This is a genomic window from Acidaminococcus sp. CAG:542, from assembly GCF_000437815.1.
Classification (GTDB): domain Bacteria; phylum Bacillota; class Negativicutes; order Acidaminococcales; family Acidaminococcaceae; genus Acidaminococcus.
The window spans coordinates 39,872-96,034 of the sequence record NZ_FR902088.1; the positions used below are offsets into that span (position 1 = coordinate 39,872).

Annotated in this window: 55 protein-coding genes and 1 tRNA gene (1 of these 56 running past the window's edge); 40 read left to right on the forward strand and 16 right to left on the reverse strand. The window is 57.1% G+C overall.

Features of this window, described 5'->3' with window-relative positions; all coding sequences use genetic code 11:
• The 10 genes from QVO43_RS07425 to rsxC all read right to left on the reverse strand — a co-directional run.
• On the reverse strand, window positions 1-600 hold a 600-nt coding region (locus QVO43_RS07425), incomplete at its 3' end, for a uracil-DNA glycosylase (RefSeq protein WP_288174723.1).
• 58 nt (window positions 601-658) lie between these two features.
• On the reverse strand, window positions 659-1,186 hold the full coding sequence (locus tag QVO43_RS07430; RefSeq protein WP_022487900.1) for a Gx transporter family protein: 528 nt from the start codon (window positions 1,184-1,186) through the stop codon (window positions 659-661).
• Window positions 1,167-1,544: a NusG domain II-containing protein gene (locus QVO43_RS07435; protein WP_022487901.1), complete on the reverse strand. Its 378-nt coding sequence runs from the start codon at window positions 1,542-1,544 to the stop codon at window positions 1,167-1,169. Before QVO43_RS07435 ends, QVO43_RS07430 begins: the two co-directional genes overlap by 20 nt.
• Window positions 1,545-1,553: 9 nt before the next feature.
• Entirely contained in the window at window positions 1,554-2,555 is a 1,002-nt protein-coding gene (locus QVO43_RS07440; RefSeq protein ID WP_022487902.1) for an FAD:protein FMN transferase, read from the reverse strand.
• A 14-nt stretch (window positions 2,556-2,569) separates the two neighbouring features.
• Entirely contained in the window at window positions 2,570-3,487 is a 918-nt protein-coding gene (locus QVO43_RS07445) for an RnfABCDGE type electron transport complex subunit B (protein WP_022487903.1), read from the reverse strand.
• A gap of 17 nt (window positions 3,488-3,504) precedes the next feature.
• Window positions 3,505-4,080 carry an electron transport complex protein RnfA gene (locus QVO43_RS07450; protein WP_012937509.1) on the reverse strand — a complete coding sequence of 192 codons (576 nt, stop codon included), beginning with the start codon at window positions 4,078-4,080 and terminating at the stop codon, window positions 3,505-3,507.
• Entirely contained in the window at window positions 4,073-4,669 is a 597-nt protein-coding gene (locus tag QVO43_RS07455) for an RnfABCDGE type electron transport complex subunit E (RefSeq protein ID WP_022487904.1), read from the reverse strand. Before QVO43_RS07455 ends, QVO43_RS07450 begins: the two co-directional genes overlap by 8 nt.
• Before the next feature lie 5 nt (window positions 4,670-4,674).
• Window positions 4,675-5,244, reverse strand: coding sequence for an RnfABCDGE type electron transport complex subunit G (locus tag QVO43_RS07460; RefSeq protein ID WP_022487905.1), 570 nt, complete (start codon window positions 5,242-5,244; stop codon window positions 4,675-4,677).
• Window positions 5,241-6,275 (reverse strand): RnfABCDGE type electron transport complex subunit D, encoded by a 1,035-nt coding sequence (locus QVO43_RS07465; RefSeq protein ID WP_022487906.1) that lies wholly within the window; start codon window positions 6,273-6,275, stop codon window positions 5,241-5,243. The genes QVO43_RS07460 and QVO43_RS07465 overlap by 4 nt, the downstream gene beginning before the upstream one ends.
• Before the next feature lie 26 nt (window positions 6,276-6,301).
• Window positions 6,302-7,645, reverse strand: coding sequence for an electron transport complex subunit RsxC (gene rsxC, locus QVO43_RS07470; RefSeq protein WP_154488452.1), 1,344 nt, complete (start codon window positions 7,643-7,645; stop codon window positions 6,302-6,304).
• Between the two features lie 323 nt (window positions 7,646-7,968).
• Between rsxC and QVO43_RS07475 the strand changes: the two genes are divergently transcribed.
• The 7 genes from QVO43_RS07475 to QVO43_RS07505 all read left to right on the forward strand — a co-directional run bounded on the left by QVO43_RS07475 (window position 7,969) and on the right by QVO43_RS07505 (window position 16,411).
• The gene (locus tag QVO43_RS07475) at window positions 7,969-8,877 is read left to right on the forward strand and encodes a radical SAM protein (RefSeq protein ID WP_022487908.1); all 909 of its coding nucleotides are present in this window, start codon (window positions 7,969-7,971) and stop codon (window positions 8,875-8,877) included.
• 61 nt (window positions 8,878-8,938) lie between these two features.
• Window positions 8,939-9,637 carry a C40 family peptidase gene (locus QVO43_RS07480; protein WP_022487909.1) on the forward strand — a complete coding sequence of 233 codons (699 nt, stop codon included), beginning with the start codon at window positions 8,939-8,941 and terminating at the stop codon, window positions 9,635-9,637.
• Between the two features lie 21 nt (window positions 9,638-9,658).
• Window positions 9,659-11,566: a sigma-54-dependent Fis family transcriptional regulator gene (locus QVO43_RS07485; RefSeq protein WP_022487910.1), complete on the forward strand. Its 1,908-nt coding sequence runs from the start codon at window positions 9,659-9,661 to the stop codon at window positions 11,564-11,566.
• A gap of 65 nt (window positions 11,567-11,631) precedes the next feature.
• Window positions 11,632-12,273, forward strand: coding sequence for a tRNA (guanosine(46)-N7)-methyltransferase TrmB (trmB, locus tag QVO43_RS07490; protein ID WP_022487911.1), 642 nt, complete (start codon window positions 11,632-11,634; stop codon window positions 12,271-12,273).
• 17 nt (window positions 12,274-12,290) lie between these two features.
• Entirely contained in the window at window positions 12,291-13,487 is a 1,197-nt protein-coding gene (locus QVO43_RS07495; protein WP_022487912.1) for an FtsW/RodA/SpoVE family cell cycle protein, read from the forward strand.
• A gap of 59 nt (window positions 13,488-13,546) precedes the next feature.
• Window positions 13,547-15,577, forward strand: coding sequence for a penicillin-binding transpeptidase domain-containing protein (locus QVO43_RS07500; protein WP_288174726.1), 2,031 nt, complete (start codon window positions 13,547-13,549; stop codon window positions 15,575-15,577).
• A gap of 15 nt (window positions 15,578-15,592) precedes the next feature.
• Window positions 15,593-16,411 (forward strand): bifunctional 5,10-methylenetetrahydrofolate dehydrogenase/5,10-methenyltetrahydrofolate cyclohydrolase, encoded by an 819-nt coding sequence (locus QVO43_RS07505; RefSeq protein WP_022487914.1) that lies wholly within the window; start codon window positions 15,593-15,595, stop codon window positions 16,409-16,411.
• Here QVO43_RS07505 and QVO43_RS07510 read toward each other — a convergent pair whose 3' ends face one another.
• The gene (locus tag QVO43_RS07510) at window positions 16,412-16,807 is read right to left on the reverse strand and encodes a thioesterase family protein (RefSeq protein ID WP_022487915.1); all 396 of its coding nucleotides are present in this window, start codon (window positions 16,805-16,807) and stop codon (window positions 16,412-16,414) included.
• A 141-nt stretch (window positions 16,808-16,948) separates the two neighbouring features.
• On the opposite strand from QVO43_RS07510, the gene QVO43_RS07515 reads away from it, so the two are divergent.
• The 3 genes from QVO43_RS07515 to QVO43_RS07525 all read left to right on the forward strand — a co-directional run bounded on the left by QVO43_RS07515 (window position 16,949) and on the right by QVO43_RS07525 (window position 18,757).
• On the forward strand, window positions 16,949-17,707 hold the full coding sequence (locus QVO43_RS07515) for an LppM family (lipo)protein (protein WP_022487916.1): 759 nt from the start codon (window positions 16,949-16,951) through the stop codon (window positions 17,705-17,707).
• 126 nt (window positions 17,708-17,833) lie between these two features.
• Entirely contained in the window at window positions 17,834-18,229 is a 396-nt protein-coding gene (locus QVO43_RS07520) for a DUF190 domain-containing protein (protein WP_022487917.1), read from the forward strand.
• A 45-nt stretch (window positions 18,230-18,274) separates the two neighbouring features.
• Window positions 18,275-18,757: an S-ribosylhomocysteine lyase gene (locus QVO43_RS07525; protein ID WP_369678685.1), complete on the forward strand. Its 483-nt coding sequence runs from the start codon at window positions 18,275-18,277 to the stop codon at window positions 18,755-18,757.
• Between the two features lie 92 nt (window positions 18,758-18,849).
• Here QVO43_RS07525 and QVO43_RS07530 read toward each other — a convergent pair whose 3' ends face one another.
• Entirely contained in the window at window positions 18,850-19,791 is a 942-nt protein-coding gene (locus QVO43_RS07530; protein ID WP_288174730.1) for a LysR family transcriptional regulator, read from the reverse strand.
• A 144-nt stretch (window positions 19,792-19,935) separates the two neighbouring features.
• On the opposite strand from QVO43_RS07530, the gene QVO43_RS07535 reads away from it, so the two are divergent.
• The 4 genes from QVO43_RS07535 (at window position 19,936) to QVO43_RS07550 (ending at window position 23,983) form a co-directional block, all read left to right on the forward strand.
• A complete protein-coding gene (locus QVO43_RS07535) occupies window positions 19,936-21,201 on the forward strand; it encodes an SLC13 family permease (RefSeq protein WP_022487920.1) in 1,266 nt (421 codons plus the stop codon).
• A gap of 71 nt (window positions 21,202-21,272) precedes the next feature.
• A complete protein-coding gene (locus tag QVO43_RS07540) occupies window positions 21,273-22,187 on the forward strand; it encodes an alpha/beta fold hydrolase (RefSeq protein ID WP_022487921.1) in 915 nt (304 codons plus the stop codon).
• Window positions 22,188-22,203: 16 nt separating this feature from the next.
• Window positions 22,204-23,463: a 3-isopropylmalate dehydratase large subunit gene (locus QVO43_RS07545; protein ID WP_022487922.1), complete on the forward strand. Its 1,260-nt coding sequence runs from the start codon at window positions 22,204-22,206 to the stop codon at window positions 23,461-23,463.
• Between the two features lie 19 nt (window positions 23,464-23,482).
• Window positions 23,483-23,983 carry a LeuD/DmdB family oxidoreductase small subunit gene (locus QVO43_RS07550; protein ID WP_022487923.1) on the forward strand — a complete coding sequence of 167 codons (501 nt, stop codon included), beginning with the start codon at window positions 23,483-23,485 and terminating at the stop codon, window positions 23,981-23,983.
• Window positions 23,984-24,175: 192 nt separating this feature from the next.
• Here QVO43_RS07550 and QVO43_RS07555 read toward each other — a convergent pair whose 3' ends face one another.
• Complete coding sequence (locus QVO43_RS07555; protein WP_022487924.1) at window positions 24,176-25,906, reverse strand: sensor histidine kinase; 1,731 nt, start codon at window positions 25,904-25,906, stop codon at window positions 24,176-24,178.
• Between the two features lie 15 nt (window positions 25,907-25,921).
• Window positions 25,922-26,599 carry a response regulator transcription factor gene (locus QVO43_RS07560; protein WP_022487925.1) on the reverse strand — a complete coding sequence of 226 codons (678 nt, stop codon included), beginning with the start codon at window positions 26,597-26,599 and terminating at the stop codon, window positions 25,922-25,924.
• Between the two features lie 194 nt (window positions 26,600-26,793).
• Between QVO43_RS07560 and QVO43_RS07565 the strand changes: the two genes are divergently transcribed.
• The 9 genes from QVO43_RS07565 to QVO43_RS07605 all read left to right on the forward strand — a co-directional run bounded on the left by QVO43_RS07565 (window position 26,794) and on the right by QVO43_RS07605 (window position 37,851).
• Complete coding sequence (locus QVO43_RS07565) at window positions 26,794-27,090, forward strand: LysM peptidoglycan-binding domain-containing protein (RefSeq protein ID WP_022487926.1); 297 nt, start codon at window positions 26,794-26,796, stop codon at window positions 27,088-27,090.
• Between the two features lie 125 nt (window positions 27,091-27,215).
• Window positions 27,216-27,773 carry a hypothetical protein gene (locus QVO43_RS07570; protein WP_022487927.1) on the forward strand — a complete coding sequence of 186 codons (558 nt, stop codon included), beginning with the start codon at window positions 27,216-27,218 and terminating at the stop codon, window positions 27,771-27,773.
• A 118-nt stretch (window positions 27,774-27,891) separates the two neighbouring features.
• Window positions 27,892-29,139, forward strand: coding sequence for a hypothetical protein (locus QVO43_RS07575; RefSeq protein ID WP_022487928.1), 1,248 nt, complete (start codon window positions 27,892-27,894; stop codon window positions 29,137-29,139).
• A 205-nt stretch (window positions 29,140-29,344) separates the two neighbouring features.
• A complete protein-coding gene (locus QVO43_RS07580) occupies window positions 29,345-30,784 on the forward strand; it encodes a carbon starvation CstA family protein (protein ID WP_022487929.1) in 1,440 nt (479 codons plus the stop codon).
• Between the two features lie 359 nt (window positions 30,785-31,143).
• On the forward strand, window positions 31,144-32,571 hold the full coding sequence (locus tag QVO43_RS07585) for an FAD-binding oxidoreductase (protein WP_022487930.1): 1,428 nt from the start codon (window positions 31,144-31,146) through the stop codon (window positions 32,569-32,571).
• Window positions 32,572-32,930: 359 nt separating this feature from the next.
• Window positions 32,931-34,190 (forward strand): hypothetical protein, encoded by a 1,260-nt coding sequence (locus tag QVO43_RS07590; RefSeq protein ID WP_022487931.1) that lies wholly within the window; start codon window positions 32,931-32,933, stop codon window positions 34,188-34,190.
• 14 nt (window positions 34,191-34,204) lie between these two features.
• Complete coding sequence (locus QVO43_RS07595) at window positions 34,205-34,978, forward strand: NAD-dependent protein deacylase (protein ID WP_022487932.1); 774 nt, start codon at window positions 34,205-34,207, stop codon at window positions 34,976-34,978.
• Between the two features lie 78 nt (window positions 34,979-35,056).
• Window positions 35,057-36,337 carry a serine--tRNA ligase gene (gene serS / locus QVO43_RS07600; protein WP_022487933.1) on the forward strand — a complete coding sequence of 427 codons (1,281 nt, stop codon included), beginning with the start codon at window positions 35,057-35,059 and terminating at the stop codon, window positions 36,335-36,337.
• A 344-nt stretch (window positions 36,338-36,681) separates the two neighbouring features.
• Window positions 36,682-37,851, forward strand: a complete 1,170-nt coding sequence (locus QVO43_RS07605; protein WP_022487934.1) for a type III PLP-dependent enzyme — start codon at window positions 36,682-36,684, stop codon at window positions 37,849-37,851.
• A 227-nt stretch (window positions 37,852-38,078) separates the two neighbouring features.
• Here the strand turns inward: QVO43_RS07605 and nagA are convergent, their stop codons facing one another.
• Window positions 38,079-39,242, reverse strand: a complete 1,164-nt coding sequence (gene nagA / locus QVO43_RS07610; RefSeq protein WP_022487935.1) for an N-acetylglucosamine-6-phosphate deacetylase — start codon at window positions 39,240-39,242, stop codon at window positions 38,079-38,081.
• Between the two features lie 109 nt (window positions 39,243-39,351).
• On the opposite strand from nagA, the gene murQ reads away from it, so the two are divergent.
• From murQ to QVO43_RS07665, 11 genes are all read left to right on the forward strand, one after another.
• Window positions 39,352-40,188 (forward strand): N-acetylmuramic acid 6-phosphate etherase, encoded by an 837-nt coding sequence (murQ, locus tag QVO43_RS07615; RefSeq protein ID WP_022487936.1) that lies wholly within the window; start codon window positions 39,352-39,354, stop codon window positions 40,186-40,188.
• On the forward strand, window positions 40,178-41,566 hold the full coding sequence (locus tag QVO43_RS07620; protein WP_022487937.1) for a PTS transporter subunit EIIC: 1,389 nt from the start codon (window positions 40,178-40,180) through the stop codon (window positions 41,564-41,566). The genes murQ and QVO43_RS07620 overlap by 11 nt, the downstream gene beginning before the upstream one ends.
• Before the next feature lie 83 nt (window positions 41,567-41,649).
• The gene (locus QVO43_RS07625; protein ID WP_022487938.1) at window positions 41,650-42,711 is read left to right on the forward strand and encodes a MupG family TIM beta-alpha barrel fold protein; all 1,062 of its coding nucleotides are present in this window, start codon (window positions 41,650-41,652) and stop codon (window positions 42,709-42,711) included.
• A 38-nt stretch (window positions 42,712-42,749) separates the two neighbouring features.
• Window positions 42,750-43,859, forward strand: a complete 1,110-nt coding sequence (gene ychF / locus QVO43_RS07630) for a redox-regulated ATPase YchF (RefSeq protein ID WP_022487939.1) — start codon at window positions 42,750-42,752, stop codon at window positions 43,857-43,859.
• 24 nt (window positions 43,860-43,883) lie between these two features.
• A complete protein-coding gene (locus QVO43_RS07635) occupies window positions 43,884-44,654 on the forward strand; it encodes a histidinol-phosphatase HisJ family protein (RefSeq protein WP_022487940.1) in 771 nt (256 codons plus the stop codon).
• A gap of 115 nt (window positions 44,655-44,769) precedes the next feature.
• The gene (nadD, locus tag QVO43_RS07640; protein WP_022487941.1) at window positions 44,770-45,381 is read left to right on the forward strand and encodes a nicotinate-nucleotide adenylyltransferase; all 612 of its coding nucleotides are present in this window, start codon (window positions 44,770-44,772) and stop codon (window positions 45,379-45,381) included.
• Between the two features lie 36 nt (window positions 45,382-45,417).
• Entirely contained in the window at window positions 45,418-45,996 is a 579-nt protein-coding gene (yqeK, locus tag QVO43_RS07645; RefSeq protein WP_022487942.1) for a bis(5'-nucleosyl)-tetraphosphatase (symmetrical) YqeK, read from the forward strand.
• A gap of 17 nt (window positions 45,997-46,013) precedes the next feature.
• On the forward strand, window positions 46,014-46,991 hold the full coding sequence (locus QVO43_RS07650; RefSeq protein ID WP_022487943.1) for an LCP family protein: 978 nt from the start codon (window positions 46,014-46,016) through the stop codon (window positions 46,989-46,991).
• 61 nt (window positions 46,992-47,052) lie between these two features.
• Complete coding sequence (gene rsfS / locus QVO43_RS07655) at window positions 47,053-47,406, forward strand: ribosome silencing factor (protein WP_012937544.1); 354 nt, start codon at window positions 47,053-47,055, stop codon at window positions 47,404-47,406.
• Window positions 47,403-48,296, forward strand: a complete 894-nt coding sequence (locus QVO43_RS07660) for a CvfB family protein (protein ID WP_022487944.1) — start codon at window positions 47,403-47,405, stop codon at window positions 48,294-48,296. Before rsfS ends, QVO43_RS07660 begins: the two co-directional genes overlap by 4 nt.
• A 143-nt stretch (window positions 48,297-48,439) precedes the next feature.
• Window positions 48,440-48,515 (forward strand) — tRNA-Ala (locus QVO43_RS07665).
• Window positions 48,516-48,873: 358 nt separating this feature from the next.
• On the opposite strand, the gene QVO43_RS07670 is transcribed toward QVO43_RS07665, so the two are convergent.
• The gene (locus tag QVO43_RS07670) at window positions 48,874-49,950 is read right to left on the reverse strand and encodes an AbrB family transcriptional regulator (RefSeq protein ID WP_022487945.1); all 1,077 of its coding nucleotides are present in this window, start codon (window positions 49,948-49,950) and stop codon (window positions 48,874-48,876) included.
• Between the two features lie 135 nt (window positions 49,951-50,085).
• Between QVO43_RS07670 and QVO43_RS07675 the strand changes: the two genes are divergently transcribed.
• The 6 genes from QVO43_RS07675 to QVO43_RS07700 form a co-directional block, all read left to right on the forward strand.
• Complete coding sequence (locus QVO43_RS07675) at window positions 50,086-51,012, forward strand: LysR family transcriptional regulator (RefSeq protein ID WP_022487946.1); 927 nt, start codon at window positions 50,086-50,088, stop codon at window positions 51,010-51,012.
• A gap of 24 nt (window positions 51,013-51,036) precedes the next feature.
• Window positions 51,037-52,443, forward strand: a complete 1,407-nt coding sequence (locus QVO43_RS07680) for a WG repeat-containing protein (protein WP_022487947.1) — start codon at window positions 51,037-51,039, stop codon at window positions 52,441-52,443.
• Window positions 52,444-52,760: 317 nt separating this feature from the next.
• Window positions 52,761-54,026 (forward strand): 3-isopropylmalate dehydratase large subunit, encoded by a 1,266-nt coding sequence (leuC, locus tag QVO43_RS07685; RefSeq protein WP_022487948.1) that lies wholly within the window; start codon window positions 52,761-52,763, stop codon window positions 54,024-54,026.
• Window positions 54,023-54,505, forward strand: coding sequence for a 3-isopropylmalate dehydratase small subunit (locus QVO43_RS07690; protein ID WP_022487949.1), 483 nt, complete (start codon window positions 54,023-54,025; stop codon window positions 54,503-54,505). Before leuC ends, QVO43_RS07690 begins: the two co-directional genes overlap by 4 nt.
• The gene (gene leuB / locus QVO43_RS07695; protein WP_022487950.1) at window positions 54,505-55,578 is read left to right on the forward strand and encodes a 3-isopropylmalate dehydrogenase; all 1,074 of its coding nucleotides are present in this window, start codon (window positions 54,505-54,507) and stop codon (window positions 55,576-55,578) included. The genes QVO43_RS07690 and leuB overlap by 1 nt, the downstream gene beginning before the upstream one ends.
• 113 nt (window positions 55,579-55,691) lie before the next feature.
• Window positions 55,692-56,163, forward strand: the 5' portion of a protein-coding gene (locus tag QVO43_RS07700; protein WP_022487951.1) for a DNA-3-methyladenine glycosylase I. 98 nt of this gene lie beyond the right edge of the window; only the first 472 of its 570 coding nucleotides appear in the window; the start codon lies at window positions 55,692-55,694; the stop codon falls past the right edge of the window.

Below are 56,163 nucleotides of genomic sequence, written 5' to 3' on the forward strand. Positions count from 1 at the left end.
ATTCCAGCCGTAGCCGGGACACTGTTCCTCCACCTTGGCCTTCACCGCTTCCAGGTCGTGGAACACGTCCCATTTGGCGGCGATCTGGGCCTGGCCGGTGAGCCGGAGCAGGTAGGAGGGATGGAAGGTGGCCAGGCAGGGGAGCCCTTCCCCTGTGGTGAACCACTGGCCCCGTTCCCGGGTGATCCGGGCTTCCGGTCCCTTGAAGTACCGGAGAGCCACACTGCCCAGGGCCAGGATCACTTTGGGCCGAAGGAGCCGGATCTCCTGTTCCAGCCAGATCCGGGCGCAGAAGGCTCCTTCTTCCACGGTGGGGGTCCGGTTCCCTTTGGGCCGGCATTTGATCACGTTGGTGGTGTAGACCCGGTCCCGGGTGATCCGGACGGACCAGAGGGCCTTGTCCAGCAGCTGGCCGCTGGGGCCGATGAGAGGACAGCCGTAGTCATCCTCCACTCCGCCCGGGCCTTCGCCCACGATCATGAGAGGGCTTTCCAGGCTGCCGAACCAGCCCACCGGGGCCTGGCAGTCCCGGCGGAGGGGGCAGGAGGCACAGTCCTCCAGCTGTTTTTTCAGTTCCTCAAAGGTAGTGGCAGGTTCCATGGATTTGAATGCTCCTTGTTGTATGGTTGTCAGTGGTCAATGGTCAACGGCCTGCTGCTCAGGCAGCAGACCCCTTCTCCTTCATCCTCTCCAGGAAGAACCCGGCCAAAAAGCCGGTGAACAGGCCGGTGGGGATGCCGATGGCGATCAGCACCGGCAGGTAGGAGAACAGGGCCGGGGTCCGCATAATGGCCACGGCCACCAGAATCTGGCCGCAGTTGTGGAGGAAGGCTCCCAGGAGTCCCACTCCCACTGTGGAGAACCACTGGTGCTTCCGGGCCAGGGCCATGCCTCCAAAGCTCAGGGCGGCACCTCCCAGGCCGATCAGGAACCCGGGGGTCAGAAGGCCGGTGAACAAAAGACCGGTAAGGAGGATCCGGCAGGTCAGGAACAGGGCGGTCTTCCCCGGTCCGTACAGGTACAGCACGATGATGGTCACCGTATTGGCCAGGCCCAGATGGGCCCCGGGGAGGGGCAGCAGCCAGGCCAGGCTGGTTTCCGCCAGACGGAGGGCGATGGCCGCGGCCAGCAGTACTCCCAGCTGGGTGATTTCGTGGATGGACAGTTTATCGGAGGATGGCATCATGATCATTTTCCTTTGCAGCAGTGGTCAGGGTCAGCAGGACTTTTTCCGGTACGCAGGCGATGGTCTGGCCGGACCGGGTGATCTTGCCCTGGCGGACGCAGACCTGGTCCGGGCAGGGAGAGGACACCACCTGGCCCCCTTCCCGGTCGTAGGCCACCACCAGTTCCCCATGGTCCACCGGAATGATCAGTTTGGTTTCCGAGGTGACTTTTTTCAGTTCGATCCGCTGGATCACCTGCTGGTCCTTCCGGACCACCAGGACCTTGTCCCGGTCGGCGGTCCGGGAATGGAACAGGAACCAGCTTCCCAGGGCCAGCACCGCCAGCACCAGGATCAGCCAAAAATCATTCTTGCGCATAGGGTCTCCTCACTTTTCCGGGGTATAGATGTCTTTCAGACCGGAAGACAGGTAGGTGTTCCCGTCCAGGTCCACATAGAGCATTTCCAGATTGGGATTGTTCTCCACCAGGGCCATGGCCTGGTCTTCCGGCAGTACGAACAGCAGGGTGGAATAGTAGTCCGCCCAGAAGGCCGACCGGGTGACCACGGTAACGGACCGGGCATGCCAGGCAGGCCAGCCGGTTCGGGGATCCAGAATATGGTGGTACCGTTTTCCGTCCACCTCATAATACCGCTGGTAGTCCCCGCTGGTGGCAATGGCTGTACCATCCTTCACCGCCAGGGTCCCGATGATCTTTTGGGGATTCCGGGAATCCTGGACCCCGATCTTCCAGGGGCTGCCGTCTTCCTTGGTGCCCAGCACCTTGATGTTGCCGCCGGCGTTGATGAGAGCGGTCTTCACCCTTTTGTCCCGGCTCAACAGGTCCGCGGCCTGTTCCACTGCGTAGCCTTTGGCCACCGCTCCCAGATCCAGCTGGGTGCCGGGAGCCAGGGTCACCGTATTGGCGGCTGTGTCTACAGTATACTTCTCAGGGCCGGTTTTGGCCAGAGCCTGGGCGATTTCTCCCTCACTGGGGACGGTCTTGGTTTCCTTGTGGGCATTCCACACCTGGATCACCGGACCCAGGGTCAGATCCAGATCCCGGTTCCCCATGGGCCGGACCTGGCTCAGGATGTCCATGAGATAGGGGGAGGCCTTGTGGGGGCCCTGGCCGGCACTCTGGTTCACGGCGTACAGGTCTTCCGGCCCCTGTTGCGTATAGGGGTCCGTCTGGTTGGCAATGGTCTGGAACAGATGGAAGGCGTCATTGGTGGCTGCCTTCAGACCGTCGGTGTTGTTCCCGGTGGTGGTGATGGTGACGATGGTGTCCATCATGAACCGGGTGTCTTCCTGTTTTTCGGTTTGAAAAAAGCAGCCTGCACAAGTCAGGCTGCTGAAAACCAGAAGCGATGCTAACAGTTTTTTCATGAAGGCTCCCTGCATTATTCCTGCTTTTGGGCCTGGGCGGAAGGGCACTGAGCGGCCATGGCGCAGCAGGCACAGCCGGTGGGTTCGGCCTTCTTGGGGGCCTCCGGATCGCCTTCTACCGGTACGATGTCAACCAGGCACTTCCGCGGACATTTCTGTACGCAGATGCCGCAGCCATCGCACTTGGTGTAGTCAATGACCGGGATGCTGCCGTTGGGCGTATCTTCCAGGGTAATGCATTTCTGTGGGCAGTTCCGTACGCACATGCCGCAGCTGATGCAGGACACCTTGCAGTCGGTCATGGCGGCTTTGCCTTTTTCCCGGTTGTTGCACTGTACCAGGACTTTTTCGTTGGCCGGGATCATTTCGATCAGCAGCTGAGGGCAGGCCTTGGAGCAGGCACCGCAGCTGACGCATTTGTTGTAGTCGAATTCAGGCAGGCCGTTTTTCCCGATTTTCAGGGCGCCGAAGTTGCAGGCGTCCACACAGGCACCGTCCCCGAAGCAGCCGAAGTTGCACTGGCCGGGGCCGCCGGCGTTGGCAGCCTTCACATAGCAGTTCTTGATGCCTTCCCGGTTGGCCACAGGGGTCCGGTTGGCGGTGCAGCCGTTGCAGTGGAGACGGGGGATGCTGCGGACGGCGTTTTCGTCATCGTTGGATTCCACCCCCATGATGGCGGCAATGGCTTTTTTGTTTTCCGCGCTGCAGACCACGCATTTGGTGGCGTCTTTTTCCTGACCGGAAACAATGGCGTCAGCCATGGCCCCGCAGCCGGCAAACCCGCACCCGCCGCAGTTGGCGCCGGGCAGCAGGTTGGTGATCTCCCCGATCCGGGGATCTTCTTCAACGGCAAATTTCTTGCTGGCCGTAGCCAGTACCAGGCCGAATACGCCGCCCAGCACTGCGACCAGAATCACAGCAGTTGTAATCATAATTTTCAGCTCCTAACTCAATGGATGCCGCTCATCCCCATCATGGAAATGGACATGCAGCTGGCGGTGATCAAGGCAATGGGAAGGTTCTGGAGGCATTTGGGCAGAGCCTTTTCGTCCAGACGTTCACGGATGCAGGAGAACAGCAGGATGGCCATGGTGTAACCGATGGACGTACCGATGGAGTTCACACAGGAATCCAGGAAGCTGTAGTTGCTTTCCACGTTGATCAGCGCAATCCCCAGGATGGCGCAGTTGGTGGTGATCAGAGGCAGGTAGATACCCATGGCCTTGTGCAGGGAGGGCATGGCCTTTTTCATAAACATTTCAACCAGCTGTACCAGGGTGGCGATGGCCAGGATGAAGACCAGGGTCTTCAGGTATTCCAGGTGGTAGGGCACCAGGAGCAGATGATAGCAGGCGTAGGACAGCATGGTGGACAGCAGCATAACGAAGGATACGGCGGCGCTCATGCCCACGGAGTTCTTGAAGTTCTTGGAAACCCCCAGGAAGGAGCACATTCCCAGGAACCGGGACAAAATGATGTTGGAAACGAAAATGGAGCTGAAGAGAATGCCGAAAGTACTATGCATTGTGAGCACCTCTTTCTTTGAAGTAGTTGACTGTGGCGAATACAAAGCCCATGGTCAGGAAGGCTCCGGCCGGCAGGATGAAAATCAGTACCGGCTGATAAGCAGCAGGGAGAACGGCGTGGTCCAGCAGTTTGCCGGAACCGATCAGTTCCCGGAAGAAGGCGATGCAGCTCAGAGCGAAGGTGAAGCCGATGCCCATGCCGATGGCGTCCAGGGCGGATTCGATCACGCCGTGGTCGCAGGCGAAGGCTTCTGCACGGCCCAGAACGATACAGTTAACCACGATCAGAGGAACGAATACGCCCAGGGCTGCGTACAGCGCCGGTACGAAAGCGTTCATCAGCATTTCCAGCACAGTTACCACGGAAGCGATAACCACGATGTAGCAGGGAATATGGATCTGGTCCGGAATCAGTTTCCGGATGGCAGCGATGATCATGTTGGTGAAAACCAGCACGAAGGTAAAGGCACAGCCCATACCGATGGCGTTGGTCATGGAAGTACTGGTGGCCAGCGACGGACATACACCCAGCAGCTGGACGAACAGTGGGTTTTCCTTGATGATACCTTTGGTCAATTCATGCAGCATCTCGATCAGTCCTTTCCATTGGCATGATTCTTCATGTAGTCTTCCCGGGCGGCATTGACGCCGGTGACCACAGCTCTGGAAGTGATGGTTGCCGCAGTGATGGCCTTGATTTCATTGGGCTTGCCAGGTTCCTGTTTGGTGACCGCCAGTGCATCCTTCAGGGGTTTGCCCTTGAACTGGGCCTGCCAGGCAGGTTCCGTGCTCTTGGCGCCCAGGCCAGGGGTTTCACTGTGGTTCATGACTTTGATCCCGGTGATTTTGTCCCCATCTTTGGAGATGCCCACCATCAGGGTCACTTTTCCGCCGTACCCGCTGGGGGTCACGGTGTAGATGTAGCCGTTGGGCTTGCCGTTCTTGGAGGACTGCTGTACATCAGTGATCAGTCCGCCGGGAGCCGGCAGCTTTTTCAGATTGCCCAGATCGGGCAGCACCACCTTGTAGGCGGCCCGGGTATCGGCTTCATGTTTCTTGGCAATGGTATCCTTGGTCCCTTCATGGGCGGCGGCCACAAGACCTACGCTGACGCCGCAGATGATTGCCAGGATGCCGGTATATTTCACAAAGAGGTTGCTCATTTTTTCTGACCTCCTCCGAAGGATACGTTCCGAACGAACCGGTCAATCATGGGAGTGACCATGTTCATCATCAGGATGGAATAGCACACGCCTTCCGTGTAGCTGCCCCGCAGACGGATCAGGGAAGTCAGGACGCCCAGACCGATGGCATAGATGATCTTGCCTTTTTTGGTGATGGGGGAGGTGACCCAGTCAGTGGCCATGAAGAAAGCACCGATCATCAGGCCGCCGGCGAACAGATGGTACAGAGGGAAAGTGGAGGGATAACCCATCACAGCCCCATAGATCCCGGTGATCACAACCACCGTGCCCAGATAGAAGGCAGGGATCCGCCAGTCGATGAGCTTTTTCCAGATCAGGTACAGGCCGCCCAGGACCAGTGCAGGGACGCAGGTTTCACCCAGGGAGCCGCCCACGTTGCCGATGAACAGGTCGGACAGGGAAGGCAGCTGGGAGGCGGCGGCACCGCCGGCCTGCCATACTTTTTCCGTCATCCGCATTACGGCCAGCGGAGTGGCGGCAGTGGTGGCGTCAGCCCCGGCGTTGGCAGCTGTTACGGCAGCCGCTTTGGTGGCGGGGATGACCCAGGTGGTCATCTGCTGGGGGAAAGAAGCCAGCAGGATGGCACGGCCGATATGGGCCGGGTTGAAGATGTTCTTGCCCAAGCCGCCGAAAATGGCTTTGCCGATCACAACAGCGAACATGCCCCCCAGGACAGCCATGTAGCTGGGCAGGGAAGCAGGCAGGCACAGGGCCAGCAGGAGACCGGTCAGAGCAGCAGAGCCGTCTTTGATGGTGTCCTTCTTCACGCCCATAACCTTGTTGGCCAGTTTTTCAAAAATAATGGCAGAAAGCACGCAGCATACGATCACCCGGACCGCATCCACGCGGAAATAATAGACAGAAGCCAGGACAGCCGGTACCAGTGCCAGGATGACTTCCCGCATGGACTTGCTGATGGTGAGCCCACAGTGCATGTGGGGAGACGAGGAAACGAGAACCAGCGGTTTCGGTTCTTTAATAGGTTCCATAATCAATATCCAGTCCTTTCGCGAAATTATTTGTCGAATTTATAGAAGGGGTTGTGACCGCCGTCACCTTTCCCTCTGATAAATTGCTTGCCCATCCGGATGTACTGCACCAGAGGAATGTGGGCAGGGCATACGAAAGCACAGGATCCGCATTCGATGCAGGCATGGCAGAAGAACCGTTCCGCATCATCCCAGTTCTGTTTCTTCACAGCCTGGACGATTTCCGTGGGTTCCAGCTTCATGGGGCAGGCATCCACGCAGCGGGCGCAGTGCACGCAGGGATCCGGTTCATGATATTGGGCAAAAGGAGAGTTGGAATTGAAGATCAGGAGACCGCTGGAACCCTTGGTGATGGGGTAGTCCAGGGAGTTGACGGCAAAGCCCATCATCATCCCGCCGGAAATGATCTTTCCGGGAGCCCCTTCCAGACCGCCGGCGGCTTTTTCCACAGCGTCGCTGTAGAGGGTCCCCAGACGGACGATATAGTTCCCCGGTTTCTTTACGCCGTCACCGCTGATGGTTACGACTCTTTCGTACAGGGGGATGTTGTTCTTGACGGCCCGGCAGGCTGCCACCGCAGTGCCCACGTTGTCCACGATCACCCCTACATCCGCAGGCAGACCCCGGTCAGGGACCGTACGGCCGGTAGCGGCATAGATCAGGTGTTTTTCAGAACCCTGAGGGTACTTTTCCTTGCAGACGCAGACTTCGATGTTGGCTTCCCCGGCCACTTTCTTCTGCATCAGTTCGATGGCGTCAGGCTTGTTGTCTTCGATGCCGATGACGCCTTTGGCAGCGCCGGAGGCCAGCATGAAGTACTTCAGGCCCTGGATGATTTCGTCGGCGTATTCCAGCAGGGTACGGTGGTCAGCCGTGACGAAGGGTTCGCATTCGATCCCGTTCAGCAGGATCGTGTCGATGGGGCAGTGGCCTTCCTTGGGAGGAGCATACTTCACTGCCGTAGGGAAGGTGGCGCCGCCCATGCCGGCGATCCCTTTTTCCCGCAGGACCTGACGGATCAGATCCGGGGTGATTTCTTCCTCGCTGCGGGGTTTGATATCCTCGCACAGGGTGTCCTGGCCATCATTTTTGATGACCACGCACTGGGAAATCATGCCGTTGGGCATATACCGATTCTCCAGTTTCATGACCATGCCGCTGACGCTGGCATGGATGTTGGTGCTGACGAAACCGCCTGCTTCACCAATCACCTGTCCGATCGTGACCTTATCCCCTGGTTTTACCACCGGCTTGGCCGGAGCACCAATGTGCTGGGAAAGCGGAATGTACACCACGTCCGGAGCCGGGCATCTTTCGATGGCCACTTTGTCGGTCAAGGACTTGCTGGGGGGTACTTCTACACCGCCCATGAAACTTGCTTCTTGTGCAGACATTCAGTTCACCTCTAACCTTTCATGTGTCAACTTCAAGTAAAAATTATATATTGTTAAATCGCAAAAAACAAGGGGTGAAAGAGGCCTGTCAAGAGAAGATGAAAAAAATTACGCAAAATTTTTCTTCTCAAAAAGTTTACAAAAACTCATGCAGAAAATTGTAAAATAGTTTATAATAATGAGCGTGGCAGGTGGATTTTTGTACAGCTGAAAGAATTGAAAAAATCTTGTGAAAACACTGTCTATATAGCCATATATATTTTAGGAAGCGATTTTTTAAAACTCTGGAGGAAATACCCATGTTTGGACTTTATTTCGATGATTATGATACGCCGGTGTTCCGTCCCCCCAGCGAAGCCAACAGCTTCATCCTGCGGGTGACCCGGGGCTGCGCCCACAACACCTGCACCTTCTGTGCCATGTACAAGGACGTGCAGTTCACTGTATGCCCGGACGAGGAGATCTCCCGGCAGATCGCCCTGGCGGCCCAGTATGCCCGGAACCAGGTGAAGCGGATCTTCCTGGCGGACGGGGATGCCCTGGTGCTCCCTACGGAAAAGCTGCTGAAGATCCTGGAAGTGCTCTACCGGACCTTCCCCAACCTCCAGCGGGTCACGTCCTACGCCGGTCCCCGGGACATCCTGCGGAAAAGCGATGAGGACATGATCCGGCTCCAGGAAGCGGGCCTGAAGATGCTGTATTTCGGCCTGGAAACCGGGGACACGGAGCTGCTGGCCCGGATCAAAAAAGGGGTTACCGGGGAAGAAGCCGTTGCTGCCGGCCAGAAAGTGGTCCGCTGCGGCATGAAGCTGTCCATGATGGTAATCGCCGGTCTGGGAGGCAAAGACGGCAGCGAACGCCATGCTGTGGAAACCGGCAAAGCCGTCACTGCCATCCAGCCCAACATGCTCAGCGTGCTGACCCTGCGGCTGTACAAGGGAACGGAGATGCTCCGGCAGTTCGAAGCCGGGGAATTCGAACTGCTGTCTCCGGCGGGACTGGCCCGGGAAGTCCATACCATGCTGGAACATGTGGAGATCCGGCCCGGGAACCACACCCTGTTCCGGAGCAACCACATTTCCAACTACGTGCCCCTGGCCGGAACCCTGCCCCAGGACCGGGACCGGCTGCTCCGGGAGCTGGAAGTTTCCATGGAGAAACTTTCAAAATTGACGGATTGGGAAGTTTATACTAATATGGAGTATTGAGAGTGTATCATTTCTGATATTCTGAAGGGATTTTTCCGGTTACAAGAAAAGAGGCACCACTATGAAACTGCATAAGCTCGTTACAGCGCTGGTCCTGGCTGTACTGGCTCTGCCCCTTTCGGCAGGTGCGGCTGCCCATCGGGCGGCTCCTCTGAAGGTGGGGGACAAAGGCTGGAAAGTCAAAACGGTGCAGATCAAACTGAACGCCATCGGCATGAAGACCCCCCAGACGGGGAAATACACCCGGGAACTGGAAACCCAGGTCCGGAACTTCCAGAAGGAACACAAACTGCCGGCCACCGGGAAAGTGGACGACACCACCTATTTTCGGATTCAGGAGGCCGCCTTTGAAAAAGAGGGGATCCACGGGGTGAAGGGAGAGGATGTGGTCCGGACCGCCTCCCGGTACAAGGGGGTTCCCTACAGCTTCGGAGGGACCACTCCACGGGCTTTTGACTGCTCCGGCTATGTCCAGTACGTGTTCCGGCAGCACAAGGCCCAGCTGCCCCGGACGGCGGACCTGCAGTTCGAGAAGGGCCTCTTTGTGACCCAGCGGCAGCTGAAGCCCGGGGACCTGGTGTTCTTCTCCACCTACGAGCCCGGGGCATCCCATGTGGGGATCTATGCCGGGAACGGGTTGTTCTGGAATGCCACCTCCTCCCGGGGGGTACGGCTGTGCAGTCTGTCCGACGATTACTGGAAATCCAGATATTACGGTGCAAAACGGGTCCTGGTCCCGGTGCACAAATCATATCGCTAAAGCGAATCAGGGGGTAAATCGATGATTAGGGAACGACGCAATAAGGAAAAACTGACCAGCTACTACAACAAATTCGTGGAGGAGGGCATTATAGACCCCAACGTCCATCCGTGGGTAGCGGAGTCCTGGCGCCGGTGCGAAGCACGGAAACTGAACCATGAGACCATGCCGTCCAACGGGGTGCGCCTGTCGCCCCAGGAGCTGGAAAAGGCCCTGGAAGTCCATGAGGATGTGGTGAAGTATGTGGACGGGCTCTTTGAACAGAACAAACAGTATTTCAATTCTCACAACCTGAGCATGCTGCTGGTGGATGAGGACGGGTATGTACTGAAGAACTATGCCCTGCCCTTTTTCCAGCGGAGCATCGAGGATATCCAGGGCATGCGGGTCCTGGAGGAGGATGTGGGTACTTCCAGCATCTGTGTGGCCCGGAGCCACAATGTGCCCTTCCTGATGTTCGGCCCGGAAATGTGGATCCGGGAAAGCCATTCCGGGGATGCCTGCTCGGCTCCCATCGATGTGGCCGGCCAGGGCCGGTACATCCTGTCCCTGTTCTCCCTGGACCAGAACGATCTGCCCTATGACATCCTGCTGAGCCTGCTCATGACCATGAAATATTCCGTGGAGAACTTCCTGACCATGCTGGCCTACTGGAAGGTCTGCGGCCTGATCTCCGAAGAGATCCCCGCCTCCGTCTACTGGGTGAACCCGGACGGAACCCTGCGGTATGCCAACAGCAATGGCCGGAAGCGGATGGAAGGGAAGGACCGGCTGGATGAAGTGTTCCTGAACTATGAGCACATCCCCATCCAGAAAGGGCTGTCCGGGAAGAGCACCATCCGGAAGGAAATCACCTGGATCACCCAGGACCGGACCTATGAAGATGTGACCAGCGTACTGCCGGTGAAGACCGGGGGGAAGGTGGACAGTGTGGTGATCATCACCATGGCCATTGAAGACCTGAAGACCACCATCGCCCATGCCACCGGGTACAGCTCCCGGTACAGTCTGTACAGCATGGTGGGGAATTCCAGCGAGTTCCTGGCCCTCCAGCACAAGGCCGCCCGGGTGGCCCGGGGGGACAACAACCTGCTGCTCCAGGGGGAACCGGGTACCGGCAAACAGCGCCTGGCCCACGGGATCCATCAGGCCAGCCCCAGAGCGGCGGCACCGCTCATTACCGTACGGGGCCATGACGGGTCCGAAGCGGAACTGGAAGCGGAATTCTTCGGCAGCGACGACGGAGCCGGCCATGTAACCGCCGGGGCCCTGGAACTGGCCAACGGAGGCACCCTGTTCCTGGACGAAATTGAAAAATTCCCCACCAAACTGGAAGATGCCCTGGCGGACGCCCTGAAGAACGGGGTCCTGAACTGGGAAACCGGCACCCGCCGGAAATACAATGTGCGGGTGATCGCCGCCTGCGATTCCAACCTGAAACGGCTGACCGACAAGGGACTGTTTTCCCGGAACCTGTATGAGCAGGTGATCGGGACGGTGATCCGGGTACCGCCTCTGCGGGAGCGGGTGGAAGACGTGGAAGTGATCGCCAACCACATCCTGACGGAAATGGCCGCCCGGCACAACATGCCTGGCAAGACCCTGTCCAAGGAAGCCCTCCAACTGCTGAACAGCTGCCAGTGGCCCGGGAACATCAAACAGCTCCAGGGGGTCATCGAACAAGCCTTCTTCCACACCTCCGGAAGCGTCATCGAAGCCTCCCACATCAAACTGCCGGGAGAACACCGGATTGAAAAATCCTGGAAGCACGACAAGGATGCCTTTGTGGCCGCCTGGAAAGCCGCCGGGGGCAATATCAGCAAACTGGCCCTGATGCTGGACGTAAGCCGGGTGACCCTGTACCGGTACCTGAAGAAATTCAACCTGGGACCGGAAGAGAAGAAGAATCGGGGAAAGAAAGAGAAATAAAAAAGGTGGTGTTGCACAGTATGTGCAGCACCACCCTCTTGTTCAGACAATAAGGAGAAAAACAGATGCGTTTACGTAAGAAACCCTGGATCCCTCAGGCTCTGGAAGATTTCCGGGGAAAGGAACTGCTGGAAGACCAGCTGGAACAATACAAGGGGAACTGGTCCCAGGCGGTGCTGGGGGGACGGCCGGTGCAGCTGGAAATCGGCTGCGGCAAAGGCCAGTTCCTCACGGCCATGAGCGGACTCCATCCGGAAATCGGCTACCTGGGCATCGAGACCCAGCGGGAAGTGTGCTATTATGCGGTGAAGAAGCTCCGGGAGGGGGAAATCCCCAACGCCCGGATCGTCCATGCAGACGCTGCCCATCTCCTGGACTGGTTCGCTCCCGGGGAAGTGGACCAGATTTACCTGAATTTCAGCGATCCCTGGCCCAAAGCCCGGCACGCCAAACGGCGGCTCACCTACCGGACCTTCCTGGCCCAGTACAGGGAAATCCTGAAGCCGGGGGGTCATCTCCGGTTCAAGACCGACAATGATGATTTATTTGCCTTTTCTGTAGAGGAGTTCAAAGAATTCGGACTGGAAATCGTGGCACTTACCACGGACCTCCATCATACGGATATCCTCAACGAAGCCCAGACGGAATATGAGCAGAAGTTCAGCGCCCGGGGCAAGAACATCAACTTCTGCGAAGTGGCCTTTTAAGGGATCTGAGGCGGACCATGGGAAAGCGGTTTTTGATTTGGAGCAATCCCCGGGATGCCCTGGTGCATCTCACCTATTTCCTGATGCTCCTGGGGGGTGTGAATATATTCAGCGCCAGTTTCGTGGCGGCCGGGGACATGTTCGGCAACGGCTACCACTATCTGATCCGGTATTTCATCTACGGGGCCGTAGGGCTTGTGCTGATGCACTGGATCGGACGGAAATGGGACTACCACAAGGTCTTCCGGTATAATCAGATTTTCTGCGCCGGCTGCACGGCCCTTCTCATCGCCGTGGATATTTTCGGCAAGGGCATCAAAGGTGCCCAGCGCTGGCTGATCATCGGGCCTTTTTCTTTCCAGCCGTCGGAATTCGTGAAACTGGCGGTGATCCTCCTGGGGGCCGACTGCCTGGGCCGGCTGATGGAACAGGGCATACCGCCCCGCCTCCACAAAAAGGAAACCTGCAAGGCCTTCCTGGAGGCGGCCTTCATGTCCTTCCTGGTGCTGATCCAGCCGGATATGGGGACGGCGGCCATCATCCTGACATTGATGATCGTGCTGTATCTCCTGGCCGGTCTGCCCTGGAAGGATTTCAGCATCCTGCTGGGAGGCCTTCTGGGCGGGGCTGTGGCGGCGGTGATCCAGGCTCCCTACCGGATGAACCGGGTGCGGATCTGGCTGACTCCGGAACTGGATCCTCAGGGAAACGGGTACCAGGCAGTCCAGGCCAAAATGGCCATTGGCAGCGGGGGCCTGTTCTTCGGAGAATCCGCCGGTATGGGGACCAGCAAGTTCTTTTACCTGCCGGAAGCCCATACGGACTTTGCCTTTGCCGTTTTCTGTCAGGAATGGGGCTTTGTGGGAGCCTTGTTCCTGATCCTGGTGTTCCTGCTCATGGGCCTGTCTCTTTACCGGATCGGCCAGAACACCCAGGACCGGCGGGGATTCCTGCTGGTCAGCGGAGTGAACTTCCTGGTGGTGGGCCAGGCCATTGCCAACATGGCCATGGTCTGCGGCATCCTGCCGGTCATCGGGGTGCCCCTGTCCTTCATCAGTTACGGGGGCACTTCCCTGATCATCACCCTGGTGGGAATCGGCCTGGTGCTGTCAGTGTACCGGATGGAAACGGAAGGAAAAAGGCAGCCGGCGCCTGCTGCCGGTAAGCCGGTCTCCCGGCCGGTCCGGAAGGAAACAGGGAGGTGGTCCCGGTGAAGCGGCCGTCCTTTTTCAGCCCAAAAAAGAAAAACACACCGCAGGCTCCCAGGGAACCGGTGCTGAAGCTGGATCCCACCCATCAGGCTGTCCTTCACGAAGGGAAGCTCCGGGCGGTGATCCTGGGGAAAGTCCTGGGGGTAGCGGTGCTGGCAATCATCCTGCGGCTGTTCTGGCTCCAGGTGATCCAGGGCAGCACCCTGGCCCAGGAGGCCAACGACCAGATCACCGGGGAACATACGGAAATCGCTCCCCGGGGCAGCATCGTGGACCGGAACGGGGAGGAACTGGCGGTCAGCGTGGTGAGCAAGTCTCTCTATGTGGATCCCCAGGAACTGGTGGACAATCCGGAACGGTGGCCGGCCGGGAAAATGCCCAGCCGGGATCCCAAACGGGTGGCCGCTGATGCCCTGGCTCCGGTGCTGGATCTGAAAGCGGACCAGCTGTATAAGGAATTCTGCGAGCCGGACCGGCGGTTCATCTGGGTGAAGCGGACCCTGGATCCCCATGAGGCGGACCAGGTGGAAGCCATCCTGAAGGATCAGAAACTCAGCGGCTTCCACTTCAAGGAAGAAAGCAAACGGTTCTATACGAAAAACGACCTGGCCGCTCAGGTGCTGGGCTTTGTAGGCACCGACGACCAGGGCCTGGAAGGCATGGAAGCCTCCATGGATGAAGAACTGAAGGGCCGGAAACAGAAAAAACGGAGCTTCTTCGATGCCAAGGGGAAACTGGTGGGCCGCAGCGCCCTGAACCAGGTCCAGGTCCGGCGGATGAACACGGTCCAGCTGACCATCGATGCCCGGATGCAGTTCATCCTGGAAAAGAGCCTGGATGAGGCCATCAAAAAGACCCATGCAGCCAGTGCCGCCGCCATCCTCATGGACCCCAACACCGGGGAGATCCTGGGCATGGCCAGCCGGCCCACCTTCGATCCCAACCATTTCGGGAATGCTCCCAAAGGGGCCTACATGAACCGGGGAGTAGGGATCGTCTACGAACCAGGATCCGTGTTCAAACCCATTATGGGGTCGGCGGGGCTCATGGAAGGGGTCATCACCCCCAATACCCCCTTCAACGACCAGGGGTCCATTGACGTGGGAGGCCGGCGGATCCGGAACTGGGACGGGAAGGGCATGGGCCATGTGACCTTCACCGACGTGATCAAGTTCTCCCTGAACACCGGTATGGCCGACCTGGGCCTGAAGCTGGGCGGGGAACGGGAAACCCAATATGCCAAGGCCTTTGGCTTCGGCAGTGTCACCGGCAGCGATGTGCCCGGGGAAGAAGCGGGGATCCTGTACAATCCCAAGGATATGGTGCCTTCCGACGTGGCCACCATGGCCATCGGCCAGGGCATCGCGGTGACTCCTCTCCAGATGCTCCGGGCCATCTGCGCCATTGCCAACGGAGGGAACCTGGTGAAGCCCTATATCGTAAAGAAAGTCACCAGTCCTGACGGCCAGGTGCTGAAGGAAGGAAAGACGGAAGTGGTCCGGACGGTGATCACCCCGGAAGTGGCGGAAGAAATGCGGACCATGATGGAAAAAGTGGTTTCCGAAGGGGGCGGCAAGACCGCCCAGATCAAAGGGTACAAGATCGCCGGGAAAACCGGTACTGCTGAAAAACTGTCCCCCAAAGGGGGATACATCCCCGGGGTGTACATTGCCTCCTTTGTGGGCTTTGTGCCCAGCGATGCTCCCCGGTATGCCATGATCATCATGCTGGATTCCCCCAAAGGGGCTTTCTACGGTTCCCAGGTGTCCGCACCTATTTTCCGGGATACCCTCCAGCAGATCCTGGTGGCGGAAGGGGTCCAGCCCAGCAACTGGGACGGAATTCCCACGGTGGAATCCCTCCTGGCCAAAACCGCCAAGGAGGCGGCGCCTCTGGTGACCCTGGAAGCGGACGGGAACGGAGCGGTGAAGCTGTCTAACCTGGCCGGCCATTCCATCCGGGAAGTGGCCGGAGCCCTGGGCGGCGCCGGACTGTCCCTGATCCCGGTGGGCAGCGGCACCAGCTGGAAGCAGAACCCGGCACCGGGGACCGTCCTCCACAGCGGGGATACGGTGACCGTGTATTTTCGGTAAGGAAAGGATGGGAGTATGGAACAGATCATCATGGCCGGGAAACCGGTCGCAGAAGAAATCCGCCGGAAGCTCCGGGACCGGTTCGCCGGAAAGACCCTGACCCTGGCTACCTTCCTGGTGGGAAACAATGAAGCGGCCCATGTGTACAAACGGAGCCTGCTGAAAACCGCTGCCAGCCTGGGCATCCATACCCGGGATGTGGAACTTCCGGAAAATGCCACCCAGGAAGAGGCGGACCTGGCACTTCGGAACCTGAGCCTGGATCCCCAGGTGGACGGGATCCTGCCCCTGGTGCCCTTTCCCCGGCACATCAGCCGGATGCAGCTGATCAGCCAGCTGGACCCGGAAAAGGACATGGACTGCATCCATCCCATCAACGGGGGCAAGCTGTACCTGGGGATCACTCCCTGGGGCCCCTGTACTCCCCGGGCCTGCATGGCTCTCCTGGATTACTACAGGATCCCTCTGGAAGGCCAGAATGTGGCCATGGTGGGGTATGGAGAAGTGGTGGGCCGGCCCCTTACCCTGATGCTTATGGGCCGGTATGCCACTGTCACCGTCTGCCGTTCCCGCACAAAAAATCTGCCTGCCATTGTGCGGCAGGCAGATATGGTCATCAGCGCAGTGGGAAAACCCAACCTGATCACTGAAGACATGCTCCGGGAAGGAGCTGTGGTTGTGGATGTGGGCATCAATTCCCAGAACGGGAAACTGGTGGGGGATGTTCCGGAAGCCGCCAAACAGGCCAGGGCTTCCGCCTATACCCCGGTTCCCGGCGGAGTGGGAGTGGTCAGCAACCTGATGGTCATGGAGACCCTCACCCGCCGGCTGTGATCATTTCTGATCCTTGGCCGCCAGTTTGCCCAGGAATTTGGCCTTGTTCACCAGGAACCGTTCATGGGTGCCCTGGCCGATGGTGCCGTAGTTGTCGGACACGGTGATCTTGAAGGTCAGTTTCCGGCCATCCACGCCCACCAGCACCGCTTTGGCGGTTACGGTCTTGCCTACGGCGGTGGCGGCGTCATGGGACAGGTTCACCCCGATCCCCACGCTGGTGGTGTCTTCGTCCAGGCAGGGATTCACAATATTGCAGGCGGCCTTTTCCATCAGGGCCAGCATGGCCGGGGTGGCATAGACATCCAGGGAGCCGCTGCCCATGGCGGCGGCGGTGTTGGTGTGGAGGACGGTGTCCGTGGCTTCGCCTACGGCGCCGATACGGAATTCTTTCATGATATCCACTTCTCTCTTTTAGAATTTTGACAATTCAATCTTACTCGTTTTTCCCGGGAAAGGCAAGAAGTCAGTGCCGGTTCCTCAGGATGGAACCGGAAGGGAAGCGAGGGGAAGATACAAGACAGCCGGGAGGGCGTTATGAAAAAGATCATGATCCTTGGGTGCCTGCTGCTGAGCCTTTTGTTCAGCGGCTGCGCCAAAGGCCATATTACCATGGAAATCACCCGTCTGGGGGCGGCGGACCTGACCTGCAAACTGGTAACGGCACCGGTGCTGAAACCCACCGTGGATGCCTTTGAGGAGGATTTCCGAAAGGACGGATACGGAGTCCGGCCGGCCAAGGAAGGGCAGTATGAAGGGTTTGTAGCCACCAAACACTACAACCAGGTAAAGGACATCAAGGATTCCAAGGTGCTGAAGACCTTCGATATCCGGACCTGGGAACAGGCAGCCCAGGATGCTGCCGGGCCCCAGAACGGGGAAAAGGCCAAACCGGCCCAGGTGTCCCGGGAAAAGAAGGAGCCGGTGGTCCGGCTCCAGGGAGGGCTGCTGTTCGATACCATCAGCGTCCACACCGGGATCAACATGGCTCCCAAGGAAGAACTGAAGAACCGGGATGCCCAGGCGGTGCTCCAGAGCATCATGAAGCAGTTCGACCTGCGGTTCACCCTGGTGCTGCCTACGGCGGTGGATGATACCAACGCCACCCAGGTCAGCGACGACAGGAGAGTGCTCACCTGGAAGCTGCCTCTGGGCGAAGAGACAACCATGGATGCCACCGTCACCTACCTGAACCCGGTGAAAGCCGCCGGCTGGCTCATGGTGCTGCTGGTGGTGGGCGGCGTGGGGAACGCCTATTACCGGAAGCGGAAAAGGATGAAGGGGACTGGAGCGTGAGCCCCAGTTTGTCAGCGGGTCTGTTGCCCATGCAACAGACCCCTTTTTAACTATTACGAAAACAATTAATTTATGTTACAATAAAATTGAAAAAAGACCAACTCATCCGAAATGGAGGGAAGACGTATGGCTGAATTTCTGAAATTGACCAAACTGACCATCTATGTAGGGGAGGACTTCTTCTACAAGGACAAACCTTTTTACAAGGCCATCTTCGACATTGCCGGAAAATACAAAATCGCCGGCTGCACGGTGATGCGGGGGACCCAGGGCTATGGGAGCCGGGTGCGGGGGAAGGAACGGAGACTGTTCATCAGTGTTTCCGAAGCCATCAACCTGCCGGTGATCATTACCATGATTGACAAAAAGGAACAGATTGAACTGCTGTATCCGTTCCTGGAGGAAAACCTGCGCCATGGGGTGGCTACAGTGGAAGAAATCGATATGCTGGCCACCAACTTCGTGAAGGAAGAGTACCAGAAAAAGATTGCCAACCGGGACAACCCGGCCATGCAGAAGTAAAAAAGGGGGCTGTTGTACATGCAACAGCCCCCTGCTATTGGAGGAATGAATATGGAAAAAGTCATTATCGAAAGTTTCACCCTGGACCATACCAAGGTCAAGGCTCCTTATGTGCGGCTGATTTCCCAGGAGACCGGGGAACATGGGGACATTGTCTCCAACTATGACATCCGGCTGTGCCAGCCCAACCAGCAGGAAATCCCCACCGGGGGAATGCACACCCTGGAACATCTCCTGGCCCTTTACCTGCGGCCCCGGATCAAGGGCTATCTGGACTGTTCTCCCTTTGGCTGCCGCACCGGGTTCCATCTCCTGTGCTGGGGGGTCCATGATCCCAAAGACGTGGCCAAAGCCCTGAAGGAAGCCCTGGAACTGGTGGTGAAGACCACCTGGGACCAGGTGCCCGGAACGAAAGAAAAGGAATGCGGGAACTACAAGGATCATTCCCTGTTCTGTGCCCAGGAATGGGCCAAGGAGATCCTGGCCAAAGGGATCAGCAGTGATCCCTATGAACGGAAGATCGTTTAGCCGCGGCTCGCGACCGGGGGGTGTGAGTTTTTCCACACCCTTTTTTTGTTGTCGGTACACAACTGGTTTTATGGATGTCCGGCGGCTTTTGGTTACTGCCGGAGTGTTTCTCCGGCTGTTTTTTTCCACAGTGCAACAAATGCGGATGCGGCTTTGGTAAGATATCGCTTTTTGTTTGTTAGCAGATAGAATGTCCGGCGCAGGCTTGGGTGATCAATCTTATAGATGTGCATTGCCTTGGGCTTTCGATGCCTGAGCATCTGTTCTCCCACAAAGGCAGCACCAATTCCTGCACAGGCCAACTGAAGGGAGGTTTCCTGCTGTTCTGCCTGCAGAACGATATGGGGCTGGCGATGGGCATCTGCATAGGCATTCCTGACACAGGCCTGGAGATTGGAAGGCGCCGCCAGAAGGATGATGGGAAGCTGGAACAAGGCATCTGAAAGGGGAATGGATTTTGGCTCTGACCAAGGCGGACCCTCTAAATCCAGTTCCCATGGCAGCCAGTCCGGCTGATTATAGGCGTCTGGAACGGCGAGATAAATTTGATCCTGGAAGAGAGGGACTTTTTTTAAATCTGGAATATCTATCGTGCCTGCATTGCAGCAGAAGTCGATTTTTCCTTTCGCAAGATCGGTGAGGTTTTTACTGGGCTCCTGTTCTTTCAGCTGGATGTCGATCTTGGGATATCTTTGGATGAACTGTGCTATGACAGGGGGGAGGATACAGGAATTGATGTATTGGGTGCCTCCAATCCGTACGGTCCCAGTTTCCAATCGTTCGATGTCACGGATTTCGGCTTGCAGGTCGGTTTCAATCGACATCATTTTTTCGATACTTTTGATATAGAGTTTGCCTACAGGAGTCAAAGTGACGGATTTGCCCTCCCGATAAAAAAGCGGCATATGCAAATGATCCTCTACTTTTTTTATAGCCATACTGAGGGTAGGCTGGGTAACGTAGAGCTTTTCGGCAGCCTTGGTAAAACTGCCTAGTTTATAAGCGGCATAAATATATTTGTAATAGTTTTCCATGTTCTCTGCTTTCTTCATCAAAAAAATTGATGAAAATATAAAATACATCAATTAGATTTTAACATTATCTGAATATATAATCAACATAACGAAACTTTCCGATTGGCCAGCGGGAGAAAAGTAAAGGAGAGCGAGGAGAAAGTTATGGAGCAAAGTACGATTGCTATCGTCATCTTAGTGATGACCATGTTGCTGGTTATGAATGATCGGATTCCCTTGGCGGTGACTTCCATGCTGGCTGCATTGGCGATGTCGCTGACTGGGATCCAGCCTTTAGGAAAGGCATATGCTTATTTTGGGAATACCACGATTGTTTTTTGTGGGGCGACGATGATCATATGCAATGGGTTGTTTGAAACAGGTGCAATCCAAAAGGTCAGTGATTTGCTGTTCCGGAAGATGGCCCAAAAAAGTGAGCGTGCGCTGGTTGCAGCGATTTCTCTTTTTACAGGGCTGATTACTGGTTTTACGACCAATTCCGCCATTGCCGCGACTATGGTGCCTGTTGCCCGGTCGATTGCCATGGAATCCCACGGCAAGGTCAAAGCCAAAAATCTGTTGATGCCTGTGGGGATGATGAGCACCATCGGATCGCCTCTGTCTCTGTCAGGAGCTGCCGCTGTTTCCATGGCTGGAGCTATGGTCAATGAAGCGGGAGGAAATCTGGGATTTTTTTCCATGGCACCGATTACACTGATCCTTTTGGCCGTCAGTACGCTCTACTTTGCTACGGCAGGATATTGGATCATGAAGAAAAGTTTTGATTTTGAAGATCCGGTGGTGGAACTCCCTGCTGTAAATATGAAGCAGGTCCCCAGATGGAAACCGATTTTGAACCTTGTAGTATTTTTCTTGATGATTGCAGGCTTCATTTCTGGGATCTGGAATGTCGCCATTGTTTCGCTGCTGTGTGTGGCTGTTCTCTGCCTGACCCACTGCATCTCGATGAAAGCGGCGATCCGTTCTTGTGACTGGAACGTGCTGATCGTCATGGCAGGAGTCACTTCGATGGCCAATGGGCTGGATGCCAGTGGTGCCGGGAAAGTCATTGCCCATGCGTTCTTGCAGTTGATGGGAGGCAGCGAGGCCAGTCTTCCCATGATGATGGTCGCAATGGGTCTGGTCGGCTGGTTCCTTTCCCAATTCATGAGCAACACTGCGGCCAATGCCATTGTCATCCCCATTGCACTTTCGCTGGGCATGGCAATGAATATCAATGTACTCTATTTTTGCGTCCCGGTCATCATTGGGACAGCCATTGCCATTACTACGCCTCTGGCATCTCCGACAACCGTAATCGTCATGCAGGGAGGGTTTCGCTTTAAAGATTTTGTCAAAGTGGGGATTCCGCTCAGCATCATATTACTGCTCATCATGTTTCTGCTTTCGCCTCTGTTTTTCCCCGCCTGAAAAAGAGAGAATCTGCTTGAAGGCTGGCAACAACAGAGGGGAAATCAAGAATCAATCATAAGGAGAAAAATATGGATATCAATGAGAAATATTTTGTAGGTTTTGAGCACCGGATCATCGATACCGGAGAAGTGAAAATCCATGCTTGGTGTGGAGGAACTGGGCATGAGGCTGTATTGTTGCTGCACGGGCACCCGGAAAGCCATCTGACTTGGTATGCTGTAGCCCCCCGTCTGGCGGAGAGATATCGTGTAGTCATACCGGATATGAGAGGTTATGGAGAAAGTAGCAAGCCACATGGATTGCCTGACCATTCTACGTATTCCAAGAGGGCGATGGCTAGGGATCAGGTATTTGTCATGGAAAAATTGGGGTATCAGAAATTCCATATTGCCGGACACGACCGTGGCGGGCGTGTATGTCACCGTATGATGCTGGACTATCCGGAGAAAATCAAATCCTGCCTATTGCTAGATATCATCCCTACCCTTGATGTTTATAACAGAACAGATCGGGAAATTGCCACGAAGTATTGGCACTGGTTCTTTTATATCCAGCCGGAGCCTTTTCCAGAAACTTTCTTGGGTGCAGAACCTGCCTATTTCATCCGCAGCAATATCCGCAAGAAAACCATTCCGGGAACCATTGGAAAGCAGCAATTTCCGGAAGATATCGTACGCGAATATATCCGGTATTATTCTGAACCGGCTACAGTCCATGCCATTGCCGAGGATTATCGGGCAAGTGCAACGATCGATTGGAATCTGGATATGGCAGATTTGGGACGTACCATCCAAACCCCCATCTGTTGTTTGTGGGGATCCAATGGAAATATCTGCAGGTATTGGGATGTATTGGGTATCTGGAAGAAGCTGGCCAATCATGTAACTGGTTATGGAATCCCAGGCTGTGGGCACTTTGTACCGGAAGAAAAACCGGAAACTGTCATCCAGGAACTAGAAAAAATGATTGAGGCCAACCGCTGAAAGGAGAACAGCTATTATGCATGCCATTGAGAAAATCTTTGCAAAGAATGCCGGTAAAAAGACGGTAGAAACCGGTGAAATCGTGATGGCCAAGGTGGATTTCGCGGAGATTAATGATCTGTATCTGCAGACGGTCTACTCTTTTTATGAGATGGGAGGGGAAAAGGTCTGGGACAATACCCGCTGCGCTTTTGTCTTCGACCATTATGCTCCCTGTCCCACCATCAAGAGTGCCCAGAATCATAAGGAAATGCGGGAATTTGCCCAGAAGAACAACCTGAAATACCATTTTGACACCAACTGCGGGGTCTGCCATCAGGTCATGCCGGAAGCCGGCCTGATTTATCCTGGGATGATTGTGGTGGCTACGGACAGCCATACGACAACCCATGGCGCCTTTGGTGCAGTGGGCACGGGCTGCGGAGCCACGGATATGGCCACCATCCTGATGACGGGGGAACTGTGGTTCCGGATTCCTGAAATCATCGAAGTGCGTCTGGAAGGAGAAGCCCCCAAGGGTGTATTCCCCAAAGACGTGATCCTGGCTGTGCTGGGAAAGATTCGAGCCGATGGAGCGGTGTACAAGGCCATCGATTTCACCGGCAGCTATGTGGAGAACCTGAATGTGGCAGGACGGATGACCATCTGCAACATGGCTGTGGAAATGGGAGCCAAGACGGCCTACATGCAGCCGAACCAGGCCGTGCTGGATTATGTAAAGGCACGTGCCGTCCGTCCCTTTGAAGTGCAGTACACCGACCCAGGGTATACCTATGCAGAAAGCTATACTTTCGACGTTTCCCAATTGGAACCGGAACTGTCCTGCCCCAGCAGTGTGGAAAATGTCCATCCTCTCTCCAGCGTAGTGGCCCAGGGGCCGGTGAAGCTGAATCAGGGCTATATCGGATCCTGTACGGGAGGACGGGAAGAAGACATTGCCATTGCCGCAAAGATCCTGAAAGGGAGACATATCCCGGAATATACCCGCCTGGTGGTGATCCCAGCTTCCAATGAAGTGATGGAGAAATGCCTGGAAAAAGGATATATCCAAGATCTGATCAAGGCTGGGGCGACCATTTCCACCCCTGGATGTGGGGCCTGCCTGGGAGCCCATGAAGGGGTGCTGACCGCCGGAGAGGTCTGCATCACCAGCACCAACCGGAATTTCCCGGGACGGATGGGATCCACGGAAGCCCTGATGTACCTGGCCAGCCCGGCTACGGTGGCAGCCAGCATGGTGACCGGATATATCACGGATCCCCGGAAGTATCTGTAAGGTGAAGGAGGAAGCAGAGATGGAAACAAAGGTAACGGGAAAAATCATCGTAGTGGGAGACAACATCGATACGGATCAGATCTATCCGGGGCGGTATCTGGATATCGTAGACCCCAAAGAAATCGGCAGCCACTGCCTGTGCGGAGTGGATGAAAACATCGCTGCCAGTTTTCCCAAGGGAGGCATGGTGGTGGCCGGCCGGAATTTTGGCTGTGGGTCTTCCCGGGAACATGCCCCCATTGCGCTTTTGAATATGGGTGCCAAAGCGGTACTGGCAGATTCTTTTGCCCGGATCTTTTTCCGGAATGCCATCAATCTGGGACTTCTGCCCATTATCTGCAAGGGATTGAAGGACAAGGTGAAAGATGGGATGACCCTGACCCTGGACCTGGAAAAGTATCAGGTGACGGTGCAGGAAACCGGGGAAACCTATCCCTGTGAGAAACTGGGACCCCAGGCCATGAAGATCCTGGAAGCCGGGGGCATCAAACCGCTCATGCGCAAGAAGATAAGGAATTAGCAGTGATCCCTTTGGTCGCGAGTCGTGAGTCGCGGGCTTGTTGGTGCAAGCCGAAAATCCCGTTTTGCAAATTCCAGTGGATTTTGCCTTATCATCCTATAGAAAAAGAACAAACGGCTTAAACGTCAAGGCTCGCGATCCGTGACTCGTGGCCCGTGACCGGGGGTGTGAATTTTTTCACCCCCCCTATTTTCACGCTCCCGGCAGCTGGACTTCTATGGTGGTCCCTTCATTCAGCCGGCTGGTGAGGCTGATGTTGCCCCGGTGCTGTTCCACGATGTGCTTCACGATGGAAAGCCCCAGGCCGCTGCCGCCGTTTTGCTTGCTCCGGCTGCCCTCCACCCGGTAGAACCGTTCGAATACCCGTTCCTGGACGTCTTCTGGGATGCCGATGCCGGTGTCCTTCACAGTAAGGATCACCTGGTCTTCCTCTTTTTTCATGGTTACGTACACATGGCCTCCCGGCCGGTTGTACTTCACTCCGTTGTCGATGAGATTCATGGCCATTTCCCGGAGCATGCTGCTGCTGCCCCGGACCTTGTCTTCCGTAAGCTGGCAGTGGATGGTCACCTGCTTGTCCTTGCAGAAGGGATCCATGAATTCCACCACCGACTGGATCAGCCCTCCCAGAGGAACGGCTTCCTGCATGGCCTCCGCCGGCATTTCCTCGATCCGGGACAGGAAGATGATGCTGTTGATCATTTCCAGCAGCCGGGCGGCTTCTTTCCGGATCAGCTGGCCAAAATGGGCAATGTCCTCTTTCTTCTGGTACATGCCGGCGGCCATCAGTTCCGCAAAGCCGCTGATGGAGGTAAGGGGGGTCTTCAGTTCATGGGTTACGTTGGCGGTAAAGTCCCTCCGCAGCTGTTCCCGTTCCCGGGCTTCCGTAATGTCCTGGATGATCAGCATACGGGTGGCCCGGCCCTGGGGAGGCTTCAGCAGCTGGAGATCCAGCTGGTACTGGCGGCTCCGGTATTTTACCGTCTGGCTCCAGGGCTGGCTGCTCCGGAGCCGGCCCTGGGGAATCCGGGCTTCCGGAGGCAGGAAGGGCATAAGGAATTTCCCCAGGAGCCGAGGCCGGCCGGCAGTGGGTTTCTCTTCCTGCTGGAGCAGCTGGAATCCCCAGGCATTGATCCACTGGATCCGCATCTGGTCGTCCAGGAGGATCACGCCCTCCTTCAGGCTGTCGGTGATCCGCTTCATGGTGTTCCGTTCCTGTTCCAGGTTCCGCAGACTCTGGTCCAGCTGTTTTCCCTGCCGGTCAATGGTGGCCAGGAAAGGGAGCAGCTCCGGATAGGAGGTGTGGAACAGCTGCCGTTCTTCTTCCGTGGTGTCTCCCTGGCCGACCTGGGACAGATACCGGGTGGCCTGGTCCAGGGGATCCAGGAGCCCCTGGGTGAGCCGGCGGACGGTGAACTGGCAGATCAGGATCAGGAGAAGCAGGGAAATGATCCACCAGGGCAGGAGCTCTTCCAGAGGCCGGAGCAGTTCCGTCTGGGTCCGGGCCACCCGGAGCACGGAGCCGTCGGACAGCCGCTGGGCCGCATAAAGGGTCACTTCCTGGAGGGTGGAGGAGTGCCGGGCATCGCTGCCCTGGCCTTCTCCCAGAGCCTGGGCGATTTCCGGCCGTTCCCGGTGGTTGGGCAGGCTGCCGGCTTCTTCATAGGAATCGTAGAGCACGGTGCCGTGGCTGTCCACCCAGGTGAACCGCAGGTCCGGGGACGCCTGGCTGGAGCGCTGGAGAAACACATAGGAATCGCTGTGGTGGTTCAGTTCCGTACTCATCACCTGGGACACCTGCTGAAGATCTGCCAGGGTCTGGCGCTTGGCGGTCTGCCAGGAGGCGAAGGCACATACCAGGGCGGTGATCAGGATACAGGCCAGTCCCACCAGGAACAGATGGAGATAGATCTGTTTTTTCATAGGCGGCGTGCTCCTTTACTGGATCCGGTACCCTATACCCCGGACAGTCTGGATGATCCGGCCGGCTTCTCCCAGTTTCTGCCGGAGGCTCCGGATGTGCATGTCGATGGTGCGGCTTTCTCCGGCATAGGAGAAGGACCATACCGCTTCCATGATCTGGTCCCGGCTCAGGACGATGCCGGCGTTGGCCATCAGGTAATGGAGCAGGTCGAATTCCTTTACGGTCAGTTCGCAGGGTTGGCCCTGGGTGGTCACCTGGTGCTTCTTCAGGTCCAGGGTAATGTCCCCGCACACCAAAAGGTCCCGGTCCTGGGGTTTCTGCTGGGTACCCCGGCGGAGAACCGCTTTCACCCGGCTCAGCAGTTCCATGATCCCGAAAGGTTTGGAAATGTAGTCGTCCGCTCCGGCGTCCAGGCCGGTGACCACATCGTATTCACTGGTCCGGGCAGTGAGCATGATTACCGGGAGGCTGCTGGTGGCCGGCTGGTCCCGGAGCTTCTTCAGGATCTCCAGGCCGCTTTCCCCCGGGAGCATAATGTCCAGGAGCACCAGATCCGGCTTCTTTTCCTCCAGGGCCTTCCAGAAGGAGGCTCCGTCGGGAAAGGCCTCCGCCTGGAATTTCTGGCTGCACAGGGCATAACGGACCAGTTCCCGGATGTTTTCATCATCTTCCACACAATATATCAGCGCCATTCCATCGCACCTTCCCTTGCCGTTTTTTTTTTCATTATAACGTAATTCAGGAGATTCCAACAGAGGGGGAACGGTTATAACCATTCCCCGTTGGATAAGAAAAAACGAACAGAGTTTCATAAACTTATTGAAAAAGCGAACAGAACGTGATATCATACACATAACAAACAAAAGTTCGAGTGGAGGGAAGAAAAATGAAGAAACTTTTACTGGGGTTGGTGCTGGTCCTGTTGGGGGTTTCTTCCCGCGGAGTGTTGGAGATGGAAGCGGCTCCCACCAGTTATCATACGGAACAGGTGGTGGTGATGCGGGGGGACAGCCTGTGGGGCATTGCCCGGAAGTACACCCATCCGGAAGAGGATGTGCGGGAAGTGATCGACCGGATCGCCAAAGCCAACCATCTGGATCTGCGCCAGGCCATCCAGCCGGGACAGAAGCTGGTGGTGCCGGTGAAACAGGACAAAAGGGAAAAGATGGTGGCCAGCCGCTGAAGGGTGATCAGGGCCTGTGAAAATATTTTCACAGGCCCTCTTTTGTTGTACAATGGAACCAAACTGACAGCAAGGGGAAGGACAATGGCTGAGGGGAAAGCACCGGAGACGCCCTCATCGGAAAGATGCACCAGGAACAAAAGGAATACCAGACCCTGATCCTGACGGAAGTTCCGGATATCAGCGAAGACAACGGGGAAGCCCAGCGGCTGCTGGACCTGACCCGGAGCGAGATCCTGTCCTCCTTCCAAAATGTAGTGCCTCTTTCCCAGACCAGCCCGGAAAAAATCAATCAGATCCGGAACTGGGGGAAAGAAAGGGCGGTACCCGCTTCCGGACGGCCTATCGGAGAAGAACAACTGCCGGCCAGGACCGGGAAGCTGGACCCCCGGTTCCTGGAAAAGGTACTGGAAACCATCCGGAAGGATTTTCCGGAAATCCGGTGCCTGGGACAGTTCCTGGGGATCCTGGCAGTTTGCCGGATCGATGATTCCTATGATGTGCACATGCTGGACTTCCAGGGACAGGTGATCCGCCATTTCCACAAGGGAGAACCGCTGCCGGAAGGGTTGGAGAAGGGACGGAACCTGGCCCTGTACGGAGGTTACGCCTTTGTGGAAGTGTACACCGACTGCTGCCGGGGGGTGTTCGGCGACGGCCAGGTGGCGGTGATCCCGGACTGAGGGGAATGTGTGACACTTTTCAGACACCGGGCCCTGGAGACTGACGGGCCCGGGGAAATATGCTATACTAAAGGCAGAAAACCGGTTTGTTGTGAAGACAATGACAGGAGGGATTACTATGACAGAAGAAATGGATAAACGGGACGAAATGGAAAAGGAAGAAGATGCGGTAGAAGCGGAAACCCGTCCCATGGATGAAGAAGTGGACGAGGAAGAGGCCCTGGGTCCGGAAGACATTGCCCGGGAATCGGAACGGATCATCCGTTGGGGGGCTGCCCGGGCCAGTGTCATTGTCATGACGCCTTTCCTGGGGAGCCTGGCTCTCATGGCCAACGAGGTGTACATGATCACCCGGCTCTGTGACCTGCGGGGAGTGGAACTGGAAACCGGGGCCATTGCCGGGCTGGTAGGGTCCCTGGGGGCTTCCTTCGTGGGGCAGACCGTGTTCACGGTGATCCCCTTCCCGCCGCTCCAGGTTCCCATGGCCGTAGGCATCACCTACGCCGTGGGGAAAGCGGCCAACGCCTGGCTGGATGCCGGCCGGCCTGATGACTTGAGCCAGTTCAAAGATTTCTATGAACAGGCCCGGAAGGAAGGCATGGAGAAATTCCGGGAATTTACCAAGGACAAGAACAGGAACATCCCTCTGGGGGATGAACGGCGGAAAGTGGCGGAAAAGGCCAAACCCCTTTTCGACAAACTGAAGAACCGGGCGGATGAAGCTGCGGACCGGCTCAGCGAAGTGGCCGGGAACATGGGCACCTATGTGGAAGACCTTAACGAACTGGTGGCTCCCTTCAAGGAAGGGGTGAGCCGGTGGGTGAACGCCCAGACCTTCGAACAGCTGCGCCGGGGCGAAGTGGCAGTCCCCTATACGGACCTGGCCAAGGGCCTGGGAGAAGCCATGAAGGACAGCGAATTCCAGTTCCGGGAATGCCGGTACAAGGGGGACCATCAGCTGGAAGTCACTGTGGAACATGAAAAATACGGGACCCTTACTGCGGATGTGGAAATCGAGGCTCTGGCCCTTAACAACACCGCCTCCTATGCCCGGTTCCGGATCCACGATTTCGCCATTGCGGACAACAAGCTGGGCGAACTGCTGGTACGGCTCCTGGGTACCCGGATCATCATGAGCCTGGTGAACGCCATTTTCAACATGACGGTGGTGAACCGGGACGACCTGATCTGCACTTTCAGCGATCAGAGCCTGACGGTGGACTTCACCGACGTGATCAAGAAGAGCAAACTGGCCCAGCTGAAAGTGAAGGGCTTCAACCTGTTCGACCTGGTGCGGCTCACCGGACTGGTGCCGGAAGCAGACGGGCTCCACATTTACAGCCAGTGGGGTCTGAAAAGAAAGTAACTTCTTGGCAATTGTCTACAACCAAAATCACATGTGTTTACAACAAGAGGGAAGGTGATACACCTTCCCTCTTCATTTAACGCAATATAGTAAATATACACAGAATTACCACAATTCCTGTGGATTTTTTGTGAAAGAAGGCTTATAATGAACTCGACAGTAAAACTTGCGAATTGAAGGGGTTCGCAGAAGGGGGTTTTATTCAATGATTAGCTTCTTTGTGTGTCTTGCTATTTTAATTGGTGGTTATTTCATCTATGGCGGATACGTAGAAAGCTGCTTCCGTCCTCCTATCGATGACAGAAAGACTCCTGCCTATCGTCTGGAAGATGGCGTTGACTACGTACCTATGGAAAACTGGCGGGTTTTCCTGATTCAGCTGCTGAACATTGCCGGCCTGGGTCCTATTTTCGGTGCTCTGGCTGGGGCCATGTGGGGCCCGGCTGTATTCCTTTGGATCACTTTCGGCACGGTGTTTGCCGGCGGTGTCCATGACTTCATCTCCGGCGTACTGTCCGAACGGAACGATGGGGCCTCTATTTCCGAACTGTGCGGCAAATATCTGGGCACGACCATGAGACACATTATGCGTGGGTTCTCCGTTGTGCTGCTGATCCTGGTAGGCGTTGCCTTCACTACTGGCCCTGCCGGCCTGCTGACCAAGATTACCCCGCTCAGCTACAACTTCTGGCTGGTTATCTTACTGATCTATTATTTCTGTGCTACCTTCCTGCCGGTGGATAAACTGATCGGGAAACTGTATCCGTTCTTCGGATTCTGCCTGATCTTCATGGCTGTGGGCGTTGGGACCATGCTCTTTGCTGAAGGGTACCATGTTCCTGAAATCACCCTCACCAACATGCATCCGAAAGGAACCCCGATCTGGCCGATCATGTTCATCACCGTGGCCTGCGGCGCCATCTCTGGTTTCCATTCCACCCAGTCTCCTATTATGGCCCGCTGCATCAAGAGTGAACGTGACTGCCACAAGATCTTCTACGGAGCCATGGTCTGCGAAGGGATCATTGCTCTAATCTGGGCTGCTGCCGGTGTTTCCTTCTATGGCAACACTGCCGGCCTGAGCGACGCTTTCGTGAAATACCATGGCGCCGGCGGCGTTGTATATGACATCTGCTCCGGCCTGATGGGCTATCTGGGCACCGTCATCGCCATGATCGGTGTTATTGCCTGCCCTGTATCCTCCGCTGATACGGCCTTCCGTTCCGCCCGGTACACCATTGTTGACTGGTTCAAGATTGACCAGCACACCCTGGCTTCCCGTCTGAAACTGGCTTTGCCCATCATCGCTGTAGGCGGCATCCTGACCCAGGTAGACGTAACCATCCTGTGGAGATACTTCTCCTGGACCAACCAGACCCTGGCCATGCTGGTACTGTGGTCCGGTGCCATGTACCTGTACGCCAACAAGGGTAATGCCTGGATCGCTATTATCCCTGCTACCTTCATGAGCGCCGTATCCTGCACCTACATCCTGGTTGCCAAGGAAGGGCTGCAGCTGAGCACTTCCATTGCCTACCCTGTAGGCGTTGTGTTCGCCATCGTTGCCTTCTGCCTGTTCTGGAAACGGGCCAAGAAAGTGGACAGTGGGGAACTGGATATTGCAGACAAACCTGTCCAAGGCTGATCCCTTGTAAAAAATCGATTCCCTTCAGGAAAACCCGGGAGCTTGTCTCCCGGGTTTTCTTTTGCTTCCAGACTGTCTCCGGAGGCAGAACGGATGTGAGGGAGGCAAGGAATGAAAAAATGTAAATAAAAATAATTCATATGATGAATATGCGCTGAAATCCCATTTCTCTATAAAAAACATTACACTTTTCAGCAGAAGATGCATAAATTGAATAAAAGATATGTATATATAACATAAAGAAAAGAAAAAAGCCCTTTACTTGTATACAGGATATGGTATACTAGGAAACATCATCGTCAGTGAGAGAAAGACGAAAAAACGTATAGATTACAATATACAGGGAAGAGGGCATAATAATGGAACACAAGTATAACCCGGTTACGCCGGAACTGGTGGAAGAACTGAAAAAAGTGGTAGGGGACCGGTATGTAAAGACCGATGAAGAGTATCTGGAACAGTACCAGACCGATGAAGAAGGGAACCCCCATTTCTTCAAGAAGCCGGAAGTGGTGGTATTCCCCGGCACCACCGAAGAAGTGGCAGAAGTGGTGAAACTGGCCAACAAGTATCTGGTACCCATCACCCCCCGGTCCGCCGGCACCGGTGTGGCCTGCGGCGCCATCCCCATCTATCATGGCATGGTGGTGGAACTCCAGCGGATGAACAAGATCCTGAAACTGGATGCGGACAATTTTTATGCCGTTTGTCAGACCGGGGTATTCACCGGTCAGCTCCAGGCAGAAGCCAAGAAGGCCGGTGTCATGTACGCCGGGGATCCGTCCAGTGCGGAATCCTGCCAGATCGGCGGCAACGTGGCCAACAACGCCGGGGGCAACCGGGCCGTCCGGTACGGCACCACCCGGGATCAGATCTATGCCCTGAAAGTGGTCACTCCCACCGGGGATATTGTGGATGTGGGCGCCCGGCTGAAGAAATGCTCCACCGGCCTGTGTCTGGAACAGCTTTTTGCCGGCAGTGAAGGGACCCTGGGGATCATCACGGAAGTCACCGTAAAGCTCCGTCCTCTGCCTCCCTATTCCTTCAACATGGTCTGCGTGTTCAATACGGACAAGGAAGCCTTTGCCCTGCCCAACAAGATCCTGAAGGCCGGCATCGACCCCACTTCCATTGAATATATGGGCAACTCCGCCATCGACATGACCTGCAAATACCTGGACAACATGGAAATGCCCCATGTGAAGGAAGGGTGCTGCTACGTGATCGTTACGGTGGAAAGCTTCGACCAGGATGAATCTGACCGGAAAATGGAAAAACTCTGCGACCTGGCGGAAGCCAATGGCTCCATCGATGAATTCGAAGCGGATCAGCGGATCTGGACCCTGCGGAAACAGTTTGCTGAAGCCGCCCGGGACATTGACAAAATGTTCCAGACCGAAGACTTCGTGGTACCTCTGGACAAAATCGCGGACATGACCGCCCAGATCCCTGAACTGGAAAAGAAATACAACCTGTACACCGTGACCGTGGCCCATATCGGGGACGGGAACATCCATGTACTGCCTCTGAACAAATACGGCCTGTCTCCGGAAGACTGGTTCAAGACCATCAAAGCTTTCCATGCAGACCTGTTCCCCCGGGTCTATGCCCTGGGCGGGAAAATGAGCGGGGAACACGGCATCGGCTACAAGAAGCTGGAAGAATTTGCCCGCTGCACCCCTGAAGGGGAAGTAAAACTGATCAAAGCCATCAAACAAGCCCTGGATCCCAACAATATCATGAATCCCGGGAAACTGGTGGATGTGAACGGAGATTTTGTGGCGTAAAAAAAAGGGGGTGTTGCACGTTGCGTGTAACACCCCCTAGCTGTAGAGCCGCATAGCGGCTCAAGTCTGGAGTCTGAAGTCTGGAGCCGAATGTTAAATTTGCATGCAAATTTTTGAATGTGTAGAACCTTTAGACGAAATGATTGCTCAGATTGATTTCGATTCTGGTTTTACATAATCAAAAGGATCCGTCCAGCCAGGCGGATCCTGTCCTGAGGCTTCCGACTTCAGACGCCTGACTTCCGACTAAGGGGCTGTTGCTCATGCAACAGCCCCTTTTTTCCTGCTCCCGTATGGATTATAATAGAAACTGTAACGATCCATCCAACAGAAGGGGCCTTGGGCCTACAGGAGTCCATATGAAACCATCCATGAAGGGGCTGCTCCTGGCGCTGGTGCTGTGGGGAAGCCTGCTGCCGGCCGCCTGGGCCGCCGGCGGAAACACAACTGAACAAGGAGCGGCCGCCCAGGAACCCGCGGAGGGGGCCGGAGGCCATCTGGAAACCAGTCAGCCTCTGGCGGAGTCCGGTATTTCCCGGCAGAAGGATCTGAAGGCGGAACTGCTAGCCAGATACGGCACCCGGGAAAAGGCACGGGAGGAATTCAAGGATCCCCGGAACGATGTACAGTTTTCCCTGCCGGAGGGCTTTGCCCTCCAGGGCCTTTACGGCCGGGGCAAACACCAGGAAGACATCCTGATGCGGGCTTCCCGGGGAGATACGATGCTGGTGTACATGGCCAACGGGGCCATGATGAAAACCGACGGTGAGAAGGAAGCCAAACCTTTCCAGTCGGAAAAGATCATGCTGGAACTGACCCTGCGGACCTATGAAGAAGAGGCCAAAGCCAAGGACATCCCGGTCCAGGCTGCGGAAATGGGCGAATTTGCCGGCCGGGAGGGGCTCCACATCCGGCAGCTGGAAAACGGGAAGGTGTCGGACCGGTACTTTTTCGGGGACCGGAAGAATCTGTACAGCCTCAGCTTCCTGGTTCCTGAAAAAGAGGCCGGGACCCTGGAACCGGCCGTCCGGCAGGTGCTGGATTCGCTGGAAATCGGCGGGGCCTATGAACGGATCACCCTGCCCCACAGCGGGGTTTCCTACGAAATCCCCTTTGGGAGCGTGGACATCCAGAAGGCAGCGGATCCCGGGGATCTCCACCAGCTGTCCCGGCTCCATCTGGACAACCAGCTGGTCACCGGGGTGATCTTCCAGTCTCTCCAGGAAAACATGGACTATGCTTTCCTGCCGGACAGCCTGGAAAATCTGTGTGACCAGGACCGGGAAAATCTCTGCCGGCTTATGACGGAGAACCGCCGGGCCAAGTGGGAGAAGAGCCACCCGGGCCTGTCCCTGAAGGAAAACCGGACCTATTTCTCCAAAGCGGCAGGGCGGACCTGTATTGTGGAGGAAGAAGTGACCCCGGGAGGCAAAAGCCTGGGATACGTGTTCCTCCGGAAGGGCACCCTTCTTTCCCTGGATTATTTCCAGCTGGGAGCCCGGGACCAGCAGAAGGTCATCGACCATTCGGTAAACAGCCTCCAGTGGAAGGATCCGGAGCCCCCTGCCCGGGCGGGTAAAAAGGTCCCGGCACCGAAACCCAAATATGGAGGAGAATAAAGGAGCTGACAGCCATGGAACAGAAAGAATTTGAGCAGGATGTGGACACCCTGGATCAATGGATCCGGGAATCTCAGAAAATCGTGTTCTTTGGAGGGGCCGGGGTTTCCACCGCCAGCGGCATCCCGGATTTCCGCAGCAAGGATGGACTGTACAACCAGCACGATGTGCGGTTCGACCAGTACCGGCCGGAATACCTTCTCAGCCACAGCTGCCTGGTGAATGAACCGAAAGTCTATTTTGAATTCCACCGGCAGAAAATGGATACCCGGAAGATCCAGCCCAACAAGGCCCACAAATATCTGGCGGCCCTGGAAAAGACCGGGAAGCTGCTGGGCATCGTCACCCAGAACATCGACGGGCTCCACCAGAAGGCCGGCAGCCGGAAGGTGTTCGAAATCCACGGCAGTGCCCTGCGGAACTACTGCATGAGCTGCGGGAAGACCTATCCTGCGGACTACATCTTCGAATCCAAAGAACCGGTGCCCCACTGCTCCTGCGGGGGCGTGATCCGTCCGGACATTACCCTGTATGAAGAGATGCTCCCGGATGAAGCGGTGGAAAATGCTGTACGGGCCATTTCGGAAGCAGACATGATGATCATCGCCGGCACCTCCCTGACCGTGTACCCGGCCGCCTCCTTCATCAACTATTTCCATGGGAAACGGCTGGTGATCCTGAACCGGGATCCCCTGTCCGTCCATATGAAGGCGGACACCCTGGTGATCACGGAAAACATGGACAAGGTGTTCGGGGCCCTGGCGGCCAAAGAAGGAATTGCCCTGTAGGCAGGAAAGGATGCTTTTTCTGGGGCTTTTGTGCTATAATGACAGAAGTATTGCATAGAATTTTTGGGGGTTATAGTTATGTTGGATCTGAAATTTGTCCGGGACAACACGGAAAAGGTTGCCCAGGCTCTGAAAAACCGTCATGCGAAAGTGGATCTGGAAGAATTCAAGGCTTTGGACCAGGAACGCCGGTCCCTGCTCCAGGAAGTGGAAGGAGACAAAAGCCAGCGGAATACGGTAAGCGCTGAAATCAGCCAGATGAAGCGGAACGGGGAGGACGCAACGGAAAAAATCACCGCCATGCGGGCCCTGGGGGACAAAATCGCGGAAGCGGACAAAAAGGTGAAGGATGTGGAAGCACGGCTCCAGGCTGTGATGCTCACCATCCCCAACATGCCGGCGGCAGATGTGCCGGTGGGCAAGGATGATACGGAAAACCCGGAAGTACGGAAATGGGGGGAACCCACCTATTTTGACTTCGAACCGAAAGCCCATTGGGAAATCGGGGAAAAACTGGGGATCCTGGATGCGGAACGGGCTGCCAAAGTGTCCGGTGCCCGGTTCTACTACTACAAAGGGGCTGGTGCCCGTCTGGAACGTGCCGTCTACAACTTCATGCTGGACCAGCACACCCGGAAGGACGGCTATACGGAAGTGATCCCTCCCTATATTGTGAACACCGCTTCCATGACCGGCACCGGGCAACTGCCCAAATTCCACGAAGACATGTACAAGGTGGAAGGACAGGACATGTACCTGATCCCCACGGCTGAAGTGCCGCTGACCAACTACTACCGGGGTGAGATCCTGAACGGGGACGACCTGCCCATCTATCTTACCGCCATGACCCCCTGCTTCCGGGCAGAAGCCGGCAGTGCCGGCCGGGATACCCGGGGGCTGATCCGGCAGCACCAGTTCCACAAGGTGGAAATGGTGAAGTTCTGCAAACCGGAAACCAGCTATGACGAACTGGAAAAACTGGTGGGCAATGCAGAAGACATCCTGAAGGCCCTGAAGCTGCCTTACCATGTGGTGTGCCTGTGCACCGGGGATCTGGGCTTCTCCGCTGCCAAATGCTACGATGTGGAAGTCTGGTTCCCGGAACAGAACAAATACCGGGAAATCTCTTCCTGCTCCAACACGGAAGACTTCCAGGCCCGCCGGGCCAATATCCGGTTCCGCCGGGATGCCAAGTCCAAACCGGAATACGTCCATACCCTCAACGGCTCCGGACTGGCTGTAGGCCGTACGGTGGCCGCCATCCTGGAAAACTACCAGCAGGCCGATGGGTCCGTGGTGGTGCCGGAAGTGCTCCGTCCCTACATGGGCTGCGATGTGATTACGGGAGTCAATTCCTGATAGTGTGCAGATATTCACTACAATTGAATATTTATCCAACACCCGCCTTTTCCGGCGGGTGTTTCTTTTGTTTCACAATAGGCCGGACGGGCTCATACGGGCTCATACTCCCTGATTCGTCCCAAATTGAGCAAAACAGAATTATTCATTGTTATGCTGAACAAAAGTGATTGGTGAATATTTTTCTTTAAACTCCTTAAAACTCCTTCCATCTCCTCGATTTTCCTTTATTTTCCTCTTGCACTTTCAGTTCATCGTAGTATAATGAACTACGAATTTAAGGAAGGCCGCGTCTGTCCCGGCAAAAGCCGGAACGCAGCTGCAGGCCCAAAGGGGGATGGATAATGAACGAACAAAGCTTTTTCCAATTGACCCAAGATGCTGTCACCAGCCTGGCTGAAAGGTATGGAACTCCTCTTCTGGTGCTGTCTCTGGAACAGGTTGAGAAAAACTATGATATCCTGCGGGAGCATATCCCGCAATTGAAAATACATTATGCCATGAAAGCCAATCCGGACCTCCATATCCTGGATCTGCTGATCAACAAGGGAGCCTGCTTCGACGTGGCCAGCGACGGAGAAATCCGTACCCTGAGCCAGCTGGGCGTTTCCGGGGACCGGATGATCTACGCCAACCCCATCAAGCTGGATGCCGGGTTCCAGGCCTGCCGGGATGCCGGGGTGTACCGGATGACCTATGACAGCGAAAGCGAGATCAAAAAGATCGCGGAACACTGCCCGGGTGCCACGGTGCTGCTGCGGCTGCGGATCGACAATGCCAAGGCCCATGTGGACCTGAACAAGAAGTTTGGCTGCCCCCGGGAAAAAGCCCTGGATCTGATGCTGAAGGCCAAAGAGGCCGGACTGGATGTGGCCGGCATTGCCTTCCATGTAGGCAGCCAGACGGTGGCGGCGGATCCCTATTTCCACGCCATGGACATTACCAAGGAACTGATGGCCGAAGCCCGGGCCAAGGGACTGACCATGCGGGTACTGGACATCGGCGGGGGATTCCCCATTCCGGAAACCGGAGTCCATTACAATCTGACGGCTCTCCTGGACCAGGTGTCTGCCCGGCTCCAGGAAGACTTCTCCGACCTGGAGATCTGGGCAGAACCGGGCCGGTACATGTGCGGCACCGCCGTGAACCTGATCACCCGGGTAATCGGGGAAAATGAACGGAACGGCCAGCACTGGTATTTCCTGGATGACGGGATCTACGGGACTTTCTCCGGGGTGATCTTCGACCAGTGGGATTTCAAGCTGATCAGCTTCAAGGAAGGGAAAAAGATCCCGGCCACTTTCGCCGGGCCCAGCTGCGATTCCCTGGACATTATGTTCCGGGGGAAGATGACCGAGCCTCTGGAAGTGGGGGACCTGCTGCTGGTCCCTGTCTGCGGGGCCTACACCTCCGCTTCCGCCACCACCTTCAACGGGTTTAAAAAGGCCCGGACGGTGATCTGGGAGGAAGTGCGGGAAGAACTGGGCATGGACGCCATGAGTGTGGCGGTGTAAGAAAAAGGGGCTGTTGCGTGAGCAACAGCCCCTTTTTGGGGTCTCGAGCTATGGGTCTCGAGTCTCAGGCCACTGGATAGAACCTGTCCTTCTTATTGTGTATAACCGTAGGGGGCGCAGGCCCGGCGCCCCGCAAAATGCGCAGATCATCGATGATTTGGCGGGCTGCCCGGCGTGCAGCCCCTACGGTACCGGTTTACCCGTTCAAAAATTTGCCTGGAAATTTTTCATTTGGCCCGTGACTGGCGACCCGCGGCCAGGGGTGCTGCGCGAAATGCGCAGCACCCCTTTACGTATGTCCGCAAAATCCGGAAATCTTCGTCAAACATGGTGATGTCCGCCCGTTTTCCTGGTTCCAGGGTGCCCCGGTCGGTGAGGTCCAGTTCCCGGGCCGGGTTGGCGGTGGCCAACTGGACGGCCTGGGGCAGGGTCAGGTGGGCCCATTTCCAGATGTTCCGGACTGCCTGTTCCATGGTCAGGATGCTGCCGGCCAGGGTGCCGTCTTCCAGGGTGGCCCGGCCGTCCTTTACGTACACGGTCTGGCCCCCCAGTTCGCTTTTCCCTTCTCCCAGGAGACAGGCCCGCATGGAATCAGTGATCAGCACTATCCGGCTGAGGCCCTTGGTCCGCACCGCCAGCTCCAGGGCCGCCGGGTGGATGTGGACCCCGTCGGCAATCAGTTCGCAGGTCACCGGCAGAGTCAGGGCTGCCCCCACCAGGCCGGGCTTACGGTGATGGAGAGGACTCATGGCATTGTACAGGTGGGTGATGTGGCTGGCCCCTGCAGATATGGCCCGGGCTGCCTCCTCATAGGTGGCGTCGCTGTGGCCCAGGGATACGATGATCCCCGCCCGGCAGCACCGGGGAATGAAATCCATGTCCGTAAGGGTCTCCGGAGCCAGGGTCAGGATCCGGATCAGACCGGTGAAGGGTTCCACCAGATCCCAGTGGGCTTTCTGGATGTGGCAGGCCTTCTGGGCTCCCTTATATCTTTCGCTGATGAAGGGTCCTTCCAGGTTGGCCCCCAGGATCTCCGCCCCGGTTGCTCTGCCCCGGGCTTCCCGGATGGCGGAAAGAGCCCGGGTGATGGCGTCTCCGCTGGACGTCATGGTGGTGGGCAGCCAGCCGGTGACCCCGGTGGATGGCAGCAGCCGGCTCATGGTTCCAAGGGCCTCCCGGGTGCCGTCCATGGCATCTTTTCCTCCGCAGCCGTGGATGTGGAGATTAAGGAACCCGGGGGATACATAGGCTCCCTGGGCATCGATGATCTCCGTGCCGGCCGGTAGCCGGTCCGGCTCACAGAATCCCTCCAGGGTCTCCCCGAACAGGAGCGCCTGTCCCTCCCGGATTTCTTGTGGTAAAATAAGTCTGCCGTTGATGATTGCTTTCATGGTGGATCTCCTTTTTCTGCTGACCATGGGGAAGGGATCCTCTCCATGGGGTACCTATCGACAAAACACTCTTTATTATAGCATAGCAAAAGGCTGGAGGTTTTTTTCAATGATCGATCTGGACAAGCTTTCTACGGAACAGCGGAATCCCGCTTCCGTTGCCATTGACAAGGTATCCACCCAGGAACTGGTGGAAATCATCAACCGGGAGGACCACAAGGTGGCCGATGCAGTGGAAAAGATCCTGCCGGCCATTGCCCTGGCCGTGGACCTGGTGGCGGACCGGCTGGGCCGGGGCGGCCGGCTGTTCTACATGGGCAGCGGCACCTCCGGACGGCTGGGGATCCTGGATGCGGTGGAGTGCCCCCCTACCTACAGCACCGACCCGGAACAGATACAGGGGCTCATCGCCGGAGGCTATGAAGCCATCTTCCGGGCCAAGGAAGGGGCGGAAGACAGCGAGGAACAGGGCCGGGACGATATCTGGAACAAGGAACTGACTCCCCTGGATGTGGTGATGGGCATCAGTGCCTCCGGCCGGACTCCCTATGTGCTGGGGGGCATGAAGGAAGCCCGGGAACGGGGCTGTGCGGTACTGGGGCTCTGCTGCAGCCGCCAGTCCCCCATGGCCAAACTGGCGGATCTGTGCCTTACGGTGCTGCCGGGGCCGGAAGTGATCACCGGATCCACCCGGATGAAGGCGGGCACCGCCACCAAAATGGTGCTGAACATGATCACCACCGGAGCCATGGTGAAGCTGGGAAAGGTCCGGGGGAACCTGATGATCGACGTGAAGGCCACCAACGAAAAACTCCTGGAACGGGCCCTGCATATTGTCTGCACCGTCACCGGCTGTTCCCGGGAAGAAGCCCGGCTGAGCCTGGCCCGGAACCGGGGCAGTGCCCGGAAGGCCGTGGAGGAATGGGAGGCGGCCCATGGAAAATAAGGACCTGGCCCGGGCCATCCTGGACCTGGTGGGGCCCCGGGACAACGTGCTCCAGGCCAGCCACTGCATGACCCGGCTCCGGCTCCAGCTGGCGGACCGGGCAGTGGACCGGCAGGCCCTGGAAAAACTGCCGGGGGTCATGGGGATCAATGAGGCGGGACCGGAACTCCAGATCATCCTGGGGCCGGGAAAGGCTGCCCAAGTCACCGATGCTTTCCAGGCTCTGCTCCAGGAAGCACCGGATCTTCCAGGGGAAAAGAAGGAAACAGAGCAGCCGGTTCTGGGAGATTTCACCGGAAAAGTGGGGGACGGAAAAGAACTCCATGAGGCCATCCGGGCCCGGAACGCCACCCCCGGGAAATTGTTTCTGAAACGGATCGCCGGAATCTTTGTGCCTCTCATCCCCGGGTTCATCGGCTGCGGTCTTTTGACCGGGATCCTGAACATCGTCCGTCGGCTGGATCCCCAGCTGGCCGGTCATGCTTTTTTCCAAATCCTGGGACTGGCCGGGAATGCTGTGTTCTGGGCCATGAACCTGTTCGTGGGCTGGAACGCCGCCAAAGAGTTCGGCGGGTCTCCGGTGCTGGGCGGAGTCCTGGGGGCTCTCATCAGCCATCCGGGCCTTGCCGGGATCACCCTGTACGGCCAGGCCCTCATCCCTGGCCGGGGAGGCGTGGTGGCGGTGCTGCTGGCAGCGGCCCTGGGAGCCCTGTTGGAAAAACGGATCCGCAAACTGGTGCCGGAAGCCCTGGACCTGTTCCTGACTCCCTTCCTGGTACTGGGGATCATGGCTTTTGCCACCCTGTTTGTGTTCCAGCCTTTGGGAGGCTGGGCGGCGGAAGGCATCGGCTATGCCGCCACGGAAGCAGTGAGCCGGGGCGGAGCCTTTACCGGCTTTGTGCTGGGGGGCCTGTTCCTGCCCCTGGTGATGCTGGGAGTCCATCAGGGACTGACCCCCATCCATGCCCAGTTGATCGCCCAGTACGGGTACACCATCCTGCTGCCCATCCTGGCCATGGCCGGCGGAGGACAGGTGGGAGCCGCTCTGGCAGTATATGCCAGGACCCGGGATCCCCGGATCCGGAAAGTGGTGGCCTCCGCCCTGCCAGTGGGTTTCCTGGGCGTGGGGGAACCGCTGATCTACGGGGTCACCCTGCCCCTGGGACGGCCTTTCATCGGAGCCTGCATCGGGGGTGCCTGCGGAGGCGCCGTCCAGGCGGCCTTCCAGGTGGGGGCGGCGGCCCTGGGGATTTCCGGTCTTCCTCTGGCTCCCAGCACCACCAACGTGCCCGTGTACCTGCTGGGGCTCCTGGTTTCCTACGCAGCCGGTTTCGCGGCCACCTGGGTGCTGGGGTTTGAAGAGAAAAGTGCAGAGTGAAGAGAAAAAACACTTAACCACCTAATCACTTAACCACTTAACCACTTAACCACTGAATGATTCCCTCAAGGAGGCGTTCGAGTATGACGAAATTGGCAAAAGGGATTTCCCTGTACCCCGGCCTGGGACGGCCTTTGGAAGACTGTCTCCGGCGGCTGGAAGAGGCTGCGGCACTGGGGATCACCCGTCTGTTCCTTTCCTTCCACATCCCGGAAACAGATCCGGAGGCCTTTGAACGGGAAGTGGCACCGCTTTTGGCCCGGGCCCGGGAACTGTCCATGGAAACCGTAGGGGATCTGGTGCCCGGGCGCCCGGTACCGGAAACGCTGACTTCCCTGCGGCTGGATGACGGATACACTCCGGAAGCCATGAAGGCCCTCCAGGACCGGTATCCGGACCGGAAACTGGTGCTCAATGCTTCTGCGGTGGGAGAAGACCTGCTGGAAGCACTGGAACGCCAGGGGGTGGACCTGTCCCGGATGGAAGCCCTCCACAATTTCTATCCCCATCCCCACACCGGCCTTTCCGAAGGCTACCTGCGCCGGCAGAATGACCTGTTCCACCGGCTGGGAATTCCGGTAGGGGCCTTTGTGGCCAGCCGGAAGGGACGGCGGGGGCCCCTTCGGGAAGGGCTCCCCACCCTGGAACAGGACCGGCACCGGATCGTATCCCAGGGAGCCCGGCAGCTGGCGGCCCTGGGCCTGGACGCTGTATACATCGGGGACGACGGTCCGGACCGGCAGGAACTGGAAGATCTGGCCCGGGTATCCGGTGAGGTGCTGGAACTGACCCTCCAGGTGTGGGAGGACAGGCCCCTGTACCCGGTACTGGCACACCATGTGTATGAAACCCGTCCGGACGAGGCGGAAGAAGTGATCCGCACGGTAAACAGCCGGGCCCTGTGGAAAGGGGTGGAAATTCCCAAACTGCCTTTCCGCCGCTGCCATGCCGGGGATGTGACGCTGGACAATCCTCTTTACGGCCGGTATGCCGGGGAACTGGAGATCTGTCTCACGGAACTGCCGGCGGACCGGCGGGTGGATGTGCTGGGAAGGATCCCGGAAGAGGAACGGTTCCTGCTGAAGTATCTGCCCGGAGGGAAAAAGTTCCGGTTCCGGGTGGTGAAGATGGACACCGGAATATGATATAATAAACAATAGTCTGCATGAAGGAGAGATACAATATGAGTTCTACCAATCTGGAAATGGGAATCGTGGGCCTGCCCAACGTGGGCAAAAGCACCCTGTTCAACGCCATCACCAAGGCAGGGGCCGAAGCGGCCAACTATCCTTTCTGTACCATAGAGCCCAACGTGGGCGTGGTGGACGTGCCCGATGCCCGGCTGAAAGTGCTGGCGGACATGTTCCATTCCAAAAAGATCGTACCGGCGGGGATGAAGTTCGTGGACATTGCCGGCCTGGTGAAAGGGGCTTCCAAAGGGGAAGGCCTGGGGAACAAGTTCCTGTCCCACATCCGTCAGACCGATGCCATCGCCGAAGTGGTCCGGTGCTTTGAAGATGGGAACATCACCCATGTGGAAGGATCCATCGATCCGGTCCGGGACGTGGAAATCATCAACACGGAACTGTGCCTGGCGGATCTGGAAAGCGTGGAAAAGCAGCTGGTGAAGGCCCAGAAGCTGATCAAGGCCGGGGACAAGAAGGCTGCCGCCCGGGCTGACCTGCTCCAGCGGATCTCCGATGCCCTGGGAGAAGGAATCCCGGTGCGCCGGGTGGAAATGACCGACGATGAAAAAGCCGGCCTGAAGGAACTGGATCTCCTGACCTCCAAACCCATCCTCTATGTGGCCAATGTGGCGGAAGAAGAAGCGGCGGACTGGTCCGGGAATCCCTATGTGAAGGCCCTGGAAGACTATGCCGCCAAAGAAAACGCCCAGGTGATCGTGATCTCCGCCAAAGTGGAAGAAGAGATTGCCGAACTGCCGGAAGACGAAGCCAAGGAATACCTGGAAATGGAAGGCCTTTCCGAAGCCGGCCTGGACCGTCTCATCAAAGCCGGGTTCAAGCTGCTGGGGCTCCAGACCTTCCTTACCGCCGGGGAAATGGAATCCCGGGCCTGGACCATCGTCCAGGGTTCCACCGCGCCTCAGGCAGCCGGGAAGATCCATACGGACTTTGAAAAAGGCTTCATCCGGGCGGAAATCGTCTCTTATGACGACCTGGTGAAGTGCGGCTCCAAACAGGCGGCCAAGGAAAAGGGCCTGGTGCGTCTGGAAGGCAAGGACTACATCATGCAGGACGGGGATGTAGTGGAATTCCGTTTCAACGTGTAAAAACAGGAAAAGAGGTGCGTGCCCATGCTGTTTGATACCCATACCCATGCAGATTATTCCTGCGATGCGGAACAGACCATCCAGGATGCTGCAGCAGCGGCCAGGGCTCAGGGAATCGGGATCATCCTGACGGAACACTGGGACCGGTACTATCCCACCAATCCGGAGATGTTCCTGTTCGACATCGACGACTATTTCAAAAAGGACGGGCCTTACCGCAGCAGCCAGGTGCTCCTGGGCATCGAGGTGGGGCTCCAGCCCCGGGCCATCGAGGAAGACCGGAAAATGGTCCAGGCCCATCCCTTTGACGAAGTGGTGGGGTCCATGCACTGTTTCGACGGGCTGGACATGTACGAACCCACCACCTATGAAGGGCTTACCAAGGACCAGGCGGTGCGCCGGTATCTGGAAGATTCCGTCCGGTGCCTGGAAAGGAAGCCGGATTTCGATTCCTACGGGCACATCGACTATATCTGCCGGTATATGCCCTATCCGGATCCCAATCTGTATTATGAAGACCATCCGGACCTGTGGGACTGGGTGTTCCGGCTGCTGATCGCAGAGGACAAGGCCCTGGAGATCAACACCCGGCGGCTGGGGGATGACAGCGTGATCCCGCCCCTCCTGAAGCTGTACAAACGGTTCCGGGAACTGGGGGGGAGATACGCCACCCTGGGCAGCGACGCCCATTACAAGGAACATGTGGGCCGGGATTTCGCCAAGGGGAAACAGATGGCCGAAGAAGCGGGCCTGACCCTGGTGTACTACAAAGAACGGAAGCGGATCCGCTGCTGACAAATGGGCCTTTGGGGCCCATTTTCCATACATTTGTCACGGCTATATTCTTGTTTTCGTTTCTTTTCCCTGTTATAATACTCTGGTATCACCATCACAAAGGAGAGTGGAGAACATGGGCCGTCAGCGCCTGGGCATCCTGGGCGGGACCTTCGATCCCATCCACAACGGACATCTGATGATCGCCCGTGCCATGCTGGACAAACTGGGACTGGACAGGATCCTGTTCATCCCGGACTACATTCCGCCCCACAAACGGGGCTGGCACTGTTCTCCCTCTGCAGACCGGCTGGCCATGACCATCCTGGGGGCTGGGGAAAATCCCCGGTACACGGTTTCCTCCATGGAACTGGACCGGGGCGGCGTATCCTACACCTGCGATACCCTCCGGAAGCTCCACCGGAAATGGCACCGGTTCTACGATTTGTACTTCATCATCGGGGCCGATTCGGCAGAACAGCTGCCCACCTGGCACCATATCCGGGAGGCCATGACCTATGCCACCTTTGCGGCGGCGGCCCGGCCCGGCTTTGCTCCCCAGAAGGAGAAAGTCAGCGAGGATCTGGCCCGGCAGGGACTGAAGAATCTGGTCTGGGTGGATACACCGGAACTGGACATTTCTTCCACAGCGATCCGGGAACGGATCCGGAAAGGCGAACCGGTGGATACCATGATCCCCAAGGCAGTAGCGGAATACATCGAACAGAGAGACCTCTACCGTCAGTAGGGGCTTCTCTGTTTTTTTCTTGGGAGGGGAAAACCTATGGAATTGAACGAAATGAAAGAACGGCTGGAAAAAGAACTGCCGGCCAAACGCTTCCATCATACCCTGGCCGTCAGCCAGACGGCCGTTGAACTGGCCCGGCTGTACGGAGTGGACGAAGAGAAAGCCGCCATTGCCGGCCTGCTCCATGACAGCGGGCGGCAGGTCCCCAAAAAGGATTTCATTGCCAGGGCGGCGGAACTGGGCATTGAACTGGATGAAGTGGAAAAGAACCAGCCCATCCTGATCCATGCCAAACTGGGGGTCTATTACGCCCAACATGAATTCGGGGTCACGGATCCGGACATCCTGTCCAGCATCCGGTACCACACCACCGGGGCAGCCCATATGAGTCCTCTGGCCATGGTGATCTACCTGGCGGACCTGGTGGAGCCCAACCGGGATTTCCCCGGGGTGGACACCATGCGGGAAGAAGTGAAGAAAGGCCTGGAAAACGGTATGCGGAAGGCCTATGCACATACCATGGAATATCTCCTGGACCAGGAGATGCTGATCCATCCCGACTGTCTGGCCGGGTACAATGAACTTGTCCTGAAAGAGAAAAAGAATCAGAAATAACAGGAGCAGAACAAAAGATGACAGACCAAAAGAAAACAGGGAACCGGCGGTACAAGAAACGGCTGCGGAAAGGACGGGCCTTCTTTTCCCTGGTGATGATCCTTTTCCTCATGGCCAGCTGCTTTGCGGCAGGCATGCGGATCTACAACCGTTTCTTCCGGCCCCGGGCTCAGGTGGCCGAAACCCAGAAGGATACCCTGACTACGGAAGGGTTCTCCAACCGGATCAATGTGCTGCTCCTGGGGACGGACGATGGGGACAGCGAAGACTTTGACAAGGACGTGCCCAAACGGACGGACGCCATGCTGTTGGTGAGCTTCGACCCGGAAAACAGCCAGGTTTCCGTCCTGAGTCTGCCCCGGGATACCCGGGTGACCATCCCCGGACGGCGGGGCCATGACAAGATCAACGCGGCCTACGCCTACGGGGGCGTGAATCTGGCCAAACGGACTGTGGCCAATCTGCTCCAGGTGCCGGTGAACCACTACATGCAGGTGGACTGGCAGGGCTTCATCAAAGTGGTGGATATGCTGGGCGGGGTGGACCTGGATGTGGAACAGGACATGGATTACGAAGACCCCTACGCAGACCTGAAGATCCACCTGAAGAAGGGAAAACAGCATCTGAACGGGGAAAAAGCCGGGGAATACGTCCGGTTCCGTCATGATGAAATGGGGGACATCGGCCGGGTGGAACGGCAGCAGAAATTCATGAAAGCCCTGGCCAAACAGGCCTTCACCGTGGGGAACATGGTGAAGCTGCCCGTGATCATCGGCACGGCGTCAGAGTATGTGAAAACGGACATGACCTTCATCCAGCTGGTGAAGGCGGCCAACTGCCTGCGGATCTTCGGCGAAGGGGGCGTGAAGAGCGCCAGCCTGAAGGGGGATTTCGGGGACATCGGCGGCGTCAGCTACTGGGTCACCACTCCCTCCAAGATTGCTGCCACCCTGGACGAACTGAAGATCCCCCACCGGCGGATCCCCAGCATCTGAGTGCACAAACGTTCTGTGAAACGAGAAATATGAGTTTTTATGAGAAAGGAAGGATGATACTATGACCGGAAAAGAACTGGCCAACAAAATTGCAGCGGCGGCTGCGGACAAAAAAGCACGGGATATCCTGTTGCTGAACATGGAGGGACTGTCTTCCGTAACCGACTACTTCATGATCTGCTCGGCTCCCAGCACCACCCAGGTGCGGGCTATTGCCGACGGTATCGAAGACAAACTGGCCCAGGAAGGGAAGCTGCCCGCCCACAAGGAAGGGTACAGCGAAGGGAACTGGGTGCTGCTGGACTACGGTGACTGTGTGGCCCATGTGTTCCAGGAATCCCAGCGGAATTTCTACAATCTGGAACAGCTGTGGGCGGATGCTCCCAGCGAAAGTTATACGGAGACGGAAGCATGAGAAAAGAGCGTGGACCGGTAACCGTCAAGACTGTGGGCCGGTACCGGGTGGGGGATGTGTGCGAGATGACCGTGGCCCGTGTGGGGGAAGCGGGAGCTTTCCTGGATGCGGGCACCGGCAGCACCTCCGATGACATCCTGCTCCACCAGCACCAGCAGACCAGCCCGGTGAAGGTGGGAGACAAGGTGAAAGTGTACCTGTACCTGGACGCCAAGGGCCGGATGACTGCCAGCATGAAGCTGCCCAAAATGCGGGAAGGCCAGCTGGGCTATGTAAAGGTCCTGTCCGTCACCCGCCAGGGGGGCTTTGTGGACATCGGCGCCGAACGGGGGGTATTCCTGCCCTACAGCGAAATGCGGGGCCATGTGTCTCCGGGTCAGCTGGTATGGGTGAAGCTCTACCGGGACAAAAGCGGCCGGCAGGCGGTGACCATGCGGGTGGAAGAGGACATGGTCCGGGCTTCCGTGCCTGCCAAAGATGTGAAGGTGGGGGATGAACTCACCGGCACCGTCTACAACATCCTGCCGGAAGGGTTCTTCCTGCTGACCACCCAGCGGTATCTGGCCTTCATCCACCGGAGCGAAGTGCCTGACGGACGGCTGGACTTCGGTCAGAAGGTCACCGGACGGGTCACCTTCGTCCGGGAAGACGGCCGGGTGGACATGTCCCTCCGGGAAGTGAAGGAAAAAGCCATGGTCACCGACAGCGAACGGATCCTGGCCCTCCTGGAAAAACGCCAGGGCACCATGCCCTACAGCGATGCCACCCCGCCGGAAATCATCAAAGACGCCTTCGGCATTTCCAAAGCCGCTTTCAAACGGGCCCTGGGGCGCCTGATGAAGGAAGGGAAGATCACCCAGGAAAACGGATGGACCAGTCTGGTGAAATAAGGGAAGCTGCGCTTTCCGTCAATGGTCAATTGTCAATGGCCGAAGGAAGCCTGCTGGCACAGGCTTTGAACGGTTTTTTTTCAAAACCATGAAAAAAGTTGTTGACAGGAACCCCTTTTGGGGGTATACTTAAGAAGTCGTTTGGGGGCATAGCTCAGCTGGGAGAGCGCTTGCATGGCATGCAAGAGGTCAGGAGTTCGATCCTCCTTGTCTCCACCAAATGAAAAACCAATACCCTTGCGGTTGTGAAGCCGCAAGGGTATTTTTTGTATCTGGGGCCGTTGAACGTTGACAGCTGAACGTTGAGGAGCTGTTGCTCATGCAACAGCCCTTTTTTATTCCGTTTTACTTCATCGAAGGCGGTATAAAAATTCTCTCTGGTTCTCCATGCTCATGGCTACCCAGATGGTGACCGTGGCCATAGCGCTGTTGATCAACTGGCAGTGAAAAAGGGGGAATATTGCACGTGAAAAATATGTATGCAATATCCCCGTCAATGGTCAATCGTCAATGGCCGAATGATAAAATTTGCAGGCAAATTTTTGGATGTGTAAATCGGTACCGTAGGGGCTGCTGCTTATGCAGCAGCCCCTTTTTTTCCGCTGTCCGGCTTGAAGAACCTCCGGATCACAAAGGGCACTCCCATGGCCAGCATGAGCACCCGGACCAGCTGGTAGGTAAGGAGCACGGCCACATCCTGGTGCATTTCCAGGCCGGTAAGGCACATTTCCGCAATGCCTCCGGGGGCCAGGGCCAGAAAGGCGGTAAGGGTGGAAAAACCGTAGAGCCGGGACATGAACAGGGACAGGGCGACGCTGGAAGCCACCATCAAAAGGGAACCCAGGAGTACATTGGGAATCAGTTCCCGGGTCTTCAGCAGTTTTTCCCGGTCCATCATGGTGCCGATGTACAGGCCGATGTGGAGCTGGGCAAAAGCCATGGCGGGAGCCGGGACCCGGGGCACACTGCCCTGCCACAGAGCAAAGAGGGAAGTGATCAGAATGGGTCCCAGCAGCTGCCCTGTGGGCATATGGGTCTTTTGGGCCAGGAACCGGCCCAGGAACACCAGGGGGACCACTAGCAGCCAGCCCGGATGGAACAGGCTCCGGAAATCACCCAGGGTGGTGACCCACAGACTGGCGCCGGCGGCCCGGGTGATCTGGCCTCCGAACAGGTTGATGGCCAGGAAGGGCACGCTGACTTCCACCACGAACAGCCGCAGGCACTGGGAGACTACCACCACGTTTTCGTCCGCTTCCTCATAATCGTCCATGAGCACGGTCATGGCTGTCAGGCCTCCCGGCAGGCAGCCCATAATGGAACTGAGCAGGTTGGCGAAGGTGTGCCGGTGCATGTGGATGGCCACGGCCACGGAAACGCCCAGGGTGAACAGGCTGGCACCCAGGATCCCCAGGGTTTCCTGGCTCATTTTAAGGAAGGTGTCCGGGGTGCAGTTGCTGCCGATGCCGTAGCCGGCTACCCCCAGCATCAGCCCCCGCCAGGCCCGGGGCCATTGGAAGGAATTATCCAGAAAAGTGCGTACAACAAAACCGGTGATGATACCTCCCAGCAAATAGGGAATGGGGATGGCCAGCTGCCGGAGCAGGAAGCCCAGCAGGGCGGATGCCAGTAAGGCGGGAAAACGTTGTTTCATGGAAAGATCTCCTTTGGAAGCCGGAGCGCCTGTCCGGCAGGATACTTTTATTATAGACAATGGGTTCCATACTGTAAAATCTTAATAGTATAATAGGGATATAGCAAAAATGATATAACAAAAGGAGGGACTGCCATGTTCCATGAAAAATACCTGCGGGATTTCCTGAAAGTCTGCGAAAACGGCAACATTACCGCTGCCGCCGCCCAGCTGGGCCTGTCCCAGCCTGCTCTCAGCCGGATCGTGAAAACGGTGGAAAAGGAAGCAGGGATGCCTCTCCTGGTCCGGGAAGCCAGCGGAGTCTACCTGACACAGGCGGGAGAAATCTATGCCCGGATGGCCCAGGCCATGGTGGAAAACTACCAGAACGGTCTCCGGGAGATCCATGACCTGCGGGATTCCCAAAGCGGCCAGATCCGTCTGGGGCTGTCCCGGATCTCCAGTGAGACCCTGCTGCCGGTGATCCTGGAGCAGTTCCGCACCCTGTATCCCCAGGTGGAACTCCGTTTGACGGAAACCCTGATCCGACAGCTGAATCCTCTCCTCCGGCAGGGAAAACTGGACCTGGCCCTGACCTATTTCCCTGACGATCCGGAGTTGGAATACACCCGGCTGCTGACGGATACGGTGTATCTGGAGGCCCCTCCCGGCTTCAGCCGGCAGTTTTCCTGGACCCCGGGTACCGGCCATGTGATGGAGGATGTGGGGCGGCTCCGGAATCAGCCCTTTATCCTGCTGAAACCGGGGCGGGGGCTCCGGTACAAGGCGGATCAGTTCTTCCGGGAGGGGAAGATCCAGCCCCGGATCATCCTGGAAACGGACAGCGTGGAACTGGCTCACCGGCTGGCCCTGGCCAACCACGGGTTCGCCCTGATCCCCCGGCTGGCTTTTCCCACCCTGGCCCGGACGGATCAGTCGGTGTTTTTCCAGGTGAAAGACCATCCTCTGGACCGGACCCTGTACCTGGCCCGGCGGAAGGGGGCCTACATGACCCGGGCCATGGAAGCCCTCTGCGGCCTGATCCGGACCAGTGTAACAGGATCCCGTTCTATGGTACAATAAGGCAAGTGAACGGAGGTGTTTTCTATGAACAGAAAACAGATGGCTCTGCTGGTTGGACTTTCTCTGGCTTTGGGGCAGACGGCTTTTGCCGCCGACCATGTGGCCGTGGTGGAGAAAGACGGAAAGCAGGGCGTGATCGACCGGGCAGGGAAGGAAATCCTGCCCCTGGTCTATAAAAAAATCGCAGTGGGGGATCCGAAAGAGGATCCGGCGATCCTGGTCCAGCTGAAGGGAAAATACGGCCTTTATGACCGGGAGGGAAAGCAGCTGCTGGCCCCTACCCTGAAGAAGATCACCGATATCAATGAAGGAATCATCGGCGGCGTGACGGAAAAGAAGTGGAATTTCTACACCCTCCAGGGAGCCAGGCTTCCCGGGGAATGGGAAGAGGCCCGGGCCTTCCAGGAAGGGCTGGCCCCGGTGAAAACCCAGGGCAAATGGGGCTTTGCGGACAAAACCGGGAAACTGGTGATCCCTGCCCAGTACAAGGAAGTCCGCAGCTTCAGCGAAGGGCTGGCCGCGGTGAAAAAAGACAGCCAGTGGTTCTATATCCGGAAGGACGGGAGCCTGCTGCCCAGCATGAGCGTGAAAAAGGCCGGGGACTTCCACCAGGGGGTGGCCGTGGTGGACGGAGGCTGGCTCATGGATACCCAGGGAAAGAAATACGCCAAACTGAAGCCTTATGCCTTCGTAGGGGACTTCCAGGACAATGGATTGGCGGAAGTGGGTGTCCGCCGGGCCAGCCACAGCTTCCTGGATTACATCTCCATCGGCTGGGGCTGGGGAGACGGCTGGGGCTGGGGCGGTCCCTACTGGGGCGTGGGCCCGGGCTGGGGTCCCTATTGGGGAGATTACGGCTACCACCATCATCACCATCATCACGGCTGGGGTGGCAGCATCGGCATCTCTCCGGGAGCAGTGATGCCCTCCAGTATGTACCGGGGCTATGTGAACAAACAAGGCCAGGAAGTGATTTCCCCCACCTACAGTTTTGTGTCCCCCTTCTACGGGAAACTGGCCCTCATCCGGGACGAGGGCCACTGGGGTATGGTGGATGCCAAAGGCCAGGTGGTGATCCCGGCAGCCTACGATGCCCTGCTGCCCTTCAGTGAGGGACTGGCCGCCTTCCAGTCGGACAAAAAGTGGGGGTTCATCGACGAGACCAACAAAGTGGTGATCCCCAACCGGTTCGACAGTGTCCAGAATTTCTTCCAGGACCGGACCACAGCAGTGGAAAAGGAAAAAGGCGGGATCATCGACAAAACCGGGAATCCGGTGGCCCCTTTCCGGTCCGAGCTCCGGGAGCTGGGGCCTCTGACAGCGGACCGGGCGGCCTACAAGGACGCCCAAAAGAAGAAATGGGGCTATGTGGATGAAAATGCAAAGGTCGTAATCTCTCCGCAATATGACAAGGCTGGAATTTTCGACTGATTTTTCAAATCGGCTACAAAAAACTATTGACAGAAACAGAGTGCAGTGGCATAATGTAAACCATACCATTTCAAACAAACACAGGTAATGAACGGGAGCGGAATCGCAGAAACTTCCAGAGAGCCGGCGGCGGGTGTGAGCCGGTAAGCTTCGAGGATTCCTCTCACCCGGGAGCCGCAGGGGGGAAAGACCAGTAGTCCCTGCCGTCCACAGTGCGTTAAGCTGAATGAGACCCAACATAGGGTGGTACCGCGTCCATTCGCCCCTATCTGCTTTGCAGCAGGTAGGGGCTTTTTGTGCAAGAGAGGGGAATACGTATGGGAATGACAAGAACACAGAAAATCCTGGCCCGGCATGCCGGCCGTCCGGAGGTGGAAGAAGGGGAACTGCTGGTTTCCCAGGTTGACCTGACCCTGGCCAACGATATTACCGGGCCTCCGGCCATTGACGAATTCGACAAAATCGGCCGTCCGGTATTCAACAAGGACAAGATCGCATTGGTGCCGGATCATTTCTCTCCTCCCAAGGACATCAAATCCGCCACCCTGTGCAAGCATATGCGGGATTTTGCCCGGAAGCATAACATCACCAACTATTTCGAAGTGGGCCGGATGGGCATCGAACACGCCCTGGTGCCGGACAGCGGGCTGGTGGCTCCCGGGGAACTGGTGATCGGGGCTGACTCCCACACCTGCACCTACGGGGCTGTCAACGCCTTCTCCACCGGGGTGGGCCAGACGGACCTGGGGGCAGCCATGGCCAGCGGCCAGACCTGGTTCAAGGTCCCCAAGGCCATCAAAGTGGTGCTCACCGGCAAAAAGCCGGACTACATTTCCGGCAAGGACGTGATCCTGACCCTGATCGGGATGATCGGGGTGGACGGTGCCCTGTACCAGTCCCTGGAATTCTTCGGAGAAGGAGTAGGGGAACTGGCCATGGCGGACCGGTTCACCATCTGCAACATGGCCATTGAAGCCGGGGCCAAAAACGGCATCTTCCCGGTGGATGACAAGACCCGGGCATACCTGAAGGAACGGGGAGTCACCCGGGAATGGGAACCGGTGGAAGCCGATGAGGATGCGGTCTACGACCGGACCATCACCATCGAACTGGACAAGCTGGTGCCGGTGGTGGCCTATCCCCATCTGCCGGAAAACACCCATCCGGCAGCGGAAGGCAAAGACCTGGCCATTGACCAGGTGGTGATCGGGTCCTGTACCAATGGACGGTATGAGGATCTGGTATCCGCCGCCCGGATCCTGAAGGGACGGAAAGTGGATCCCCGGGTCCGGTGCATCATCATCCCGGCTACCCAGGAAATCTACAAACGGGCCATGGACAACGGGCTGCTGGATATCTTCATCGAAGCCGGTGCAGCGGTTTCCACTCCCACCTGCGGACCCTGCCTGGGCGGCTACATGGGCATCCTGGCTGCCGGGGAACGGTGCGTTTCCACCACCAACCGGAATTTCCGGGGCCGCATGGGCCATGTGGACAGCGAAGTCTACCTGGCCAGCCCGCTGACGGCTGCTGCCAGCGCCGTTACCGGTCACATCACTGATCCCAGGGAGGTACTGAAATGAGTAAAGTATGGCGTTACGGAGACCATGTGGACACGGATGTAATCATCCCCGCCCGCTACCTGAACATCTCCGATTTCAAGGAACTGAGTGAACATGCCATGGAAGACATCGACACCACCTTTGCCCCCAATGTAAAACCCGGGGACATTATGGTGGCCGGCCGGAACTTCGGCTGCGGGTCTTCCCGGGAACACGCCCCCATTGTGATCCAGCAGAAAGGGGTCGCCTGCATCATTGCGGAAAGCTTTGCCCGGATCTTCTACCGGAATGCCATCAACATCGGCCTGCCGGTGCTGGAAATCGGGGAAGAAGCCAAAAAGATCCAGGCTGGGGACCAGGTGGAAGTGGATTTTGACAAGGGAGAAATCCATGTGGTGAACAAGAACCTGACCATCAAGACCCATCCCCTGCCAGCCTTTGTCCGGAAAATCGCCGAAGCCGGCGGTCTCATCAATTATGTGAAAGGAGTCCATGCCTGATGAAAGTCACTGTATTGGCCGGGGACGGCATCGGCCCTGAAATCACCGATGCGGCTCTGGAAGTCCTGAAGAAAACGGCGGAAGTGTTCGGCCTGGACATTTCCTACGATCATAAGCTTATGGGGGGCTGTGCCTATGACCAGTTCGGCACTCCCCTGCCGGAAGAAACCATCGCCAGCGCCAAGGCTGCTGACGGGGTCCTGCTGGGGGCCGTAGGGGGTCCCAAATGGGATCATATCGAAGACGTGACCAAACGGCCGGAGAAGGGCCTTTTGGGCATCCGGAAGGCCCTGGGACTCTACTGCAACCTGCGTCCGGTCCAGGTGCGGCCCTACATGGCCCATCTGTCTCCCCTGAAGACGGAACGGGCGGAAGGGGCCGATCTGGTCATCGTCCGGGAGCTCACCGGGGGCATCTATTTCGGGGAACACCGGGAAGCTGCCCTGGTGGACGGGGTGGAAACCGCCTCTGACGTGGAAAAATACACCCGTCCGGAAGTGGAACGGATCGCCGTGAAAGCCTTCGAGGCAGCCCGGCTGCGCCGGGGCAAGGTGACCAGCGTGGACAAGGCCAATGTGCTGGGGGCCTCCCGGATGTGGCGGAAAATCGTGGAAGAAATCCATGAGGCCAAGTATCCTGATGTGGAACTGAACCATTTTTATGTGGACAACTGCGCCATGCAGCTGGTGCTGAACCCGAAACAGTTCGACGTAATCCTTACCAACAACATTTTCGGGGATATCCTCAGCGACGAAGCCTCCACCATTGCCGGCAGCATCGGGCTCCTGCCTTCTGCCAGCCTGGGGGACGGCACCGGGCTCTATGAACCCATCCACGGCAGCGCCCCGGACATTGCCGGAAAGGACATTGCCAATCCCCTGGGGACCATCCTGTCTGCTGCCATGCTGCTGCGCTATTCCCTCCATCAGGAAGAAGCCGCCCGGGCCATCGAAAGGGCCGTGGACGAGGTGATGAAAGCCGGCTACCGGACTCCGGACCTGGCCGGAGAAGGACTCACCACCGTAGGCACGAAGAAAATGGGCCAACTGGTGGCGGAAGCGGTGAGAAAATAAGGGGTCTGCTGCCTGGGCAACAGACTGTCAGCGGTCAGCTGTCAATGGTCAGCGGCCGAAGGAAAAAAGCTGCCTGGAAAGGCAGCTTTTTTTTGATGAAGGAGATGAAAATCATGACCCAATGGGCGGACGGGAAAATACGGTGTTTCTGGGCCAATCCCAACAATCCCCGGTACATCCGGTACCATGATGAGGAATGGGGACGGCCGGTCCATGAAGACCGGAAACTGTTTGAGATGCTGCTGTTGGAAACCTTTCAGGCCGGCCTTTCTTGGGAGTGCGTACTGAACAAGCGGGAAGGGTTCCGGCAGGCCTTTGACGGCTTCGACCCGGAAATCATTGCCCGTTATACGGAAGAAAAAACAGAAGCCCTCCGGCAGGATCCCGCCATTATCCGGAACCGGCTGAAGATCCGGGCGGCGGTGACCAATGCCCGGGTGTTCCTGGCCATCCAAAAGGAATGGGGGACCTTCGACCGGTACCTGTGGCACTGGACGGAAGGAAAGACCATCCGGGAAACGGGCCTTGCCCATTCCCCTCTGTCCGACGCCCTGTCCAAAGACCTGAAGAAGCGGGGTATGAAAT

What these genes read in the sequence shown, in the direction of transcription:
- QVO43_RS07430 (WP_022487900.1), bottom strand. Translation starts at nt 1,186, where the DNA reads ATGATGCCATCCTCCGATAAACTGTCCATCCACGAAATCACCCAGCTG.
- QVO43_RS07435 (WP_022487901.1), bottom strand. Translation starts at nt 1,544, where the DNA reads ATGCGCAAGAATGATTTTTGGCTGATCCTGGTGCTGGCGGTGCTGGCC.
- QVO43_RS07440 (WP_022487902.1), bottom strand. Translation starts at nt 2,555, where the DNA reads ATGAAAAAACTGTTAGCATCGCTTCTGGTTTTCAGCAGCCTGACTTGT.
- QVO43_RS07445 (WP_022487903.1), bottom strand. Translation starts at nt 3,487, where the DNA reads ATGATTACAACTGCTGTGATTCTGGTCGCAGTGCTGGGCGGCGTATTC.
- QVO43_RS07450 (WP_012937509.1), bottom strand. Translation starts at nt 4,080, where the DNA reads ATGCATAGTACTTTCGGCATTCTCTTCAGCTCCATTTTCGTTTCCAAC.
- QVO43_RS07455 (WP_022487904.1), bottom strand. Translation starts at nt 4,669, where the DNA reads ATGCTGCATGAATTGACCAAAGGTATCATCAAGGAAAACCCACTGTTC.
- QVO43_RS07460 (WP_022487905.1), bottom strand. Translation starts at nt 5,244, where the DNA reads ATGAGCAACCTCTTTGTGAAATATACCGGCATCCTGGCAATCATCTGC.
- QVO43_RS07465 (WP_022487906.1), bottom strand. Translation starts at nt 6,275, where the DNA reads ATGGAACCTATTAAAGAACCGAAACCGCTGGTTCTCGTTTCCTCGTCT.
- rsxC (WP_154488452.1), bottom strand. Translation starts at nt 7,645, where the DNA reads ATGGGCGGTGTAGAAGTACCCCCCAGCAAGTCCTTGACCGACAAAGTG.
- QVO43_RS07475 (WP_022487908.1), top strand. Translation starts at nt 7,969, where the DNA reads ATGTTTGGACTTTATTTCGATGATTATGATACGCCGGTGTTCCGTCCC.
- QVO43_RS07480 (WP_022487909.1), top strand. Translation starts at nt 8,939, where the DNA reads ATGAAACTGCATAAGCTCGTTACAGCGCTGGTCCTGGCTGTACTGGCT.
- QVO43_RS07485 (WP_022487910.1), top strand. Translation starts at nt 9,659, where the DNA reads ATGATTAGGGAACGACGCAATAAGGAAAAACTGACCAGCTACTACAAC.
- trmB (WP_022487911.1), top strand. Translation starts at nt 11,632, where the DNA reads ATGCGTTTACGTAAGAAACCCTGGATCCCTCAGGCTCTGGAAGATTTC.
- QVO43_RS07495 (WP_022487912.1), top strand. Translation starts at nt 12,291, where the DNA reads ATGGGAAAGCGGTTTTTGATTTGGAGCAATCCCCGGGATGCCCTGGTG.
- QVO43_RS07505 (WP_022487914.1), top strand. Translation starts at nt 15,593, where the DNA reads ATGGAACAGATCATCATGGCCGGGAAACCGGTCGCAGAAGAAATCCGC.
- QVO43_RS07510 (WP_022487915.1), bottom strand. Translation starts at nt 16,807, where the DNA reads ATGAAAGAATTCCGTATCGGCGCCGTAGGCGAAGCCACGGACACCGTC.
- QVO43_RS07515 (WP_022487916.1), top strand. Translation starts at nt 16,949, where the DNA reads ATGAAAAAGATCATGATCCTTGGGTGCCTGCTGCTGAGCCTTTTGTTC.
- QVO43_RS07520 (WP_022487917.1), top strand. Translation starts at nt 17,834, where the DNA reads ATGGCTGAATTTCTGAAATTGACCAAACTGACCATCTATGTAGGGGAG.
- QVO43_RS07525 (WP_369678685.1), top strand. Translation starts at nt 18,275, where the DNA reads ATGAATATGGAAAAAGTCATTATCGAAAGTTTCACCCTGGACCATACC.
- QVO43_RS07530 (WP_288174730.1), bottom strand. Translation starts at nt 19,791, where the DNA reads ATGGAAAACTATTACAAATATATTTATGCCGCTTATAAACTAGGCAGT.
- QVO43_RS07535 (WP_022487920.1), top strand. Translation starts at nt 19,936, where the DNA reads ATGGAGCAAAGTACGATTGCTATCGTCATCTTAGTGATGACCATGTTG.
- QVO43_RS07540 (WP_022487921.1), top strand. Translation starts at nt 21,273, where the DNA reads ATGGATATCAATGAGAAATATTTTGTAGGTTTTGAGCACCGGATCATC.
- QVO43_RS07545 (WP_022487922.1), top strand. Translation starts at nt 22,204, where the DNA reads ATGCATGCCATTGAGAAAATCTTTGCAAAGAATGCCGGTAAAAAGACG.
- QVO43_RS07550 (WP_022487923.1), top strand. Translation starts at nt 23,483, where the DNA reads ATGGAAACAAAGGTAACGGGAAAAATCATCGTAGTGGGAGACAACATC.
- QVO43_RS07555 (WP_022487924.1), bottom strand. Translation starts at nt 25,906, where the DNA reads ATGAAAAAACAGATCTATCTCCATCTGTTCCTGGTGGGACTGGCCTGT.
- QVO43_RS07560 (WP_022487925.1), bottom strand. Translation starts at nt 26,599, where the DNA reads ATGGCGCTGATATATTGTGTGGAAGATGATGAAAACATCCGGGAACTG.
- QVO43_RS07565 (WP_022487926.1), top strand. Translation starts at nt 26,794, where the DNA reads ATGAAGAAACTTTTACTGGGGTTGGTGCTGGTCCTGTTGGGGGTTTCT.
- QVO43_RS07570 (WP_022487927.1), top strand. Translation starts at nt 27,216, where the DNA reads ATGCACCAGGAACAAAAGGAATACCAGACCCTGATCCTGACGGAAGTT.
- QVO43_RS07575 (WP_022487928.1), top strand. Translation starts at nt 27,892, where the DNA reads ATGACAGAAGAAATGGATAAACGGGACGAAATGGAAAAGGAAGAAGAT.
- QVO43_RS07580 (WP_022487929.1), top strand. Translation starts at nt 29,345, where the DNA reads ATGATTAGCTTCTTTGTGTGTCTTGCTATTTTAATTGGTGGTTATTTC.
- QVO43_RS07585 (WP_022487930.1), top strand. Translation starts at nt 31,144, where the DNA reads ATGGAACACAAGTATAACCCGGTTACGCCGGAACTGGTGGAAGAACTG.
- QVO43_RS07590 (WP_022487931.1), top strand. Translation starts at nt 32,931, where the DNA reads ATGAAACCATCCATGAAGGGGCTGCTCCTGGCGCTGGTGCTGTGGGGA.
- QVO43_RS07595 (WP_022487932.1), top strand. Translation starts at nt 34,205, where the DNA reads ATGGAACAGAAAGAATTTGAGCAGGATGTGGACACCCTGGATCAATGG.
- serS (WP_022487933.1), top strand. Translation starts at nt 35,057, where the DNA reads ATGTTGGATCTGAAATTTGTCCGGGACAACACGGAAAAGGTTGCCCAG.
- QVO43_RS07605 (WP_022487934.1), top strand. Translation starts at nt 36,682, where the DNA reads ATGAACGAACAAAGCTTTTTCCAATTGACCCAAGATGCTGTCACCAGC.
- nagA (WP_022487935.1), bottom strand. Translation starts at nt 39,242, where the DNA reads ATGAAAGCAATCATCAACGGCAGACTTATTTTACCACAAGAAATCCGG.
- murQ (WP_022487936.1), top strand. Translation starts at nt 39,352, where the DNA reads ATGATCGATCTGGACAAGCTTTCTACGGAACAGCGGAATCCCGCTTCC.
- QVO43_RS07620 (WP_022487937.1), top strand. Translation starts at nt 40,178, where the DNA reads ATGGAAAATAAGGACCTGGCCCGGGCCATCCTGGACCTGGTGGGGCCC.
- QVO43_RS07625 (WP_022487938.1), top strand. Translation starts at nt 41,650, where the DNA reads ATGACGAAATTGGCAAAAGGGATTTCCCTGTACCCCGGCCTGGGACGG.
- ychF (WP_022487939.1), top strand. Translation starts at nt 42,750, where the DNA reads ATGAGTTCTACCAATCTGGAAATGGGAATCGTGGGCCTGCCCAACGTG.
- QVO43_RS07635 (WP_022487940.1), top strand. Translation starts at nt 43,884, where the DNA reads ATGCTGTTTGATACCCATACCCATGCAGATTATTCCTGCGATGCGGAA.
- nadD (WP_022487941.1), top strand. Translation starts at nt 44,770, where the DNA reads ATGGGCCGTCAGCGCCTGGGCATCCTGGGCGGGACCTTCGATCCCATC.
- yqeK (WP_022487942.1), top strand. Translation starts at nt 45,418, where the DNA reads ATGGAATTGAACGAAATGAAAGAACGGCTGGAAAAAGAACTGCCGGCC.
- QVO43_RS07650 (WP_022487943.1), top strand. Translation starts at nt 46,014, where the DNA reads ATGACAGACCAAAAGAAAACAGGGAACCGGCGGTACAAGAAACGGCTG.
- rsfS (WP_012937544.1), top strand. Translation starts at nt 47,053, where the DNA reads ATGACCGGAAAAGAACTGGCCAACAAAATTGCAGCGGCGGCTGCGGAC.
- QVO43_RS07660 (WP_022487944.1), top strand. Translation starts at nt 47,403, where the DNA reads ATGAGAAAAGAGCGTGGACCGGTAACCGTCAAGACTGTGGGCCGGTAC.
- QVO43_RS07670 (WP_022487945.1), bottom strand. Translation starts at nt 49,950, where the DNA reads ATGAAACAACGTTTTCCCGCCTTACTGGCATCCGCCCTGCTGGGCTTC.
- QVO43_RS07675 (WP_022487946.1), top strand. Translation starts at nt 50,086, where the DNA reads ATGTTCCATGAAAAATACCTGCGGGATTTCCTGAAAGTCTGCGAAAAC.
- QVO43_RS07680 (WP_022487947.1), top strand. Translation starts at nt 51,037, where the DNA reads ATGAACAGAAAACAGATGGCTCTGCTGGTTGGACTTTCTCTGGCTTTG.
- leuC (WP_022487948.1), top strand. Translation starts at nt 52,761, where the DNA reads ATGGGAATGACAAGAACACAGAAAATCCTGGCCCGGCATGCCGGCCGT.
- QVO43_RS07690 (WP_022487949.1), top strand. Translation starts at nt 54,023, where the DNA reads ATGAGTAAAGTATGGCGTTACGGAGACCATGTGGACACGGATGTAATC.
- leuB (WP_022487950.1), top strand. Translation starts at nt 54,505, where the DNA reads ATGAAAGTCACTGTATTGGCCGGGGACGGCATCGGCCCTGAAATCACC.